This window comes from Spirosoma fluviale (genome assembly GCF_900230225.1).
In the GTDB taxonomy this organism is placed as follows: Bacteria; Bacteroidota; Bacteroidia; order Cytophagales; family Spirosomataceae; genus Spirosoma; species Spirosoma fluviale.
This window is the reverse complement of the sequence record NZ_OCNH01000006.1, coordinates 173015-230511: the sequence shown is the minus strand read 5'-3', so window position 1 is coordinate 230511 and position 57497 is coordinate 173015. Positions and strand designations below refer to the sequence as shown.

General features: G+C 51.3%; 58 protein-coding genes and 1 tRNA gene (2 of these 59 running past the window's edge). 36 read left to right on the top strand and 23 right to left on the bottom strand.

Features of this window, described 5'->3' with window-relative positions; all coding sequences use genetic code 11:
* The 6 genes from CRO74_RS25930 to CRO74_RS25905 all read left to right on the top strand — a co-directional run.
* Positions 1-94 carry the 3' portion of an ROK family protein gene (locus CRO74_RS25930; RefSeq protein WP_097130301.1) on the top strand. 791 nt of this gene lie to the left of the window's left edge, so only the last 94 of its 885 coding nucleotides appear in the window; its start codon lies beyond the left edge, outside the window; it ends in the stop codon at positions 92-94.
* An 11-nt stretch (positions 95-105) separates the two neighbouring features.
* Positions 106-933, top strand: coding sequence for a sugar isomerase domain-containing protein (locus CRO74_RS25925; protein ID WP_097130299.1), 828 nt, complete (start codon positions 106-108; stop codon positions 931-933).
* A 38-nt stretch (positions 934-971) separates the two neighbouring features.
* Positions 972-2375, top strand: coding sequence for an FAD-dependent oxidoreductase (locus tag CRO74_RS25920; protein WP_097130297.1), 1404 nt, complete (start codon positions 972-974; stop codon positions 2373-2375).
* 13 nt (positions 2376-2388) lie between these two features.
* Entirely contained in the window at positions 2389-3354 is a 966-nt protein-coding gene (locus CRO74_RS25915; protein ID WP_097130295.1) for a phosphotriesterase family protein, read from the top strand.
* Positions 3355-3373: 19 nt separating this feature from the next.
* Entirely contained in the window at positions 3374-4792 is a 1419-nt protein-coding gene (locus tag CRO74_RS25910) for a Gfo/Idh/MocA family protein (protein ID WP_097130293.1), read from the top strand.
* A gap of 213 nt (positions 4793-5005) precedes the next feature.
* The gene (locus CRO74_RS25905; protein WP_245877983.1) at positions 5006-5413 is read left to right on the top strand and encodes a TM2 domain-containing protein; all 408 of its coding nucleotides are present in this window, start codon (positions 5006-5008) and stop codon (positions 5411-5413) included.
* A 123-nt stretch (positions 5414-5536) separates the two neighbouring features.
* On the opposite strand, the gene CRO74_RS25900 is transcribed toward CRO74_RS25905, so the two are convergent.
* The 6 genes from CRO74_RS25900 to msrA all read right to left on the bottom strand — a co-directional run bounded on the left by CRO74_RS25900 (position 5537) and on the right by msrA (position 9779).
* Positions 5537-6370, bottom strand: coding sequence for a hypothetical protein (locus tag CRO74_RS25900; protein WP_097130290.1), 834 nt, complete (start codon positions 6368-6370; stop codon positions 5537-5539).
* Positions 6312-7184 (bottom strand): hypothetical protein, encoded by an 873-nt coding sequence (locus tag CRO74_RS25895; protein ID WP_097130288.1) that lies wholly within the window; start codon positions 7182-7184, stop codon positions 6312-6314. Before CRO74_RS25895 ends, CRO74_RS25900 begins: the two co-directional genes overlap by 59 nt.
* Positions 7181-7639, bottom strand: coding sequence for a membrane protein insertion efficiency factor YidD (gene yidD / locus CRO74_RS25890; protein ID WP_097130286.1), 459 nt, complete (start codon positions 7637-7639; stop codon positions 7181-7183). The genes CRO74_RS25895 and yidD overlap by 4 nt, the downstream gene beginning before the upstream one ends.
* Positions 7636-8328, bottom strand: a complete 693-nt coding sequence (locus CRO74_RS25885) for a LolA family protein (RefSeq protein WP_097130284.1) — start codon at positions 8326-8328, stop codon at positions 7636-7638. The genes yidD and CRO74_RS25885 overlap by 4 nt, the downstream gene beginning before the upstream one ends.
* 102 nt (positions 8329-8430) lie before the next feature.
* Entirely contained in the window at positions 8431-8946 is a 516-nt protein-coding gene (locus CRO74_RS25880; protein WP_097130565.1) for a hypothetical protein, read from the bottom strand.
* 269 nt (positions 8947-9215) lie between these two features.
* Positions 9216-9779, bottom strand: coding sequence for a peptide-methionine (S)-S-oxide reductase MsrA (gene msrA / locus CRO74_RS25875; protein WP_097130560.1), 564 nt, complete (start codon positions 9777-9779; stop codon positions 9216-9218).
* A 183-nt stretch (positions 9780-9962) separates the two neighbouring features.
* Between msrA and CRO74_RS25870 the strand changes: the two genes are divergently transcribed.
* The 4 genes from CRO74_RS25870 (at position 9963) to CRO74_RS25855 (ending at position 15525) form a co-directional block, all read left to right on the top strand.
* On the top strand, positions 9963-10844 hold the full coding sequence (locus CRO74_RS25870) for a PPK2 family polyphosphate kinase (RefSeq protein ID WP_097130562.1): 882 nt from the start codon (positions 9963-9965) through the stop codon (positions 10842-10844).
* A gap of 80 nt (positions 10845-10924) precedes the next feature.
* Positions 10925-11806 carry a PPK2 family polyphosphate kinase gene (locus CRO74_RS25865; RefSeq protein WP_097130282.1) on the top strand — a complete coding sequence of 294 codons (882 nt, stop codon included), beginning with the start codon at positions 10925-10927 and terminating at the stop codon, positions 11804-11806.
* A 299-nt stretch (positions 11807-12105) separates the two neighbouring features.
* Positions 12106-14550, top strand: coding sequence for a TonB-dependent receptor (locus tag CRO74_RS25860; protein WP_097130280.1), 2445 nt, complete (start codon positions 12106-12108; stop codon positions 14548-14550).
* A gap of 72 nt (positions 14551-14622) precedes the next feature.
* Complete coding sequence (locus CRO74_RS25855) at positions 14623-15525, top strand: DUF4249 domain-containing protein (protein ID WP_097130279.1); 903 nt, start codon at positions 14623-14625, stop codon at positions 15523-15525.
* A gap of 36 nt (positions 15526-15561) precedes the next feature.
* On the opposite strand, the gene CRO74_RS25850 is transcribed toward CRO74_RS25855, so the two are convergent.
* Positions 15562-16842 (bottom strand): hypothetical protein, encoded by a 1281-nt coding sequence (locus CRO74_RS25850; RefSeq protein ID WP_097130277.1) that lies wholly within the window; start codon positions 16840-16842, stop codon positions 15562-15564.
* Positions 16843-16900: 58 nt separating this feature from the next.
* Positions 16901-17374, bottom strand: a complete 474-nt coding sequence (locus CRO74_RS25845; protein ID WP_097130275.1) for a flavin reductase family protein — start codon at positions 17372-17374, stop codon at positions 16901-16903.
* Positions 17375-17617: 243 nt separating this feature from the next.
* On the opposite strand from CRO74_RS25845, the gene CRO74_RS25840 reads away from it, so the two are divergent.
* On the top strand, positions 17618-18865 hold the full coding sequence (locus tag CRO74_RS25840) for a 4-hydroxy-3-methylbut-2-enyl diphosphate reductase (RefSeq protein ID WP_097130274.1): 1248 nt from the start codon (positions 17618-17620) through the stop codon (positions 18863-18865).
* 2 nt (positions 18866-18867) lie between these two features.
* Here CRO74_RS25840 and CRO74_RS25835 read toward each other — a convergent pair whose 3' ends face one another.
* Positions 18868-20580, bottom strand: a complete 1713-nt coding sequence (locus tag CRO74_RS25835) for a glycoside hydrolase family 10-like protein (protein ID WP_097130272.1) — start codon at positions 20578-20580, stop codon at positions 18868-18870.
* 46 nt (positions 20581-20626) lie between these two features.
* A complete protein-coding gene (locus CRO74_RS25830; RefSeq protein ID WP_449448533.1) occupies positions 20627-20788 on the bottom strand; it encodes a DUF2256 domain-containing protein in 162 nt (53 codons plus the stop codon).
* A 47-nt stretch (positions 20789-20835) separates the two neighbouring features.
* Between CRO74_RS25830 and CRO74_RS25825 the strand changes: the two genes are divergently transcribed.
* Together CRO74_RS25825 and CRO74_RS25820 are read left to right on the top strand one after the other, a co-directional pair.
* Complete coding sequence (locus CRO74_RS25825; protein WP_097130269.1) at positions 20836-21129, top strand: TIGR03643 family protein; 294 nt, start codon at positions 20836-20838, stop codon at positions 21127-21129.
* A gap of 173 nt (positions 21130-21302) precedes the next feature.
* Positions 21303-21773: an Lrp/AsnC family transcriptional regulator gene (locus tag CRO74_RS25820; RefSeq protein ID WP_012929813.1), complete on the top strand. Its 471-nt coding sequence runs from the start codon at positions 21303-21305 to the stop codon at positions 21771-21773.
* Between the two features lie 69 nt (positions 21774-21842).
* On the opposite strand, the gene CRO74_RS25815 is transcribed toward CRO74_RS25820, so the two are convergent.
* Entirely contained in the window at positions 21843-23060 is a 1218-nt protein-coding gene (locus CRO74_RS25815; RefSeq protein WP_097130268.1) for a tetratricopeptide repeat protein, read from the bottom strand.
* A gap of 129 nt (positions 23061-23189) precedes the next feature.
* Between CRO74_RS25815 and hpt the strand changes: the two genes are divergently transcribed.
* The gene (gene hpt / locus CRO74_RS25810; RefSeq protein ID WP_097130558.1) at positions 23190-23723 is read left to right on the top strand and encodes a hypoxanthine phosphoribosyltransferase; all 534 of its coding nucleotides are present in this window, start codon (positions 23190-23192) and stop codon (positions 23721-23723) included.
* A 120-nt stretch (positions 23724-23843) separates the two neighbouring features.
* Here hpt and CRO74_RS25805 read toward each other — a convergent pair whose 3' ends face one another.
* Positions 23844-25064, bottom strand: coding sequence for an NADH-quinone oxidoreductase subunit D (locus CRO74_RS25805; RefSeq protein WP_097130266.1), 1221 nt, complete (start codon positions 25062-25064; stop codon positions 23844-23846).
* Positions 25065-25292: 228 nt separating this feature from the next.
* Between CRO74_RS25805 and rpmG the strand changes: the two genes are divergently transcribed.
* The 14 genes from rpmG to CRO74_RS25735 all read left to right on the top strand — a co-directional run bounded on the left by rpmG (position 25293) and on the right by CRO74_RS25735 (position 36653).
* On the top strand, positions 25293-25478 hold the full coding sequence (gene rpmG, locus CRO74_RS25800) for a 50S ribosomal protein L33 (RefSeq protein WP_012929817.1): 186 nt from the start codon (positions 25293-25295) through the stop codon (positions 25476-25478).
* Positions 25479-25574: 96 nt separating this feature from the next.
* On the top strand, positions 25575-25730 hold the full coding sequence (locus CRO74_RS25795) for a DUF4295 domain-containing protein (RefSeq protein ID WP_012929818.1): 156 nt from the start codon (positions 25575-25577) through the stop codon (positions 25728-25730).
* Positions 25731-25907: 177 nt separating this feature from the next.
* Entirely contained in the window at positions 25908-26864 is a 957-nt protein-coding gene (gene ftsY, locus CRO74_RS25790) for a signal recognition particle-docking protein FtsY (RefSeq protein ID WP_097130264.1), read from the top strand.
* Between the two features lie 6 nt (positions 26865-26870).
* Positions 26871-27134: a type II toxin-antitoxin system RelE family toxin gene (locus CRO74_RS25785; protein WP_097130262.1), complete on the top strand. Its 264-nt coding sequence runs from the start codon at positions 26871-26873 to the stop codon at positions 27132-27134.
* Positions 27131-27337 carry a type II toxin-antitoxin system Phd/YefM family antitoxin gene (locus tag CRO74_RS25780; protein ID WP_097130261.1) on the top strand — a complete coding sequence of 69 codons (207 nt, stop codon included), beginning with the start codon at positions 27131-27133 and terminating at the stop codon, positions 27335-27337. The genes CRO74_RS25785 and CRO74_RS25780 overlap by 4 nt, the downstream gene beginning before the upstream one ends.
* Positions 27334-27849, top strand: coding sequence for a hypothetical protein (locus CRO74_RS25775; RefSeq protein ID WP_097130258.1), 516 nt, complete (start codon positions 27334-27336; stop codon positions 27847-27849). The genes CRO74_RS25780 and CRO74_RS25775 overlap by 4 nt, the downstream gene beginning before the upstream one ends.
* A gap of 57 nt (positions 27850-27906) precedes the next feature.
* A complete protein-coding gene (gene rimO / locus CRO74_RS25770; RefSeq protein WP_097130256.1) occupies positions 27907-29220 on the top strand; it encodes a 30S ribosomal protein S12 methylthiotransferase RimO in 1314 nt (437 codons plus the stop codon).
* Positions 29221-29430: 210 nt separating this feature from the next.
* Positions 29431-30978, top strand: a complete 1548-nt coding sequence (gene bshC, locus CRO74_RS25765) for a bacillithiol biosynthesis cysteine-adding enzyme BshC (RefSeq protein ID WP_097130254.1) — start codon at positions 29431-29433, stop codon at positions 30976-30978.
* 52 nt (positions 30979-31030) lie between these two features.
* Positions 31031-31624: a 5-formyltetrahydrofolate cyclo-ligase gene (locus tag CRO74_RS25760; RefSeq protein WP_097130252.1), complete on the top strand. Its 594-nt coding sequence runs from the start codon at positions 31031-31033 to the stop codon at positions 31622-31624.
* 81 nt (positions 31625-31705) lie between these two features.
* Positions 31706-32389, top strand: coding sequence for a hypothetical protein (locus CRO74_RS25755; RefSeq protein ID WP_179830302.1), 684 nt, complete (start codon positions 31706-31708; stop codon positions 32387-32389).
* A gap of 170 nt (positions 32390-32559) precedes the next feature.
* Positions 32560-33573, top strand: coding sequence for an aspartate-semialdehyde dehydrogenase (locus CRO74_RS25750; RefSeq protein WP_097130247.1), 1014 nt, complete (start codon positions 32560-32562; stop codon positions 33571-33573).
* 146 nt (positions 33574-33719) lie between these two features.
* Entirely contained in the window at positions 33720-34490 is a 771-nt protein-coding gene (locus tag CRO74_RS25745; RefSeq protein WP_097130245.1) for an ABC transporter ATP-binding protein, read from the top strand.
* 25 nt (positions 34491-34515) lie between these two features.
* Positions 34516-36186 carry a hypothetical protein gene (locus CRO74_RS25740; protein WP_097130243.1) on the top strand — a complete coding sequence of 557 codons (1671 nt, stop codon included), beginning with the start codon at positions 34516-34518 and terminating at the stop codon, positions 36184-36186.
* A 227-nt stretch (positions 36187-36413) separates the two neighbouring features.
* Positions 36414-36653 (top strand): hypothetical protein, encoded by a 240-nt coding sequence (locus CRO74_RS25735; protein WP_097130241.1) that lies wholly within the window; start codon positions 36414-36416, stop codon positions 36651-36653.
* A 47-nt stretch (positions 36654-36700) separates the two neighbouring features.
* Here CRO74_RS25735 and CRO74_RS25730 read toward each other — a convergent pair whose 3' ends face one another.
* The 3 genes from CRO74_RS25730 to CRO74_RS25720 all read right to left on the bottom strand — a co-directional run bounded on the left by CRO74_RS25730 (position 36701) and on the right by CRO74_RS25720 (position 40321).
* A complete protein-coding gene (locus CRO74_RS25730) occupies positions 36701-37090 on the bottom strand; it encodes a DoxX family protein (RefSeq protein ID WP_097130239.1) in 390 nt (129 codons plus the stop codon).
* 277 nt (positions 37091-37367) lie between these two features.
* Positions 37368-38786 (bottom strand): enolase C-terminal domain-like protein, encoded by a 1419-nt coding sequence (locus tag CRO74_RS25725; RefSeq protein WP_097130238.1) that lies wholly within the window; start codon positions 38784-38786, stop codon positions 37368-37370.
* Between the two features lie 110 nt (positions 38787-38896).
* Complete coding sequence (locus CRO74_RS25720) at positions 38897-40321, bottom strand: SDR family oxidoreductase (RefSeq protein WP_097130556.1); 1425 nt, start codon at positions 40319-40321, stop codon at positions 38897-38899.
* Between the two features lie 252 nt (positions 40322-40573).
* Here CRO74_RS25720 and CRO74_RS25715 point away from each other — a divergent pair, with 252 nt between their 5' ends.
* Entirely contained in the window at positions 40574-41485 is a 912-nt protein-coding gene (locus CRO74_RS25715) for an NmrA family NAD(P)-binding protein (RefSeq protein WP_097130236.1), read from the top strand.
* Positions 41486-41551: 66 nt separating this feature from the next.
* On the opposite strand, the gene CRO74_RS25710 is transcribed toward CRO74_RS25715, so the two are convergent.
* Entirely contained in the window at positions 41552-42751 is a 1200-nt protein-coding gene (locus tag CRO74_RS25710; protein WP_097130234.1) for a sialidase family protein, read from the bottom strand.
* Between the two features lie 89 nt (positions 42752-42840).
* The gene (locus CRO74_RS25705; protein WP_097130232.1) at positions 42841-44169 is read right to left on the bottom strand and encodes a rhamnogalacturonidase; all 1329 of its coding nucleotides are present in this window, start codon (positions 44167-44169) and stop codon (positions 42841-42843) included.
* A gap of 330 nt (positions 44170-44499) precedes the next feature.
* On the opposite strand from CRO74_RS25705, the gene CRO74_RS25700 reads away from it, so the two are divergent.
* The 3 genes from CRO74_RS25700 to CRO74_RS32120 are packed head-to-tail and all read left to right on the top strand — an operon-like array spanning position 44500 to position 45680.
* Positions 44500-44961, top strand: a complete 462-nt coding sequence (locus tag CRO74_RS25700; RefSeq protein ID WP_097130230.1) for an energy transducer TonB — start codon at positions 44500-44502, stop codon at positions 44959-44961.
* Positions 44951-45403: a sensor histidine kinase gene (locus tag CRO74_RS32125; protein WP_245877982.1), complete on the top strand. Its 453-nt coding sequence runs from the start codon at positions 44951-44953 to the stop codon at positions 45401-45403. The genes CRO74_RS25700 and CRO74_RS32125 overlap by 11 nt, the downstream gene beginning before the upstream one ends.
* A 52-nt stretch (positions 45404-45455) precedes the next feature.
* Positions 45456-45680, top strand: a complete 225-nt coding sequence (locus CRO74_RS32120) for a sensor histidine kinase (RefSeq protein ID WP_317042414.1) — start codon at positions 45456-45458, stop codon at positions 45678-45680.
* Positions 45681-45693: 13 nt separating this feature from the next.
* On the opposite strand, the gene CRO74_RS25690 is transcribed toward CRO74_RS32120, so the two are convergent.
* The 6 genes from CRO74_RS25690 to CRO74_RS25665 all read right to left on the bottom strand — a co-directional run bounded on the left by CRO74_RS25690 (position 45694) and on the right by CRO74_RS25665 (position 52062).
* A complete protein-coding gene (locus tag CRO74_RS25690; RefSeq protein WP_097130228.1) occupies positions 45694-46188 on the bottom strand; it encodes a DUF4126 family protein in 495 nt (164 codons plus the stop codon).
* 226 nt (positions 46189-46414) lie between these two features.
* Positions 46415-46498 (bottom strand) — tRNA-Leu (locus tag CRO74_RS25685).
* An 85-nt stretch (positions 46499-46583) separates the two neighbouring features.
* A complete protein-coding gene (locus CRO74_RS25680; protein ID WP_097130226.1) occupies positions 46584-47921 on the bottom strand; it encodes a dihydroorotase in 1338 nt (445 codons plus the stop codon).
* A 410-nt stretch (positions 47922-48331) separates the two neighbouring features.
* A complete protein-coding gene (hemB, locus tag CRO74_RS25675) occupies positions 48332-49315 on the bottom strand; it encodes a porphobilinogen synthase (RefSeq protein ID WP_097130224.1) in 984 nt (327 codons plus the stop codon).
* Between the two features lies 1 nt (position 49316).
* Entirely contained in the window at positions 49317-50027 is a 711-nt protein-coding gene (locus CRO74_RS25670) for a response regulator transcription factor (RefSeq protein WP_097130222.1), read from the bottom strand.
* A 76-nt stretch (positions 50028-50103) separates the two neighbouring features.
* Complete coding sequence (locus tag CRO74_RS25665) at positions 50104-52062, bottom strand: sensor histidine kinase (protein WP_097130221.1); 1959 nt, start codon at positions 52060-52062, stop codon at positions 50104-50106.
* 178 nt (positions 52063-52240) lie between these two features.
* Here CRO74_RS25665 and CRO74_RS25660 point away from each other — a divergent pair, with 178 nt between their 5' ends.
* From CRO74_RS25660 to CRO74_RS25645, 4 genes are all read left to right on the top strand, one after another.
* The gene (locus CRO74_RS25660; protein ID WP_097130219.1) at positions 52241-53065 is read left to right on the top strand and encodes a T9SS type A sorting domain-containing protein; all 825 of its coding nucleotides are present in this window, start codon (positions 52241-52243) and stop codon (positions 53063-53065) included.
* Between the two features lie 244 nt (positions 53066-53309).
* Entirely contained in the window at positions 53310-53555 is a 246-nt protein-coding gene (locus tag CRO74_RS25655) for a hypothetical protein (RefSeq protein WP_097130217.1), read from the top strand.
* A 541-nt stretch (positions 53556-54096) separates the two neighbouring features.
* A complete protein-coding gene (locus tag CRO74_RS25650) occupies positions 54097-57180 on the top strand; it encodes a serine hydrolase domain-containing protein (protein ID WP_097130215.1) in 3084 nt (1027 codons plus the stop codon).
* A gap of 288 nt (positions 57181-57468) precedes the next feature.
* Positions 57469-57497, top strand: partial view of an Ig-like domain-containing protein gene (locus CRO74_RS25645; protein WP_097130213.1) — the beginning only. It continues 3655 nt past the right edge of the window; only the first 29 of its 3684 coding nucleotides appear in the window; it begins with the start codon at positions 57469-57471; its stop codon lies off the right edge, out of view.

Below are 57497 nucleotides of genomic sequence, written 5' to 3'. Positions count from 1 at the left end.
GTGGCGGCCCGCCGGAAAGAAAACAACTGTACGAAAAGCCTATTTTGAAGACTGGGCGGGAGCCATTGGTGCTGCGGCTTTCCTGAACGATTAACCACCTATAACATGAACATGACAGCCGAGTACATTGAGCGATCCAGGGGCATCCTGGCTACCATCGAGCAACAGACAGAAGCCATTCAACTGGCCGCCAGCTGGTTTAGCCAGACGATTCTGGCCGGGCGGATGGTGCATCTGTTCGGCAGTGGTCACAGCCGGATAATGGTCGAAGAGATGTGGCCCCGCTACGGCTCGTTTGCGGGTTTCAACCCCATTGTTGAGCTATCCCTTTCGTTTCATAACCTCGTTGTGGGGGCCAACGGACAGCGTCAGGCCATGTTTCTGGAAAACGTGCCGGGTCTGGCCGGGAGAATCCTCCGCAACTACGACCTGTCGACGCTCGATTCGGCACTGGTCATTTCATCCAGCGGCTCCAACGTGGTACCCATTGAGATGGCGGAACTGTTCCAGCAAAACGGCATTAAAGTAGTGGCCCTGATTACGAAACAACATGCCGAAAAAAGCACCAGCAAGCGGCAGGACGGCAAAAAACTGAGCGACTTTGCCGATCTGGTGCTGGACACGGGTGCTCCCGTTGGCGATGCCATGCTGACAGTGCCGGGTCTGGATACGCCCGTTGCGCCCGGATCTACCGTCGGGGGCGCGGTGTTGGTGAACTGCATCAAAGCCGAAGTGGCCCAGCTTCTTACCCAGGCCGGTCGTCCGCCCACCGTGCTCTCGGCGGGCAATGTAGTTGGGCCGGAAAAAGCCGTCTCGCTATTCGAAAGCGCGTATGATGAACACGCTCACCGGCTTGCCAAACTCTACCAACGGGTGGGCGTGCCTTCTTACGTGAGCGAACAGCAACCAACGCCCGGCCCGGAACAGCTCTGATGCGTTCCAGTAGGCAAACAACCGTTTAGTGTCTAACTATGGCTACTCTTTTCAATTACCTCAACGTTCCACTGCTGGCCGAAACGGACATTCTCGTCATTGGAGCGGGGTCGGCGGGTTGCGTGGCGGCACTGGCCGCTGCCTCCGGCAAGCCCGCGTACTCGGTGATGCTGGTCGAACGCTACGGATTTCCGGGAGGCAGCTCCACCCAGATGCTCGATACGTTCTACGGCTTTTTCACCCCCGGCGAAACACCCCGCAAAATCGTGGGCGGCTGGCCCGACCGTATCGTCGACGAACTCGACCGGGCCGGGGCCATCTTCCTTCGTCCCAATACCTACGGGGCCGGAACAGGCGTCAACTACAACCCCGAACGCCTGAAACTCGTCTGGGATCAGTTAATTCAGCAGCAGGGTATCCGGTATCTGCTGCACACGACGCTCATCGACGTAGCCGCGGATGGAGAGCGACACGCCTGTATTTTCTGGAATAAAGGCGGCTTTCAGAAAATATTGGCCCGGCGGGTTATCGATGCCTCGGGCGATGCCGATTTCTGCCATCTGGCGGGTTTGGCCTACGAAATAGCGGGGGAACACGAGCCCGCGCAAAGCCTGACCACGACCTTCCGCATGAGCAATGTGGAGCTGGACGAGTACGAACGGGCGGGCGGCAAAAAGATGCTGGCCCGCACCATGCAGGAGGCTGTCAGCAGCGGGCGACACCCACTCCCCCGGAAAGAAGGCTCGGCCCACGAAATGAACGCCCAAAAGTGTATTTCGACCGTTGCTGTCAAAGTGGCCGGTCTGTCGGCACTCAACGCGGATGAACTGACGAAAGCCGAAATCGAAGGTCGGCGGCAGGCGTTCGTCTATGAAGACTTTTTCCGGGACGAGGTGCCGGGTTTTGCACAGGCAAACATCATCGGTCTGTCGCACCAGATTGGCGTTCGGGAAACCCGTCGCGTGTACGGCGAACATCGGCTTACGAAGGCCGAATGCATGGCCGGGCTCCTGCCCGACAACCGGATCTTTCTCTGCGGAGCACCCATTGAAGACCACCGCCACGACCAGCACGGAACCGAAGAAACCTACTGGGAGTACATTCCCGGCGCGGGCGTGTATGGCGTTCCCTACGGTACGATTGTCCCGAAAAACAGCCAGACTGTTTGGGTCGTAGGCCGCTGTTTTTCGGCCACGCACGATGCCCACGCGTCCTGCCGGTCTATGGCGCAAACCATGTCGATGGGGCAGGCCGCCGGGCTGGCTTCGGTGCAGTCACTACAGCACGACCAACCGGCCAGCCAAATTACGATCAGCTCTTTACAGGAAGAACTTCTCCGGCTGGGCGCTATTCTGGACCTGCCGGATAGGGTGGCCGATACCTCCCGGAATGGGTGGAAGAACAACCACCAAAGCCGGTTGGCAAGCCCGTCAATTTCCTAAACGAACCCATATCATGTCGTTTATTCGAACCGTATTGGGGGATATTCCTGCCACACAGGCGGGCATCACCTACGCCCACGAACACCTTATTATCGAGGAAAGCTTTCCGACGCTGGCGAATGCCGATTTTCTGCTGAATGATGTCGATAAGGTAGCTGCCGAGTTGACGCAGGTTTACCGGGCCGGTGGCCGGACAATGGTCGACACCATGCCCGCCAACTGCGGCCGCAATGTGCTGAAACTGGCGGAGGTCTCCCGCCGAACGGGCATTCAGATCGTGGTGCCAACGGGTATTCATCTGGAAATCTATTACCCGACACACCACTGGCGGTATCAGTATTCGGAAGACCAGCTAACGCGGCTGTTCATCGCCGATGTGGAAGAGGGCATCGACGCTTTTGATTACAACGGCCCCGTGGTGGAGCGGACAGCCCACAAAGCCGGTATGATCAAACTGGCCACCGGCGATGACCCCATAACCCCGCATCAGGAACTGATTTTCCGGGCAGTGGTCAACACGCACCGGGCTACGGGCGTACCCATTTTGACCCACACAAACGCCGGGCTTCACGCACTGGCGCAGGCCAGCCTGTTCGACAAACTCGGGGCTGATCTATCGCACGTGGTCATCTCGCACGTGGACCGCTATACCGATCTGAGCTACCACCGCGACCTGCTGCAAACCGGCATTCGGGTTGAATTTGACAGTGCTTTTCGCTGGAAGAAAGAGCAGGAAAACTGGACGTACCGGCTGCTGGAAGCCCTGCTGCCCGATTTCCCCGACCAGATTACCGTCGGGATGGATGCCGCCCGAAACACCTATTGGCAATCGTACGGCGGCTCGCCGGGATTGACGTACCTGCTTACCACCTTCCGCGACGAACTCTATCGGCGCGGCCTGGGCGAGTACTGGAACCGACTCATGATCGACAATCCGGCCGCTCTATACAGCTTCTGCAAACCGAACTTAATCACCTGAACACTTAACTATCTCTACGATGAATTCAAGACGAAAATTCCTTCGCCAACTGGGTGGTTCTACCGCTTTGCTGGCGGGTACCGGAACGCTGGTCAACGCCGAAACGGCGGGTATGTCGGCGGCTCCCGTCCACCTGATCAAACCGCTAAAACCCCGCTCTGCGGCCGATACCATTAACATTGGCCTTATTGGTGCGGGCATTATCGGGCATTATGACCTGAATACAGCCCTGCGTGTGCCGGGCACGAAAGTTGTTGCCGTGGCAGACCTCTACGACCCACGACTCGTTCGGGCCAAAGAAGTTTGGGGGAAAGACCTATTTATCACCCGCGATTATCGGGAAGTGCTGGCCCGGAAAGACGTCGACGCCGTGCTCATCTGCGTTCCCGACCACTGGCATGATCGTATTTCGATTGATGCACTCCGGGCGGGCAAGCATGTCTACTGCGAAAAACCCATGATTCACCACATCGACGAGGGTAAAGCCGTGATCGACGCCCACAAGAAATCGGGCAAAGTCTTTCAGGTAGGTAGCCAGCGGGCGAGCAGCGCGGCCGTGCTGGAAGCGAAAAAACGGTACGAGGCCGGTGATATTGGTGAGCTGACATCGGTCGAAACCTTTCTGGATCGTACCGATGCGCTGGGTGCGTGGCAGTACACCATGCCCCCCAACCTCAACCCCAAAGACGTGGATTGGGATCGTTTTCTGGGCGACGCACCCAAACGACCATTTCAGGCCGAACGGTTTTTCCGCTGGCGCAACTACACCGACTACGGCACGGGCGTTGCCGGAGATTTATTCGTTCACCTCATTACCGGTCTGCACACCATTACGGGCTCGCAGGGCCCAACGCGGATTTTCGCCCTGGGCGATCTGAATTTCTGGAAAGACGGCCGTGATGCCTACGACCTGGTGACGGCCATTATGGATTACCCAAAGACCGATAAAAATCCGTCGTTCCAGTTTACGACGCGCGTCAATCTGGCTACGGGGGCCGGGGGTGACATTCATACGCGGCTAGTGGGTACCGAAGGCGTGATCGACATTGGCTGGAATTCGTTTGTCATGAACCGGCTCAAACGGCCCAACGCGCCCATGTACAGCAAAGGGTACGACGCGTTATTCACCTACCCACAAGCGATGCAGGACGAGTTTATCCGGCAGTATGACCAGAAATACCCGGCCGGCCAGTACACCCGCGAAATCAAGAACGAACCCGCTATTGCCTTCAACACCCCGGCCAACTATGATGACCGGCTGGATCACATGATCGTTTTCTTCAATGCCATTCGGGCCAATAACCCATCGCTGGTTAAAGAAGATGCTGAATTTGGGTTACGGGCGGCTGCTCCTTCGCTGGCGGCAAACATGAGTGCCGCTCAGAAGAAAGTCATCAATTGGGACCCCGTGGGCATGAAACTCGTCAAAACCGTCTGATGTATACTGTACTCTCTGTACAGTGAACGCAACGCGGAAAGGGGGCTTGCAAATTAGATGGAAACTGTGTAGGATACCGTATAATTACTCAGCCAAATTAGCTGTGGCTTTTTAAGTATTGAGTATTTATCTGTTAAGATTATCTGTATTTTTGAACTTAACTACACACTTTATATCGATATGAAACAATTGTTCGTTTTTTGCCTTCTCACCGTGGCAACATTAACAACGCGGGCTGCCGATCTCTCCGCAGACGCTTATGTAATTAATGATCAGCAGGTTGAACAGTTGATCGCTCAGAGCGAAGATGTCAGTCTGGCAGCTGTCAGCACTAACCTGTTGGAGAGCCAGCAAATGGCGGGCAGCTTAACCGGTACCGCCCGCGTAAAAGCAAGCAAAGAGTTTGTTCCAGCCATACTGCTGAACTTTTTCCTTGGCGGGTTAGGTATTCACCGGTTATATCTGGGTACACAAACCCTAACCTGGGTTGGTTATATCCTAACCTGTGGTGGTATTTTTGGTGTTGTTCCCCTGATCGATTTTATCGTTCTGATCATGCACAACGAAGACATTTCGCCCTACGTTGACAACTCGAAGTTTTTCATGTGGGCGAATAACTAGTAAGTAGGTGATTAGTGAAGTGGGTGGAGTCGTGGAGTAAGTAAGTGGTTGACACGTAAGCAAAATTTGCGTTAGCCACTTACTCACTCCACGACTCCACCCACTTCACTAATCACCTCTCCCCTATTTCACCATCTCCAGTACTTGTTGCCGCACGTTTGCGTTAAACGCAGCAGCCCTTCGTTCATTCAACTGCCGTACGAGTACCTCCGCCCTCCGCACGCCCCCCGCGTGAAACGAGCCAAACAGACCCGCCCCTACGCCCCAGGCAGACAGGTAATAGCCTTGCAAAAAGCTCGTAATCCCAAAATACAAACCCGCCGACTGCATCACGATACTCAGAGCCGCTTCGCCGGGTCTGCCCGCGTAGAATTGACCGGCACCCGGAATAAAGGTCGAAAGCCACTGCGCCTTCTTTTCACTTTTGAGATGAGGTAATTGCCTGTAAGGCATTGACAACGTGTCGGCTTGGGCCATCATTGCCAATTTATGGTAGGCTATAGCTGCTTCGGGCCAGCGCCGTAACTCATTCAGGGAGAGTACCCGAATCGCCATCAGCAACGGTGATGGCGGAACTTCGGGATGCAGATAAGGCAAACGGTCCAGCAACGAAAGTGCGTTCTCGAACTGTCCGGCCAGATACGCACACAAAATCTGCTCCCGCCGAAGCGGATACAGCAAACTATCCGGGTAGCCGGGCTGAGTCTGACTGTTAAGGAACGTAACAGCCTGCGCATAGAGCCCCTGTTGTTTCAGGCAGCGGGCTTTTCCCATAACCGCCCCAACCTGTAGAGCAGACGATTCAGCCGTAAACAGCACGCGCTCATACCCCACACGAGCCGCCAGAAACTGCCCCGACGCAAAGAGTGAGTCGACCTGAGCGAGCGGGGTTTGTGCCTTAGCGATTGAGCAGATTCCGCAAAGGAATGTGCATATCAAACAAAATCTTGTTGTCATAACCCCGGTTAAATTCATCGCGCCGGACTTTTACCGCCAGCGTACTTCCCCAGATATTACCTATATAAAACACGGTAAAGAGCGAGCCAAACCCCAAAAAGCGTAAACTCGTGGGGCCGTCTTTCCGGTAACCTTCCCACGTCAATAAACCCAGCGTCAGCAGGGGTAAAAAAGCCGCTATGCCCTGCTTCGGTTTGCCCGCGTATACTTTTCCAGAACCCGGCAAAACGGCACTGAACAGGCCCGCCAGGGCGGGTGAACGTCGTTTCTGGGCCGCCAGCCCTTTCCGGTACGCATCCAGCCGGGTTTCTTCGGCACTTAATGCGTAGGACGAATAACTGAACTGTTGGCGGAGGATGTCATAGCGGCTATACCGACGTTGCAGGAGAGCCAGCCCGGCTTGTTCGAAGGCTCTTAATTCGATGAGTGTAGAGTCTGTAGCCGGTAAACCCTGCATGACTATACGTGCCGAATCGCGTTGGGTTTGAAACGACAGGCAATACGCGCCAAAGTAGCGGGATTTCACATAAAACGGCGATCCCGGCGACACCGCCAATAAGTTGCGACTGGCTTCATCGAGCGATTTTGTACCATAAGCCAGCCAGCCCCTCAGGTAAGCCAGTGAGTCCCGTTGCGCAGCCGAGAGCGCCTGTTTATCAATTGCCTGAAGCACAAAAGCAGCCTCATCGTTTGCTTCCTTCTCGGATAAATACCGGGCAAATTGCCATTCACGACTAAACGTGCCTGTCTGACAAAAGGCTGATTCAGCCAGAAGGCAGACCAGAACCAGCAGCCCATAACGAAGTCTATTCATCGGTAACGGCTCAGCGGGTCAAGAATGGTACCATCGGCCGGGTTTATGTCCATTGGGGGTACGTCCAGCAAACCAATACGATTACAACGCATGATGCGATCGGCGCTTAGGAAAACCCCTTTCAGAATTCCATACTCCTCAATGGCCAGTTTGCTGAAATTGGAGCAGGTAATCTCGTAGGGACAACTTCGGGCCAGTTGCTGCGACATCAGCCGCTGATACCCCAGCATGGCTCCTTTTAAGGTCAGCGAAACGGGGTTGTACTTCGCCAGCCAGCTTTGCTTCCGGTACTGAACCACCCGATTGGAGTTGCCTGCTCCGCGATACTGGGCAAACGCGGCATTATTCTGAAAATCACGGTCGGCGAGCAGTTGCCGATCCGATACGGGCGTCTGTGCCCAAAGGCTGGTTGTTCCTCCCAGAGCAACGACCAGCAAGGTTATAACCAGCTTCATTGATCTGTTTTGGCCGTTGCCGGAATGGTATAATCGAAATACGGGCTATTGGCCGCGTTATTCAGACGAAAATCAGCATAAACCGTTTTCGATACGGTCGAATCCTTATCCTGATAAACGATTTCGGTTGTCGTAGCCGGAAAAGGCCGACCCTCGATGGGCTGATAACCGTAGTAGAATACTTTCCGGATTATTTTCCCAGCTCCATCGGCATAGTGCATATAGATCGGGTTTGCCCGGTCGTACACAATCCGGACCCGCTGAATGGGCAGTTTAGCGTTGGGCGTTTTGAGCCGCCACTCCGTAATCAGCAGTTTGCCGTTGGCCGTTGTTTTATCCTGCACAAATCCCAGTCGGCTCAATCCCATATCGGAGGTGGTGCCATTCAGAAAAAAAGCCAGCTGTGTGGTTTGCGTGCTAAATGATTCGTTCTGGTAGCGAATGACGGCGTTTCGGTTGGGGTCGTAGATCCGGGTTTCGCCGAGTTTATTGGCCAGGATGATAACCTCACGCGGGAAGGTGAAGTGGGTGACCATATTCCCGTTCCGCTGGTAGAACATTTCGCCCCGAACGGTAACGGATTTACCCTGCTGGACCTGCCGGGTGGTCACCGTAGCCGACAGACGATCAATGGTTTGGGGAGACAACAAAACGAGACTACCCGCAAGTAGTAAAAGGACAGGATTCATGGACGGTGGGTATTGACTACGCCCAAAAATAAACAATCCCGGCCATTTAGCGACCGGGATTGTCCCCTTTCATAAACTATACCTGCTTTATCAGGCCACTACTTACAGTTTGAAGGTAACCCCTAACTGAAGCGGAGCAACCCCTACGCCAACTTCGGCAAAGCCACCAACTTTCTCGCTAAAGAAGTAACGACCGCCAATGTGTAGGCCCAGATCAATCCCGCCATAGTTGTAAGCAGAACTTAAAAAGCCATCTTTATAGGAGAAGCCACTATAGATCAATCCTAAACCTCCGTATAGATCTACTTTCTCATCCGACATATTCAACAATTCATTAAAGTGGTAAGAGCCCCTTGCCCCGATGCTGTAATAAGAGCCAACACCCGAGTAAGACCGGAAACTGGCAATGCCACCAACGGTGATATTCTTAGCGACTCCAGCTTCAAAAGAGCCGCCAAAAGCAATACCGCCACCGCCAAAACCGATGCCACCGTAACCACCTACGCCAATACCGAGGTTTAATAACTTCGAGCCCTTATCAGGGACGTATTGTGCAAAAGATTGGGTTCCGACAAACAAGCCGAGAATAAGCAAAATAGAAAAGTTGAAATTTTTCATCTGAAAAAATTGATTTACGTTAGAATCCAGGACAAAGTAAACGGGAATCTGATGGGCTACCAAGCCTAAAAGGTATCCAATTATTTATCGGTCTGATAGTTTACCATTCCCTAAATTTAATGACCATTAACATAAAATTTAGTTACTTATAAATAAATCAATGTGCTCCTACTTTGACCGATAATATCAGGACCCTGTCAGGAAAAGCCATAGCCATAAAAAAAGGCTGCCCGCTTGAGCAACCTTCTTTTGTGATCCATTCGAGGAGATTAAGCCACTTGGGGCTTCAGTTTCTCCTTAAACACCTTCTTAAACTTGTCGACCTTAGGCGCGATGACAAAGGCGCAATAGCCCTGATTGGGGTTGTTGGCGAAGTAACTCTGGTGGTAGGCTTCGGCTTCGTAGAAGGTTTCAGCGGGGCTGATTTCCGTTACGATCGGGCGGTCGTACGCACCGGATTTGTCGAGTTCTGTTTTTGCCATTTCGGCCAGCTCTTTCTGCTCGTCGTTGTGGTAAAAAATCACCGACCGGTACTGCGTGCCCACGTCCTCGCCCTGGCGGTTCAGCGATGTTGGGTCATGGCTTCGGAAAAACGCTTCCAGCAACTCCTGATACGTGATTTTGGCCGGGTCGTAAGTTACCTCAACGCATTCGGCATGGCCGGTGGTGCCAGTACATACTTCCTTATACGTTGGATTCGGTTTTTGCCCCCCTTCGTAGCCGGATACCGCGCCAAAGACGCCGTCGAGTGATTCATACAAGGCTTCTGTACACCAGAAACAGCCCGTTCCAAACGTTGCTTTGGCCAGATTGGCAGATTGATCGGTATTCATACGGTTTTGTTTTGTTTGCCCCGCCGATGCACGGACCGCCCCGCGACCAGAAGCCGCAGTAAGCACCGTTATCAGTAAGGCAGTTAGTTTGCGAAGTGTAATCGCAACCATTCGTTAGGTTTGTGGTTGTAAAGTCTAACGAATAACATAACTGATCCGCGTAAAGTTTGCGCCCCCGTGCCTGTGAAAGATTTCGACACCGACCGTTTCCGTTACGATGGAGATAAGCCCTTCAAGATCAAAAAAGCACCCACCAAAGTAGATGACCTCTACGAAGATGATGACCATTACGAAGCCCTGCTCCGTCAACAGTCGGCCGAGATCGACAAGTGGCAGGAGCGGATGTTCTCGTACAATCGGTATGGGCTGTTAGTTGTATTTCAGGCGCTGGACGCTGCCGGAAAAGATGGTACCATTAAGCACGTGTTTACCGGAACCAATCCGGCTGGGGTGCAGGTGTATTCGTTCAAACGGCCCACCGATCAGGAACTCGACCATGATTTTCTGTGGCGCAGCTGGCGTGAACTGCCCGAACGGGGCCAAATCGGCATTTTCAACCGGTCGTATTATGAAGAAGTACTTGTCACCAAAGTCCACCCAGAAATTTTGACCCAGAGCCAGCGACTGCCCGAAAAAGTAACGGAAGATCTGGACAAACTCTTCAAACACCGGTACGAAGCCATTCAGGATATGGAAACCTTTTTAAGTCGTAATGGCTTTCCAACGGTCAAATTTTACCTGCATGTCTCCAAAGAGGAACAGGCCGACCGGCTCATTGCCCGCATCGAAGACGCAGAGAAGAACTGGAAATTTGAGGAAGGCGACGTAAAAGAGCGAGAATTCTGGGACGCTTATCAGGATGCCTACGAAATGTGCATTACCCAAACTGCCACCGACAAAGCACCCTGGTACGTTATTCCGGCCGACGATAAAAAGAACATGCGTTTACTGGTTGGTCGAATCATCATCGACGAGCTTAAAAAGCTGCCCATCCAGAATCCGGAACCAGACGAAAAGCGGTTCAAAGAATTACAGAAGCTTATCCCCATCATTAAAGCCCAGTAATACGGCTGGAAAGCCGTGCATAGTCCGGTTAAAAGTCGTTATTATCCAAACTCATAGCGGCTTTCCAGCCGCGTTACGTTATGAAAAAAATCGACACAAAGGCATTTCGGTACCACGAAAAGCAACCCTTTTCCATTGCGGAAACGCCGACGAGCATAGATCCGTTTTACACCGACGAAGCCGATCAGAGTCGCCAGTTGGACGAACTGGCCGAGCGAATGGATCAGGCGCAGAACCGGATGCATGCCGATGAGCATTACGGGCTGCTGGTCGTGTTTCAGGCAATGGATGCCGCCGGGAAGGACAGTATTATCCGGCGTGTATTTAAGGGCGTCAATCCGTCGCGTTTTAAGATTTCTCCGTTCAAGAAACCGGACGAGTCCGATTTGAAGCACGATTTTCTGTGGCGTTTCTGGCAAGAGTTGCCGGAGCGGGGCAATATTGGGGTATTTAACCGCTCGTATTACGAGGAAGTGCTGGCGTTGCGTGTTCACCCGGAACGGCTGGAGGAACAATACATTCCCAAAAGTCTGGTGCCCGCCAATAAGAAAACGCTTTGGGAGCAGCGTTTCGGAGATATTGTCCATTTTGAGGATTACCTGTTCCGAAACGGGTTTCCTATCGTGAAGTTTTACCTCCACGTAGCCAAAGAGGAACAGGGAAAGCGGCTCGTTGCCCGACTCGAAGACCCGGAAAAACAGTGGAAACTTAGCCCGAACGACCTGGAAGAGCGGGAGTTCTGGCCGGAATACATGAAAGCCTACGAGGATACCATCCGGGCGACGGCAACGGAGCAAAACCCCTGGTACGTGATCCCGAGCGACGACCGCGTCAATCAACAACTCATCATTGCCCACATCCTGACCGAAATTCTGGAGTCACTGCCCGTCCATTTCCCGGAAACTGACGAGAAAGAAGCGCAGAAGCTGATTAAGCAGATTAAAAAGCAGGACGGGCGTTAAATAAGAAATTTTTGGTGCGCTAACGTAGTATATAGTGGTGTGGTCGGTTTCCTGCCGTGTGGTCAATTTTAAGAATCGCACCGGCGACCCGGCTGACCACACAGCGCATGCCGCCTTTTTGTTATCCTTCATTCCATGACCACATTAGCCTGTATTGGTTTTATCCTATACAGCGCACCGTTCAGCATCGTATTTAGCTGTTTTATCTATTTTTTATCTATCGTTAATATACCCGTACGTACTTTTGCGTCAGCAGCCTGAACCACTATTGTGTGGAAAGGATGCCTTGAAAAAACGCAATGAAACATACATTACCATTTTGGCTTTGTAGCCTGCTTATTTACGTCATGTCGCTACAGTCTGGCAGCGCGCAGGCAACACAAAATACAGCGGGCAACAGTGCGCAGGAGAAAAGCGTGCGGGCAGCCGCCCTGACCGTAAGCGGCTACATAAAAGATGCCGGTAATGGCGAAGGACTAATCGGCGTCTCTGTGTACGTGAAAGAAACCGGAACCGGCGCTGTTACCAATAGCTACGGATTTTATGCTGTTACGCTTCCGGCGGGCAGTTATAACCTTGTGATTAGCTACGTTGGCTATGCACGACAAACCCGAACGGTCGATCTCGTTGACCGGAACGTACGCCTTAACCTCGAGCTGACCCAGGAAGGCAAGCAGCTTCAGGAAGTGGTTGTCTCGACCAAACGGGAAGACGATAACGTGAAGAACATCGAAATGAGCGTCAACCGGATCGATGTCAAAACCCTGCAACGCATTCCGGCCCTGCTGGGCGAGGTCGACGTGATCCGGAGCATTCAACTGCTGCCGGGCGTATCGACGGTGGGCGAAGGCGCTACCGGTTTCAACGTTCGGGGCGGCAGTATCGACCAAAATCTGGTGCTTTTAGACGAAGCCCCGGTTTACAACTCCTCGCACCTGTTTGGTTTCTTCTCGGTCTTTAACCCCGATGCGGTGAAAGACGTAAAGCTTATCAAAGGGGGAATCCCGGCCAATTATGGTGGTCGGATTGCGTCTATTCTGGATGTCCGACTGAAAGAAGGTAACGCCAAGAAACCCGAAGTTAGCGGAGGTATCGGCCTTATTTTCAGTCGCCTGGCCTACGAGCGGCCACTTTTCAAGGGAAAAGGGTCGTTTATTGTAGCTGCCCGACGCTCCTACGCTGACGTGCTGGCCCAGCCGTTCCTGACCGGCGATCTGAAAGGAGCCAAGTTCTATTTCTACGACCTCACGGCGAAAGGCAATTACCGTATCAACGACAAAAACACGGTGTTTCTATCGGGTTATCTGGGTCGCGATGTGTTTGGCTCTGATTTCGGGTTCAACTGGGGCAATACAACACTCTCGGCCCGCTGGAACCACGTTTTCAGCGACCGCCTTTTCCTGAACACGACGGCGTATTATAGCAATTACGATTACTCCCTGAACTCCGATCTGAAAGGAAAACGGCCTAACGACTTCTTCCGAACCGACTCCCGCATTGTCGATTATAGCCTGAAGCCGGACTTTTCGCTGTTTCTGGGCAAAAACACCATCTCGTTTGGCGGTCAGGTTATCGCGCATGATTTTCAGCCAGGCACCGCAACAGCCGCCAGCTCGGGCAGCGTTCGGACGTTTGGCATAGCCAGCAAGCGGGCTATGGAAGCGGCTCTCTATGTAGGCAATGAGCAGCAACTGACCCCAAAAATCCAACTGCAATACGGCCTTCGCTATTCATTATTCAATTATGTTGGCCAGGGCGAAGCGTACACCTTCCGGACCGATGTGCCGCTGGGTAGCCGCCGGGAAGTTATTACTACGGTAGGGTACCGGGGCGGAGAGGTGATCAAGACGTACGGTAACTGGGAACCCCGCTTTTCGACCAAGTTGGATCTGTCTGGCAATAGTTCGCTGAAACTCAGCTACAACCGAATGGCGCAGTACATTCACCTGGTTTCCAACACAACGGCGTCGACGCCCCTGGACATCTGGACACCGTCGACCAACAACATTAAACCGCAGATTGCCGATCAGGTGGCCGGGGGGTATTTCAAGAACTTTGGACGCTCCAGCGGAACGGGCAGCGAGTTCGAAGCCTCGGTAGAAGTTTATTACAAATGGCTGCAGAACCAGATTGACTACATCGACGGAGCCAGCCTGATCCTGAACAAATACCTCGAAGGCGATCTGCTGAGCGGCAAAGGACGCGCATACGGGGCCGAGTTTTATGTAAAACGCAACACGGGCGTCGTGAATGGCTGGGTTAGCTACACGCTAGCGAAAACGGAGCGGCAGGTAGACGGGATCAATAACAATAACTGGTATGCAACGCGCTTCGACAAACGGCACACGCTGACAACGGTACTGCTGGTCGATCCACCCAACGCCAAACGCTGGAACTTCTCGGCTACCTTCACGCTGGCCAGCGGAACCCCCGGCACGTTCCCAACCAACCGCTTTGAGTACCAGGGCTACGTAGTGCCACAGAATACCGACAATGCCCGGAATAACTACCGCATTCCGCCGTACCACCGGCTCGATCTGGCCGCTACCTTACAGGGACGCAAACGGCCGGGTAAGCGAAAAGACGACAACTGGGTATTCTCGGTTTATAACGTCTACGCCCGTAAGAACCCGTTTTCCGTGTATTTCCAACCGAACGCCGATAATCCCCGCGTAACGGAAGCCATTCGCTATTCAGTTTTTGCGACCGCCATTCCGTCTGTAACGTATAATTTCAAATTTTAGTCGTACCGACCGGGGACGGTTGGACGAGATACAGCTACTGCTAAACACCCGACCGGGAGGTCGGCACTACTTATGCAACGATACAGTGTTCTTTTCCTCTTTTTAGCTGTCGTTTTTGCCCTCAACGGGTGTACGACGGTGATTGATGCCAAGCTGGATACCGGTCCGACGCAGCTTTCGGTGGACGGTACCCTTACCGACTTACCCGGCCCGCAAACCATCCGGCTCACCCAAACGGCGGCTTATTTCAACAATAGCCAGCCAACGCCCGCAACCAGTGCCACTGTCACAGTTTCGGATAATACCGGGAAGACGTACCCCTTTACCGACCCCGATAACGACGGGTATTATGTTTGGCAACCTTCGACTAAAGACACGCTCGGGCGCGTTGGCCGGACGTACCAGCTTTCCATCGCCTATCAGGGAGAAACGTACCAGGCCAGTACGAAAATGAACCGCGTACCACCCATCGACTCCATCATTTTCGTCAAGCGGAAGTTAAACCCATTTTCGAGCACGGAGGGGTACCGAGCTGAATTGTACGCAACCGATATAGCGGGAGCAACCGACTACTATCGGATTCGTTTCTCTCGAAATGGCGAGTTGCAGAACAAGCCGGACAACATCATTACTTCGCAGGATGGTGGCTTCCGGGGGGCCGGTAACGTTACGGATGGGCTGGTATTCATTGCACCCATCCGACGATCTATCAATCCAGACAGTTTGTATAACCTGAATGATGTCGTGAAGGTAGAGGTTCAGTCGATCACGCTGGCAGACTTCGATTTCTGGCAGGTACTACGAGCGCAGATTACCAATGGGGGCCTGTTCGCCACGCCTTCGGTCAATCTGCCCACCAACATCATCAATACCAGGGCAAACGGCCGTAAAGCAACCGGCTTCTTTATCACCTCGGCCGTTCGGAGCAAAACCGTCTCCGTCAGCGAAGCCAATATTCGGGTGCGGGAAGACTGATCGGGCTGTAACGAGACTTCCGGCCCATCAGCTGTTTCAGCGGTTGGCTTCGGAGAGCCAGTGAAACTGGCGTTCGGCAAGTTGAAAATGGCGTTTCTGACGAGTTAGGGCAATCATCACCGAATCGTTCCTGATCTTCCCACGTAACACCACATGATTCGTGTCGGGCATAACATAGCCCAGTGTGAACAGTGCCGTTGAATCGGATGGAAACTTTTTGAAGGCGATGGTATGCGCCAGTGAGTCGAACGAATAGCTGAAATAGCCCCGTCGGTAGCGCTGCCGGAAGAGGGTATCGGCCGTCAGGATACTTCCGGAGGTGTTCGGTTCGAAGACCACATCTTTCCAGCGCAGGCTATCCGCCACATTACCCTGAAACTGATCGACCGAGAAAAAGCCCGTCGTCAGCTTCTTCGCTGCTCCCGAATCACCCGGTCCGAACGCCCGCTGGTATGACCCGTACAATGGCATGCCGATAAACAGGATTACAAAGGCAATTTTCAGCACTATCTGGGTCGTTCGCATCCACTTTTCGGGGAGTGCAACTTGCGGAGCAGGCTGGGTGGCTTTGTTGTAAATAAAGAAATTAAGTAGCCGCTTGGCATCGCTCAGCAACAGAACGTTACTAAAAATAAACAGGTGGGCCGAAAACAGCTTCACCGGGATATCGTAGCAAAAATTCAAGACCATTACGTTGAGGAAAACACTGGCGGCCACAAAGGCCCCCAGCGTACTGGTTCGCCGGAAGAGTAACAGGGTGCCTGCCAGCACCTCCACCGCACCCGAAAAAAACTGATAAGGTGTCGAATACCCAATAAAATACCAGGACAGGCGCATGGGCAAAAAATCGCCCAGCGGGGTAGCCAGGGCACTCATCGAGGGAAAGACCATTTGGAGTCCAAACAGTTTGATGATGCCGTAGCTGAAGGCCATGATCGCAACGAAATACCTCACCAGCACCATAAGTCCGTAGTAGGCAACATCATAATTTTTACGTTTGTCGAAAACCGACCAGATCAGCGCACCGACAACAGCTGCCAGAAGAAAAAAACACAACTGAGCATAGCCGTAGGATGTATCGCCACTGCCATTCAACGGAACCAGAACGTCCTTAATATGGAAAATATGGGCATTGGCCTGGTTTACGAGCCACTCTTCGGCCAGGCCGTAATACTTACCAATTAAATTAAGAATGGGGATCTCAGAAAGCCAGGCCCAGGGCGATGTAAACAGTAGAATGTAGATACAGCCGAAGCGAAAGAGCAACTTGTGCCCCAGAGGCCATTTGCGGACAGGGGTAGTGACGTCAATAGTCATAAAAGGAGAAGTTGGTGTGTCGTGCAATAGCCAAATATAGACAAATACACAACCCTATCTACCCACGTATCAGCTTTTTAACTCTCAGAAAAGCATACGTCATTACTTCTTTCTCCGGATTGAGTACCACCTGTTTTATCACTTCGCAAATGAACAGCTCGTGGTCGCCCGCATCGGTGCTGTGCATAACCCGGCATTGGGTGTAGCCGATAGCTTCGGTTAAATACGGGCAGTGGCGGCTATCCAGGGCATAAGGCAGGTTATTAAATTTGTCCTTTCCCCGACCCGATTGCTGGCCGAGTTTACGGATCAGGCGGGTTTGGTCGGTTGCCAGCAAGTTCACATTCAGGATGCCGCTCTGCCGCACCAGTTCAATGGTGTAATCAACTTTATACAAAGCCACGGCCAGCACCTTACCGCCCATATCCGTTTGCATCACCCACGCGGCAATGTTGGCATTCTGCTTCTCACCCGCCACGGTTGTGACGCTGTGAATGTCGTAATTCTTGTATTTCAGTAGTCGTTTGGGCATAGGATTTTATTGCACTACAACTTAGCCTACGGCTGCACGGAGTACCACCGCTCGGGCGGCCCCGTCCATGCTACATACCATATCTATCGTTAACTTTGTATCGAACGAAGCGTTTTGCTCTTCTGTTCTTTTACTAGTGATTCATTCGTGAGTTAGGTCTAAAATGGTGATTTCGCTCCGCATTGGCGGTCCGATTTCACCGCATCGGCGGCCTGTTCTCTCACTCATTCGCTCTTCCAGTCAATGAAATCGTTCGACATACCTGAGTATTACCGCAGTAGCATTATTACCCCGCTGAAAGAGTTTCGGCGGAAGCGCGACAAATTGAAGCGCGATTTTACTCCTACTCTGCTGGATTTCGGTCCGATCCGGCTGTTGATTGCCCGACACTTCGGATTTTGCTACGGGGTCGAAAACGCCGTTGAGATCGCGTACAAAGCTATTGCAGAAAACCCCGGCAAGCGGATTTTCCTGCTTAGCGAGATGATCCATAACCCCGACGTAAACGCCGACCTGCAAAGTCGGGGCGTCCGGTTTATTATGGATACGAAGGGCAATCAGCTGATTCCCTGGTCTGAGCTGGCCCCCGAAGACGTAGTCATCATACCGGCCTTCGGAACAACCCTGGAAACCCAGCATCAACTTTCGACGCTTGGTCTTGACATTGCCAAATACGACACCACCTGCCCTTTTGTTGAAAAAGTGTGGAATAAGGCCAGTCAGATTGGTCAGAAAGATTATACGGTCATTGTCCACGGCAAACCAAGTCACGAAGAAACCCGGGCCACCTTCTCCCACAGCAAAGAAGCGGCACCTACTGTTGTCGTTAAAGACATGGCACAGGCGCAGCGACTGGCTAAATACATTACGGGCGAGTTACCGGTGGCCGAATTCTACACCGAGTTCGCCGGGCAATATTCCCTTGGCTTTGACCCGGAGCGCGACTTACAGCGCATTGGGGTTGTGAACCAAACCACCATGCTGGCATCGGATACGCAAAGCATTGCCGATTTCCTGAAGCAGATTATGGTGCAGAAATATGCCCTGACCCCTGTCACGACCGAAGCCCATTTCGCCAACACCCGCGATACACTCTGCTACGCCACCAATGATAACCAGGACGCCACCTACGCGCTACTGACCTACCCGGCCGATTTCGCCATTGTTGCCGGTGGCTATAATTCGTCGAATACTTCGCACATTGTTGAGCTTTGCGAGGAGAAGTTGCCAACGTACTTCATCGAATCGGAACAGAAAATACTATCCAACAAGCTGATCCGGCATTTCAACGGCCATACCAAAGAGGAAATCGTTACCGAAAATTTCATTCCGAAACGAGCAGGGTCGGAGCTGGAGACGCCGGTTACGGTACTCTTAACCTGCGGAGCCTCCTGCCCGGATGCCGTTGTGGAAGGTATACTGTTGAAGCTGATCAGCTTTTTCCCGAATGCCCGACCCGTGTCTGAGGTTATCGAAGAATTTGCCCAATAAGCCTAAGGAACCCGGACAATTACCTCCCGGCTCTCGTTCTGTAGCCGGTCGAGGGCGGTTACGGCGTATACGTATTTCTTTTTCGGGTCAGCCGTCTTGTCGATGTAGCGCGTACTGGATTCGCCGAGGCACTGCGCTACTATGTAACGTGGGTCATCCAGCCGTAAGTGGGGCTTACGCCCTTCGAACCGGTACACCACATACGAAGTGGCAATGTCGCCATCCTGCGCTTCGGGCGACTCATGCCAGTACAATTCGATGCCTTCGCTGGTCGTCGCAGCTTTTAAATCGCGGGGCGGCAGGGGCGGAATACTGTCCAGCCATTTCATGGTAGGAATAAGGGCCGGATGCCGGTAAAAATTCGTTTGGAGTGAATCCCGAATTGAAAGGGGATTTATTTGCAGGTTTTTGGCACTAAAGAAAACGCTACCCTTCACGACCTGCTGCTGCCGATTGTACCGCATCTGGTCCGGAAATTCCGTTGGCCGCCACCAGCCGGGGTCCCGTTCCGAACCGCGCCCCACGCGGTAAGCACCGTGCCCGATGTATAAATGACAATTTTCTGTACAATTGCGAGTCCACCAATCGACCAGCGTTTTGTAGGGCACCCTCCCAAACTCCGAGCTGAAATACACCTGCGGAACAACATAGTCGATCAGGCCGTCGCGCACCCATTTACGGGTATCGGCATAGAGTTCGTAGTAGGCCTGACCGCCGTTGGTGGCCGACCCCTCGGGGTCACTGCTTTTGTTTTTCCAGATGCCAAACGGACTGATCCCGAACTTCACCCAGGGTTTGTTGGCCCGGATCGAGTCCCGCAGTTCGGTAACTAGCTTTGTTACATTATCCCGTCGCCAGTCGGCTTTATTCATGCCGTTGTAATTAGTCTTGTAGGTGCTATCGTCCCGCAAAACCTGACCCGGTTCGGCGTAGGGATAGAAATAATCGTCGAAGTGAATCCCGTCCACATCGTATTCGCGCACCACATTGGCAACAATCCCGGCGATGTACGAACGAACGGCCGGAATCCCCAGATTGAACAGTTTCCGCCCACCGTAGGTCAGCATCCATTCGGGTTTCCGGTTAACGATGTTTGAGGGGGCCACACTGGCGGTTTTACTGAAGGTGGCCCGGTCGAGGTTAAACCAGGCATGAAACTCCAGCCCACGTTCGTGCGCTTGGTCAATCATGAACTCCAGCGGGTCATAGAATGGCTGCGGAGCTAACCCCTGCTGACCCGTAAGCCATTCCGACCACGGCTCCGATCCTCGGGCGTAAAAAGCATCGGCAGCCGACCGGACCTGCACCACCACGGCATTGAGCCCCATCTGCTGGTGCTGATCGAACATAGCTACGATTTCGCGCTGCTGGTCGGCCACGGGTAATCCTTTCTTGCTGGGCCAGTCGATATTATTGACCGTAGCGACCCACACTGCCCGAAACTCCCGCTTGGGGGGTATAGGCCCACGGGCGGCCAGTATCTGCTCGGGAGTATCGTCGAAGGGAAGGGTATCTACGTCGGGAACCAGTACCCTGGGTGGAATGGGTTTGGGCGTGGCGGGTTTAACCGCTACTTGTTTGGGAGGTGCCGGAGCAGCCGTAACCGGCCTGGTTGGTCTGGAAGCGGGTTTTTGAGTAACAACGGGCTTGGCCTGCCGACAATCAGTTGTCATTAAGAGAACCAGCAACAGACCAAAATAAGCAATCAGACGCATCAGGTAGAATGGGTTAATTCCCAAAAATAACGATAGTCGGGCACACCTACGTGGATTTCGACGTCGTTTTTTGTCCTTTACCCGCTGTCCGACAGGCATCGCTGCAATAGATGACAGAATCCCAATCCCGTTCCCATTTCTTACGCCATGAGAAAGGACGGTTGCAGACGGGGCAAATCTTCGTTGGCAAATCTGCCTTTTTACGCATTTTCATATAACTGAAACTCTTCTGTATAACACTAAGTTTACCTACCCATGGAATCAGCCAATACAATAAAGAACCTGACAGAACGCGATATTGACCGAATCATTGAGATGGCCTGGGAAGACCGAACCCCGTTCGACGCCATTGGCACGCAATTTGGTCTATCGGAAAAAGATGTTATTGAGTTAATGCGCCGGGAGCTGAAACCGGCCTCCTGGCGTCGATGGCGGGCACGTGTGCAGGGGCGTTCCACGAAGCACGCTGCGCTGTCGGCGGTAGACGATGCCCGGTTTAAGTCAACTCAACAGCGAGTAATATCGCTCAACAGGATTACCAAACAATAAATTTGCAATTTGGCAAGCGATAGAATAAACTTAATTTTGTGCCGTTTTAAAAGGGTATTAGTACTATTTGTTCTGTGATTTGGAAGAATCCGATAACTTTTAAGAATTTTCTATTTTAAAAGGTGGTAATTTTGAGCCATCTTATCATTAAGTATTAACAGACTCCATCATTTATGTCGAGCCAGAAATTAGATCAGATAGATCGCAATGTATTAGAAATTCTGCAAGCCAACGCTAAAATAACCAACGCTCAGCTTTCCAAAGAAATTGGTCTTTCACCGGCCCCAACGCTGGAACGCGTCAAGAAACTCGAAACATCGGGAATTATTCAGAGCTACCACGCGCAACTGAACCGTGAGAAGATTGGCCTTGGGGTTACTACCTTCGTGATGGTAACGCTTGTAGGACACAAGAAAGAAACAACCATGTCCTTTGTGGATAAAGTACACGAGATTCCGGAAATCATCGAGTGCCACCACATCACCGGCTCGGGCGACTTCCTGCTTAAAGTAATTGCCAAAGACATTGCATCGTATCAGGGCCTGATGCTGGACGTTATCAACGAAATCGACGAAGTTGCCAGCACGCAAACGATGGTAATCATGTCGACCTTCAAAGAAAGCAAAGTACTTCCTATTCCATGATGAGTAACTATGTTTGATGTATGATGTATCTAGCGCGAAAGCAATACATCATACATCATACATCATAAGTCATCCTTTCCGTCGGCGTCTCTCTTCCCGGCGTAATTTCTTCGCATCGTCCAGCGCCTTTTTGGCTTCTTTGTACTGGCTGGATTTCCGCTCAGCTTTGTCAATCACTTCCTGAAAATACGTTTGGGCGAGGTCATAATCTCGCGCTTCGGTCGCAATTTTCGCCAGCCCTAATACCGACGATAAATAGTAGCCCGAATTAGTGGAGTTAGTCTGTTTGGCATAGTCGATTGACTTTTGGTAATTCAATTTAGCCTCCGGCAGATTCTTATAGAACAAGTGGTTAATGTACGCCAGAATGTAGGCGGCCGTCCGGCCACTCACGCCTTCGTAACCCGCCTGCGTACGATCGACCTTCGCCAGAATATCCCGGGAAGCCCGCTCAGCCTCCGCCAAACGTCCCGTCACGAACGCCGACCGGGCAAAATACCGCTCAAAGAATGGATTGTCGGGATACTGCTCGTACATATACTTCGACATATCGTACGCCTTATCGTACTGATTCTCCATGCTGTAGATCTGCACCAGAAAGTACCGGGCCTCCACGCGGGTATAAAACGCTGAATTAGCGGTTTTCTCCAGTTCTTTTATACCATTTGCCTTGTTCCCTTTTGGAAAGAACATCAGAATTGGCTTCAGGATTGGGTAATTTTCCGGAATCCACTGGGCGTAGTAATTATACATACCATCGCCAAAGAGAAGTTCAGGACTGAAGTCGGCATTGCCTTTACACTTTTCGAAATACTTAAGTGCGTTTTTACCGGCAATGGTCGCTTTCGTCCACTTTTTCCGTTCAGAATACAACCGGCCTTTGAAGGCATAGGCAGCGGCCAGAAAAAACGAAGGCTCCAGCTTGTTATCACTGCTCTCATACAGCCTTTCGGCCATCGTAATGGTCGAATCCATGTAGGCCAGACAGGGTCCGTCATAATCCGTAACGTCGGTATTGGGCACAATTTTCCACCACTCGGCAAGGCCCATCAGGAAGTACGGCATCGGGTGCTTCGGGTAGCGCAGCCGCAACCACCGAAACTCCTTGTCGGCGTCGTAGAACTTGTAGTTATACATCAGGTTGATGGCCTCCGCCGATTCAATCTGAACGCCGGGGTGCTTCAGCAAACCGTCATATTTTTTATCAAAAGCCGACGGGTCGTAGAGTTGAGCCTGAGTTAGAACGGCCAGCCCCATAAAGCACACCGTCAACAATAGCTTCTTCATTCCTTAAGTTTTGCGTTAGTAGTATATGAACGTAAACTGGTAGCTGTCCGTTTGCTCAGGCTTATTTTTCGGCTTTTTTTTGTCCGCAACCTCAGCACGGGCGTATCTTTGAGACCCCAAGACGCCGATATGATAACGATCAAAGACAAAACATTTGTCCCGTTCATTCCCGCCGATGCCATTCAGGCGCGTATTCAGGAACTAGCCGAACAAATCAATCAGGAGTACGCCGACAAGCTGCCGCTCATTGTAGTCGTTCTGAACGGCGCTTTTTTGTTTGCCGCCGATCTGGCCAAACACATCACCATTCCCTGCGAGATCACCTTCATCCGGGTAGCGTCCTACAGCGCCACGGAGTCCAGCGGTCAGTTAAAACAAATACTGGGATTAAATGAGTCAATCGCGGGTCGGGATTTAATCGTAGTCGAAGACATTGTCGACACGGGCCTCACCATTCATGAGGTGTGCCAACAGCTTCAGGCCATGCATCCTACATCCATTGCCATAGCGACCTTATTATTCAAACCCAGCGCCCTGAAAGAAAAGCTCGATCTGCATTACGTCGGCTTTGAAATTGAAAACCGCTTTGTGCTCGGCTACGGCCTGGATTACGACGGTCTGGGCCGGAATACGAAGGAGATATTTGTGTTACATGAGGAGTGAGGTTGTAGTATTAGGAGCGAGGAGCGAGAAGTGAGGAGGGCTGGCGCGAGAGCTGGCGACAGCACCCATGCTCACGCCAGCCCTCCTAACTCCTCGCTCCTCACTCCTAATACTACAAAACTACCGATCCACCTCCCCCATCACCACGTCAATCGACCCGATAATGGCGACCAGGTCGGCGAGCATGGCTCCTTTGCTGATTTCGCTGATGACCGACAGGTTGTGGAAGCAGCACGAACGGGCTTTGCAGCGAACCGGAATATCGGACTTACCATCCGTTCGGAAGAAGAAACCCAACTCACCTTTGGCACTTTCGGCGCGGGCGTAAAAATCCATGGCTTTCGGGCGGATTTTCTTAGGCACAACGGCCTGCGGGTCGTAATCGCGGGTACGTTTGTGATCACCCAGGAGTTGGTCGAGGCATTGCTCAATAATACGGATCGACTCGTGGCATTCCAGCACCCGGACGTTGTTCCGATCCCAGCAATCGCCTACGGTACCCACTTTGCCTTCGCCAATCGGAATATCGAAATCCAGTTCGGGATACACCGAGTAGCCATCCACCCGACGCAGGTCGTACCGTAAGCCCGAGCCCCGCAACATGGGGCCGGTACAACCATAGTCAATGGCCACCGGTAAGGGTAGGACACCCACGTTGGCCGTTCGTTTTACGAAAATTTCGTTTTCGATAACCAGTTGTTGCAGCTCAACCAGCTTTGGTTTGAGGTAGTTGACAAACTCCCGGCAACGTTCTTCGAAGCCAACGGGAAGATCGTAAAACAACCCGCCTACCCAGATGTAGTTGTACAGCATCCGGGCGCCACTCACCCATTCGAGCATGCGCTGGATGTGCTCCCGGTCGCGCATGAGCCAGAGAAACGGCGTGTACGCGCCAATATCAAGCGCATAGGTACCCACGCCCACAAAGTGCGCGGCAATCCGGTTCAGTTCGGCCACCAGCACCCGTATGTATTCGGTACGTTTGGGAATATCGTTCTGAATACCCAGCATACGCTCCACGCCCATGACAAACGCGTGTTCGGAGTTCATGGCGGCCAGGTAATCGAGCCGGTCGACAAAGGGAATCGTCTGGTTGAACGGGAGGTGCTGGGCATGTTTTTCGAAACAGCGGTGCAAATAGCCCAGGTGGGGTACAACATCGACCACAATTTCGCCATCCGTCACCACTTCAAACCGCAAAACACCGTGCGTAGACGGGTGTTGCGGTCCCATGTTCAGAATCATCTCACCTTCGCTGAGCATATCGGGCCGATAGACCGTCGGTTCCGATGCCTTAAAATGACCCGGCGCGTATTCGTATTGAATGGTTTGTGTGTTCATTCCTTGTACCAAACAGCATCTTGCTGTTTGTGTAAATTATTAAACAGCAAGATGCTGTTTGGTACGATATTACCTCAAAGGTCGAAAGCAGGTGCCCGAAAGCCAAACGTTGGCGGGCTTTTCTGAGGTCGCTGACGGAAAATCCTACATTTTTTTCTAACAAGCTCTTTGTCAAGTGAAACGCATTTCGTACCTTTGCGCTCCTTATCGAGAAAACGAACTTTAGCAATGGCAAAGAAAGGCGCCAATAGAATCCAGGTTATTCTGGAATGCACCGAGCAGAAAGACAGCGGTGTTCCCGGCATGTCCCGGTACATTACTACGAAAAACCGGAAAAACACGCCGGCTCGTATCGAGCGGAAGAAGTACAATCCGTTCCTTAAGAAAGTAACGCTGCACAAAGAAATTAAATAGGTTTTAGGTTTATCGTTTTCTGTTTACGGTGGGTAGAGTCAATCTGCTGCCGCATCCGAAAACGGAGAGCCGTAAACCGTAAACTACAAAAAGACAATGGCAAAAAAGGTAGTTGCAACCCTGAAAACGAAGGACAACGGCAAGGCGTTCGCCAAAATTATCAAAGCCGTTAAATCGCCCAAAACTGGCGCCTATACCTTCAAAGAAGAAATGGTCCCGGTTGACGAAGTACAGGCTGCGCTGAAAAGCTAGGCATTGAATAAGTCAGCTTCCTGCACGAAGACATTTGTCCCACAGCCTTATAGGGTTCTGTGGGACTTTTTTTTATTAAAAAACGGTTAGGGCAGATAGCGAGACAGCCAGCCACGACTTAACCGGAAAACGCTACCCGATCTGACCACTAACTGACCAATTCACTGACTTTGCCTTATGGCCCTATTTGGTTTATTCTCGAAAGAAAAGAAAGAAACGCTCGACAAAGGTCTGGAGAAAACAAAAGATAGTTTTTTTTCTAAACTGGGCCGGGCGGTTGTTGGTAAATCGACCGTCGACGAAGACGTACTGGATGAAGTCGAAAACGTGCTCATCTCCTCCGACGTAGGCGTTGAAACAACGGTAAAAATCATTCGGCGGATCGAAGAACGGGTGGCTCGTGATAAATACGTAGGTACCGACGAACTGGACCGAATCCTGCGCGAAGAAATTGCCGCTTTACTTTCCGATAATAATACGGTTGACGTTGCTGATGACTTTTCGCTACCCGCTGGCGTAAAGCCGTACGTAATTATGGTGGTGGGGGTGAACGGCGTTGGCAAAACGACCACCATTGGCAAACTGGCCGCCCAATTTCATAAACGGGGCAAAGTGGTGGTACTCGGCGCGGGCGATACGTTCCGGGCAGCCGCCGTCGACCAGCTCAAGCTTTGGGGCGACCGGGTGGGCGTTCCGGTGATCTCGCACGGCATGAACACCGATCCCTCGGCCGTAGCCTTTGATGCCGTAAAAAAGGCCACTGAAATCGGTGCCGACGTGGTTATCATCGATACCGCCGGCCGACTGCACACGAAGGTCAACCTCATGAATGAGCTGACGAAGATTAAGCGGGTCATGCAAAAATTCACGTCCGAAGCCCCTCACGAGGTTCTGCTGGTGCTCGACGGTTCGACGGGGCAAAACGCCTTTATTCAGGCCACGGAATTTACGAAAGCCACCGAAGTAACGGCCCTCGCCATTACTAAACTGGATGGCACCGCCAAAGGGGGCGTGGTGATTGGCATTTCGGATCAGTTCAAGATTCCGGTCAAGTACATCGGCGTGGGCGAGAAGATTGACGATTTGCAAACGTTTAACAAGATGGAGTTCGTGGATTCGTTTTTCAAGAAATGATACCCGGTGGCTTATCAACTATCATTCTCCGATAAGGCGCTAAAGAGTCTTAAGAAAATTCCGAACGCTACTACGGAAAAAATTATCTCCGCACTCGAACAATTAGCTCAGGACCCGGATAACAAAACAAATGTTAAACGGCTAACAAATCATCCAGATGCTATTTTCCGGTTGCGCGTAGGAAATTATCGTGTGCTATACGACAAGTACGATCAGATTCGCATTATCGCCGTTATTGATGTTGGACACAGAAAAGATATCTACGAATGACACTGAACGCTCAAATTATTCAATCTGAAGGAAAGCCAAAATTCGCGGTGATTGCCTACGAAGAATACGAAGCTTTGCAGAAAAGTCTGGCATCATTTGATAGCCTCGAAGATTTTCTTGATTACGTACATGCCCTAAAAGTGAAGAGTGAAACAACGACCTGGCATTCGCTAGACGATGTAAAACGAGAACTTGGGCTATGAAAAACCAACCTTCATGGTTTGCTGACCTACCATTCATATGGGTTGTTTTTAGTCTGTTGACGTTGTGTTACGCACTTACCGTCTCAGCCCAAAAAGCCCCCCGCCAGAAAGCCGTTAAAGCCGTAACAAAGCAGGGAATTTGCGGTGTCGTTCGCGAAAAGCGTGGTAATTACATGCCCAGCCCCGACTCCCCCCGGCAAAACCCGGATGGGTCGCCGGTTGTGCGCGACGTGCTGGTTTTTCCGCTATTGAATATGAGCCAAGTGGAAGCCGGGGAAAATGGATTCATCAATTCGGTGGGGAATGCTAAACCGGTCAAAACCGTTACCTCGGGAAAAGATGGCAAATTTTGCGTGAGCCTGCCGGTGGGTCAGTACACCGTTATGGTTCGGGAGCCGAAGGGGCTTTATGCCAATCTGTCCGACAGTCAGAATAATATCTTCCCGGTCAGGGTACAAAAGAATAAATCGGTTTCGGTAACGGTGGATATCACCCATCAGGCCGTATTTTGAGTAACGCGGGCGGGAGCCCGTGCTGAATAAAAAGCGGGTTTCTACCTGCGCTACTAAATGAAAACCAAAGGAATACGTACCAATAAAATTAATATTGTCACGCTCGGTTGCTCGAAGAACCTGGTGGACTCTGAGGTGCTGTTTACGCAACTCAAGGGCAATGGCATGAACGTGACGCACGAATCGAAGAAAGACGATGCCAACATCGTTGTGATCAATACGTGCGGCTTCATCGATAACGCCAAAGAAGAATCCATCAATACCATTCTGCGCTATGTCGACGCCAAAGAAGCCGGTATTGTGGATAAGGTCTACGTAACGGGCTGCCTTTCGCACCGCTACAAAGACGAACTTGAAATAGAAATGCCGACCGTCGATGCCTGGTTTGGCACCAATGAACTGCCCCGGATGCTGAAAACGCTTCGTGCCGACTACAAGCACGAACTCGTTGGCGAGCGTCTGCTCACAACCCCGGCTCACTACGCTTACCTTAAAATCGCCGAAGGCTGCGACCGTCCCTGCTCGTTCTGCGCAATTCCGCTGATGCGGGGTGGTCACGTATCGCGCCCCATCGACGAGTTACTGACCGAAGCCCGATCGCTGGCCCGGCGCGGCACCAAAGAGCTGATTCTGATTGCGCAGGACCTGACCTATTACGGACTCGACCTGTACAAAAAGCGCAACCTCGCCGACCTCATCGACCAACTGGCCGACGTAGAAGGCATCGACTGGATTCGGTTGCAGTACGCTTACCCGTCGGGTTTCCCAATGGATATACTGGACGTGATGCGCAACCGCCCCAACGTTTGCAATTACCTCGACATGCCCCTGCAAACCGGCTCCACCGAGTTGCTGAAACTCATGCGCCGGGGTATTACGCGGGAAAAAACTGAAAGTCTGATCGAAACCATCCGGGAGAAAGTGCCGGACATCACCCTCCGCACCACCCTGATCGTCGGCCACCCCGGCGAAACGGAAGCTATGTTCCAGGAAACTTACGACTTCGTGGAGCGCATGCGCTTCGATCGGTTGGGGGTCTTTACCTATTCGCACGAGGACGATACGCACTCCTTTAGCATGCCCGACGATATTCCGGCCGACATCAAGCAGGAACGCGCCGATGAACTGATGGATGTACAACAGGGCATTTCGCAGGAGTTGAACCAGCAGAAAGTTGGTAAAACCTACAAAGTGCTGTTCGACCGGAAAGAAGGCGGTTATTTCATCGGCCGCACCGAAGCCGACTCACCCGAAGTGGATAATGAAGTGCTTGTTTCGGCAGCTCAATACGTTCGGCTGGGCGACTTCGCCAATGTGCGCATCGACCGGGCCGAAGAGTTTGATTTGTATGGCGAAGTTGTTGGTGCTTAGTACTTTTCCAAATAAATTTTAACCGCAAAGGCGCAAAGGGTAGGCGCAAAGATCGCAATACACGTATTATATACTTAGCGATCTTTGCGCCTACCCTTTGCGCCTTTGCGGTTAAAATCCTTATAGCTTAAAAACATCCGGCGAACCTCCATCGAACCTTGCCGGATTTTTCGTTGTTAAAACCCGGTAACCGCAACCCCCGCCCTCCGCATGGACTGTCAGTACCTGCCACTGGCCTCAACCGGCCAGTTTTCCTCCTTATTCCTTGATTACATTACCAATAAAGACAGTTTAAAACCCTTTTACGGTCGTTTCCCCGATGTGGCCGCCTTTGAGGGTCAGATTAACGACAAGACGTTTGATGAGGCCAACCGGCGGGTTTTGGTCGATGCGCTGGAACGGCAGTACCAGCATATAGCCGTAAAACCTGATTTTTCGACACTCCTTCAGGCCAATACGTTTACGGTAACTACGGGGCACCAGCTCAATATATTTACCGGGCCGCTTTACATCATCTATAAGCTGATCACTACGATCAAGCTGGCGCGTAAGCTCAAAGAAACGTACCCCGCTTACAACTTCGTGCCAGTCTACTGGATGGCTACCGAAGACCATGACTTCGCCGAAATCAACCATTTTTCGTTGATGGGCAAGCCGTACGTCTGGGAAACGGAGCAACGGGGTGCGGTGGGCCGGATGAGTCCAAAGGAGTTAAAAACCCTCTTTACGCAGATTCCGGAGAAACTCGCTTTGTTTGAAGACGCCTACCTGAAACACGACACCCTGGCCGATGCCACCCGCTATTACATCAACGAACTGTTCGGTGCCGAAGGATTAGTTTGTCTGGATGCCGATGATGCGGCTTTGAAACGCGTTTTCGCCCCCGTCATGCGCGACGAACTGATCAACCAGCAGTCGGGTGAACTGGTGAGCAAGCGCACGGCGGAACTGGAAGCACTGGGTTACAAGACCGTGATCGCCCCCCGCGACATCAATCTGTTCTACCTCGATGATCAGCTTCGCGAACGCATTGAACGCAAAGAGGATGGAACGTATCAGGTGTTGCACACGAAGCAGACCTTTTTGGAAAGCGAAATTTTAACCCTCCTGGACGAACACCCGGAAAAGTTCAGCCCGAATGTCGTGCTGCGACCCTTGTACCAGGAGACTATTTTACCGAATCTGGCGTATATCGGCGGACCTTCGGAAGTACCGTACTGGCTACAGTTGAAAAGCGTCTTTGAGCACTATCAAACACCCTTTCCGATACTGATGCCCCGTAACTTCGCGATGTACATACCTTCCGTAAGTGCCAAACGCGTTGCCAAACTGGGTCTTACACCTGAGCAGCTTTTCCAGGACACACTTACGCTCAAACGGGAGTTTGTCGACAACCATACCCGCCACACGCTTAAGTTCGATAACGAAAACAAGACCGTCAATAAAGCGCTGGACGCCATTTTGCACAAGGCGCAGATGGTCGACCCAACGCTGGAACGGGCCGTTCTGGCCGAAACGAAGCGCTTTGCCGATGCCGTTGCCCGATTGGAAAAGAAAATGCGACGTGCCGAAGAACGGAATCAGGAAGTAGGTATCCGGCATCTGCTGACCGTCAAAAACGAACTTTTCCCGAACGGGAGCTTACAGGAGCGCAACGAAAACTTTCTGACCTTCCACCTCAACGACCGCCAGTTTCTATCAAAAATGCTGGACGCCTTCGACCCGTTCGACTACCGTATGCAACTTTGTCTTCAGTAATACGACTGGCTGTCATTACTCATCGAACGTATCCATCAGGTCGAATAGCCACATGACAAAAGCGGAGTTGCGCAGGGAGTTCCTTGCCAAACGGAAAGCCTTGACGGCCGATGAGGTAGCCTACCGCAGTGAACTCATTGCCGCTCGTTTTTTCACCTATCTGGAAGAGAATGACCTTGCCGATGTGCCTACAATAATCCACACATTTTTGCCAATTAAACGGCATAATGAAGTAAACACCTGGGCCATCATTGAGCCCATTTGGCAATCGTTTGGCCATATACACATCAGCGTTCCCGTTACGGATGAATATACTCACCAGTTGCTGAATTACACCATTTTCCCCGGCACACCGCTGGTTACTAACCGCTTGGGTATCCCCGAACCCGCCATCGGAAGCCGATACGAAACAGAACTGAATCAGATTAGCATCGTACTTGTGCCTTTATTGGCCTTCGATAAACAAGGGAATCGCGTTGGGTACGGCGGTGGCTATTACGACCGGTTTCTGGCAGGTTGCCGTCCAGATTGCCTTAAAGTAGGATTGTCGTTATTCGAGGCAGTTCATGAAATCACTGATATTGAACCAACAGATATTAAGTTGGACGTTTGCATTACGCCCGATTATCTTCACAGCTTTGATTAAGACTATTTAATAAAGGTTTATTTATTTCCTAACATGATGAACCGTTGTTTCTTTTTATCTTTCTTAAAAGAAATAACGGCTATGAAAACGCTACTCCTTTTACTCCTATTCTGCCCTCTTTCTACATGGGCTCAACAAGACAGGCTCCCTCCGCCAGTTTCATCTCAGAACCTGAAACCCATTGAAAGTGACTTAGTCCCCTCCTACAATGGACGTTATGGACAGCAGGTAAAAACCCAGTATATGTACGATGGTCTCGACGTTCGTCATGCCAAAGACCTGGGGCAATACATACTGGCGTCTGGCGACCGCGATGCCATTTACGAATTCAACCGCTATATCAGAAGCCGACATACAGGTGGCTGGTTAATTGCGGGTGGTGTCACCTGGGCAATTATTGGCGCGGTCATCATGGGGTCGAACGGGCCGGGAAGTGATGGCAAGTTTACTATGCAGCAACCTTACTACTGCCCAACCGGCTATGTTTGTGGTGGGTCGGGCGGTACTGTATATGGTGGACAGGCAGTTACCTACCAAACCGTAACCGATACGCATCGACAAAATATGTATGCCAAGGGTAGTGTCTTTATGCTAGGTGGTGCTATTCTGGCTGGTATTGGCTGGGGGTTAAACATGCCGGGGCCGCATCTTCGCCGGTCGGTTCAGTATTACAACCGGGCTCTCAAACAGCAGGGCATCTCCTGGCGGGTAACACCTTACTCGTCGCTGTCTAATTCGGGCGTTGGTCTGGTGGGGCGGTTCTGATTTTTTTTAGAATATAATTCCTGACCGTCAAAGTTTTACCCTATTTTTGCAGTCCAATTAACCTATAGGGGTTGGTTATTGCCAACATACCCCATTTTATTAACCAATTAACAGCGGATTCTACCGGCACAGGCCCACACGGGCAACCCCGGACCTCCGCATCACACAAAATGAAAATCGCAGTCGTTGGGGCTACTGGCTTGGTCGGTAGCGAAATCCTGAAGGTGCTCGCAGAACGCAACTTCCCCGTGTCAGAACTCATACCTGTCGCTTCCGAGCGGTCGGTTGGTAAACAGGTCGAGTTTAAGGGTAAACAGTACACGGTTGTAAGCTTTGAAGATGCGATTGCGGCCAAACCAGCCATTGCAATTTTCTCGGCCGGTGGCGGTACATCGCTTGCGCTGGCACCAAAATTTGCCGAAGCGGGCATTACCGTTGTCGACAACTCGTCGGCCTGGCGCATGGACCCGACCAAAAAACTGGTCGTTCCGGAAATAAACGCCGTTACGCTGACACCCGAAGACAAGATCATCGCGAATCCAAACTGCTCGACCATTCAGATGGTGGTGGCGTTGAAGCCCCTGCACGACCGGTACAAGATCAAACGCGTCGTCGTATCGACCTACCAGTCGGTAACAGGAACGGGTAAAGCCGCCGTCGATCAGCTTTTTGCCGAACGAACCGGACAGGAAGGCGTTGCGAAAGTATACCCGCACCCCATCGACCTGAACGTACTGCCCCACATCGACGTCTTCCTCGATAATGGCTACACCAAAGAAGAGATGAAGATGGTGAACGAGACGAAGAAAATCATGGGCGACGATTCGATTCAGGTGACCGCTACTACCGTTCGGATTCCAACCATCGGCGGTCACTCGGAAGCAGTGAACGTTGAGTTTGAAAATGAATTTGAACTGAGCGAAGTCGTCGAGTTACTGACCAATGCCGAAGGCGTTATCGTACAGGATGATCCAGCCAATAAAATTTACCCAATGCCGCTGACGGCTCACGGAAAAGACGAAGTTTTTGTTGGCCGTATCCGTCGCGACGAGAGCCAGCCTAAAACGCTGAACATGTGGATTGTGGCCGATAACCTCCGCAAGGGAGCCGCTACCAACGCCGTTCAGATCGCCGAATATTTAATGAAGCATAATCTGGTTGAAAGCGACGAAGTTGCTGCGTAACCATTCTTCCTGACTATTTACCTAAAGTCCCGTTCGGCTTGCTGCTGATCGGGACTTTTTGCGTAGATTGACGTTGGTAAAGTCCTAAACAGGCAGCCGGACGGCCGGTCCCAGACTGTTTGAGCTTTCATTAACGCACGTTTCTAATGACACCCGTTATTCAACTTCAGAATATCCATAAATCATACGGGGCGACCCTCGTTCTGAAAGGTATCGACCTGAGCGTTTCGCCCGGTCAGATTGTGGGCTACATTGGCCCCAACGGCGCGGGCAAATCGACAACCATCAAAATCCTGATCGGCATGCTGCCCGATTTTGACGGTGAGGCAAGGGTTCTGGGCATGGATGTAAAAACGCAATCCCTGGATATTAAACGCCGGATTGGCTACGTTCCCGAAAACGCAGCCCTCTACGATACCCTCACGCCCATGGAATACTTGCAGTTCATTGGGCAGTTGTATGAATTAGATCCGACGCACATCGACCGCAAAGCACTTGACTTACTGCGGCTGTTTCAGCTCAACGACTACGCCAATGCCCGGATGACAACCTTCTCCAAAGGGATGCGGCAGAAAGTGCTGCTCATTTCGGGGCTGCTGCATAACCCCGACGTTATTTTTCTGGACGAACCCCTATCGGGTCTGGATGCCAACGCTGTCGTACTGGTTAAGGAAATTATCCGGCAACTGGCGGGCAGCGGCAAAACCATCTTCTACAGCTCGCACATCATGGAGGTAGTGGAAAAGATTTCTGACCGAATTATTATCATCAACCAGGGGCAAATCGTTGCCGACGGCACCTTTGCCGAGTTACAGCACCAGCGCCCGGAATCCCTCGAACAACTGTTTGCCCAACTCACCGGCAGCGATGGACAAACGGGTGTAGCCGAAGAGTTTATTCACACGCTCAACAACTAGTCAGCCCCGTCGGCGAGACAACTTTATGACGACACTTATTCTTTGGCTTCTCGACCGAATCCAACCGTTGTTTCGGGCGCTGGGTGCCGATTATGGCCAACTGCGGGCTATCGTCCAGGTGAAACTGATGATGGACAACCGCCGGAACATTGTGAGCCTGGGTCGCTACGGTAAACCGTCGGCGGAGAACAATAATAGTTTTATGCGCATCCTGCTTATTTATACCATTGTTGGTGGCGTAATCAGTCTGGGGATGCTGGCTATTCCTCCGCAGAAGAGTCTATTCCTGCCGCTTACTCTTCAGTTTTCGTATATCATGGCCCTGTGCGCCATGACACTCATCTCCGATTTCTCATCGGTCATCCTGGACTCATCCGATAACCAGATCATTCTCCCCCGCCCCGTGGGTAACCGCACACTCTGGCTGGCCCGCGTGGTACACATTACCAGTTATTTGTTTGGGATTGCCCTATCGCTGTCGGTTGGTGGTATCCTGATTGTCGGGTATCGATTTGGGCCGCTGGCGGGGCTGATGTTTTTGGCGCTTAGCTTACTATCGGCGGTGCTGATGGTCTTTTTGACCAATCTCTTTTATCTGGTATTGATGCGCTTTATCAATGAAGAGAAGCTGCGCGAAGTCATCAACTATTTTCAGATTTTAATGGCTGTGCTTTTTTACGGCGGCTACCAGCTCCTCCCCCGCCTGATCAGCTCGCAGGGCTCCATTTCGCGAATCATCGACCACCAGTGGTGGCATTACCTGATTCCGCCGATGTGGATGGCGGCTACCGTCGATCTGTTCATTAAGCCCGTTCTGGATGTACACCACCTTGTTTTTGCCATCCTGGCCTTGCTGATGCCAGTTGCAGGCCTGTGGTTCATGAACCGGTTCCTGACCACCGATTTCACCCAAAAGCTAAGCGGTATCGACTCCGAAAGCCGACCCGAAGCGACCACCTCTTCCGCTCAACAGCCACAGTCGGGCCAGGCAAGCTGGCTGGAGCAACTGTCGACTTGGGTAACTACGGAACCACTGGAGCGGGCAGCCTTTGCGTTCACGTGGCGCGTGACCGGACGCGATCGCAAGTTTAAACTCAAAACGTATCCACAGCTGGGGTTCGGGCTGGCTTATGTGGTGGCTATGTCTTTTCAGGGGGGAAGTCTGGGCTCTAGCGGTTTCTTTTATTTATTCGCGCTGTATTTTGCCGGGCTGTACGTTATGGTGGCGCAATATCAGCTGGGCATTTCCGATAATTACAAAGCGTCCTGGATATACGGCAGCGCCCCTATTCAGGCACCAGGCGATGTACTCGTCGGGGCATTAAAAGCCCTTATCCTTAAATTGCTGCTGCCCTTTTACGTCATTCTGGCGAGTTATATTCTGTACCGCTACGGTCTCGACAAAATCAGCGACGTGCTGCTGGCCTTTAGTAATTCGCTGGTCATGCTCATTAGCTCAGCCCTTCTTTCGACCCGGTACATGCCATTTTCAGTAGCTCCCGATGCCCTCAAGCAGAACAACACCGCTCGTGGCTTGTTGACCAGCCTTATTCTGGCAGTTATCGGCTTTTCGCATTACGGTCTGACGTTTATACCCTACGGCGTCTGGGTAGCCACCCCGCTCTCGATGGGTATTTTCTTTCTCTTGCTTCAGCATTACAAAAAGACCGCCTGGAGTGCCATTGAAATGGGCTAGCCGAAACATCAATACCAGCGGAATCAGTAGTAATCAGTTTTTATTTATCCAAAAGACCTTCTTCGCCATAGTGCAAGATGGTTTTGCTACGCTTAATCAATTGATAAATCCTGATTTGACAGATTTTCGTAGATTGCTAAGGGTGAACAAGTTAATTACGATCCTGACGTAAAGGCTTGTAATTATGGTTCAGCCAAACAAGGCTCCACATCTCTCCACGATAATTGATGGCACTCATGGTATTCCTATTGATTGCAGGCGGTATAATCTATCTGGTTGTCGACACAACGAACAAAAGGGAGTTCAAAAGAAAACAGTTGCAGGAAGCGTATCAGCGGGCACTGGCCAGCGGCAACAAAGGCCATGCCTCGCTGGCCGGCCGAGCTTACTACAGCTACCTCCGCAACGGCATACCCACCCTTGCCGACGAAGCGACGATTCTTAACGATATCGTGGCGATGCCGTGAGCAGACGACTGGGGTCAACCCCCGTTACGGCAACTGATCGCTCATGATTACGTATTGTCGGTACTCGATAGGGCCCAGTAGATCAGGGCTGGCTGAAAAAACAGGCGACCGAACCGTTTGCGATCTGTATCTAGCCCAAAGGCGCTACGCTTATTGACGTATTGAGAAATATTGCCGGGAAAAACAGCTGTAAAAAAGGCAGCTGCTGCCTGTCCTACTACCCGCTGGTGTTTTTCATCTGTCAGCACCAAGCTACTCCCCAGCGCGATTTCGGCGATACCAGAATAGACTACCGTGTCATCTATGGGCAGAGGCACCCAATCCGGAACCTGCGCTTTAAACGCTTTTCGGGCAAAGGTTAAATGGCTGATACCCGCAAAGATCAAAGTACCCCCTAAAACAATCCTCGCTACTTTTTTGGCGGTTTTCTCGTTCATCGTTTCCGTACGTTCAGTAAAAGTTATCTATGAACCTGTTTAAACTTTTATTTTACGAAAAATGATGACTTCGGAGCTGTAGTACCGACCGTCCCGGTCGGGCGTATAGCTAATCGCTTCTCAGCCGACCGGGACGGTCGGTACTACAGCGACGAGGTCACCCTTCAACATATTTTAACAGGCTCTGCTTTATCAACCAGCTTACCCTCTGAAGGTTTGACGGAGTCATCGACAGTTACTCGTTTGAAATGTAGGCAGAACCACCATACAAGGTTACTTACGCCTGCTCGAACAGCTGTTCATAATGCGCCGATGGCAGGAGAATACCGCCACTTTCGGCATAGAACGATTGATCGGTGAGGTACACGCCCTGTTGAGTTTTGGTCCAGCTAGACCCCGCTTTGGGATGATAACTCATAAGCTTATCCCAGTTCTTAAAGTACTGGTGCCCATTCGTTTCCTGTAAGCCAATCGTTACGCCCGGAAAGGGTGGCAGTCGGGCGGCCACGTTCTTATTCCAGTCGACCAGAATCGGATTGACGGTCAGGTCGGCGCAGAAGCAGGGGACGCCTTTTTCGTAAGCCAGCTGCGTAATTTTCATGGTCATACTCAGCGTCTTTGCAATGGCTTTGACCGCAATGGCCGAATATCCCTGCTGAATCCGCACAGCCGCATCCTCCACGGTATGCGCGCTTTCGTCGGCGGCAATCCGGACGCCCAACTGCCCAACAAATTCCTCATTCCGTTCTTCGAAAGGCTCTTCAATCACCGCGATTTGGTCGAAGGCCCCAATCTTTTTAGCATGGTCCAGAAAACGAAGCAGTGTATCCTTCTTCTCATAGCGTCCATTGGCGTCGAAGTAATACGGGATTTTACCGCTTTTGGTGTAGGGCGTTTCGTAATGCCCGATGGCTTTATGCACCGCCGTCAGAAAAGCGATGTCTTTCTCCAGCATTTCGGCCTGCGTTCCTGCCGAGCCGGTCTTCAGTTTCAGGATAAAATACCCTTCGTCGGCAGCCGCTTTAATTTTATCGGCCGTTGTTCCCACGCTGAACGATGGAATACTGGCTACTTTGGTATGCTTGTACGACAGGCCCGGCCGGTATTTTTCCGGAATCATATCGTCGAAATGTGTTAGTTTATTTTCCTGAGCATATAACAGCCAGGCCGCATTGTCTACACTCACGAGCGCGTTGAGGGCAAACGTTTTCCGCAAGTCCGGATTACCCGTAATTTTTTTGGCGTAGGCGTAGACGTCGGGCAGCAGTTCATCCACCAGATCAACCGGGTTGGTGAACGAGTTGCCTTTCATGAGTTGCAGCGCCCGATCCGTTATCGCATACATAAGCGCATTGCCAACCCGCTCCGAGTGAGCCGCAAACACCTTTGCATCCGACCATAACACGCCCTGCGTACACAAGCCAACTTTACGAATGCCCGATTCACTTTCGAGCATGGCCGCCGTTTGCCAGCTTTCTGTGATGGCACTGCCTTTAAAGCGATACGGATTGAGGGGTTCGCGTTCGAAATTGGAATCGACCCGCTTAATTCGGATAGAAACCGGTGCTTGCCTGACTGGTGGCTCACTACTCAAATCGGCAGTGAAGCCAGTCATACCAGCCGCCACCAATGCGCTTGCAGACTGGATAAATTCCCGGCGATTAAGGGAGTCGTTGTCACGTGGTTGCGAAGTCATGAGAAACGTAGCGGTCGTCAAATTACCCGCTCCATCAACAAACCTATCATCCCGCCGAAACTACCCAATCTCAAACCAACACCCTCAGGTTGGCTCGTGACTTATTCGCTTCAGGGCCGGGCCAGCTGCCGAATCATTCCCTCAAAAATATATCCGTGAAAAGGCAGTACCGCATACCAGTACAGCCGTCCCCAGATTCCCAAAGGCCGAAACGTGGCCGTTTGCTCCAGAGTATTGTCGGGAAGGAGCCGAAACTCCAGCCAGGCCTCTCCCGGCAGTTTCATTTCGGCGTATAATAATAATCGTTTCTGAGACCGGCTGGCTAATAGCACCCGCCAGAAATCCAGGGCATCGCCCGCCTTGATGCGGCTTGGACTCCGGCGACCCCGGCGCAGACCTACCCCGCCCACCATCTGATCCATCAGTCCCCGCAACGCCCAAAGCCAGTTACCGTAATACCAGCCCGTTTGCCCGCCAATAGACCATATCTTATCCAGGGTCCGCTCACCATCGGCCACCTTAATTCGACGATGATCTTTGAAGCATCCCTTCACCGGCACCTCGATATACTGGGCCAGGCCTTTGTGGAGGACCGGCGTAGCCAGCGCATCTTTCCAGCTGGAGATCACTTCATTTTGCTCAATTTTATCGAAAGCCATGGATATGGCTTCTTTATACGGAATCAGGTCGATTCCCAACAGAGAATCCAGCTTATTTGGCGAGCCCACCACTTCTACTTTCATGCTGTCTACCAAATGGCAGGCCAGCGGATAAGACGTAGCCGTCACAAAGTACAGCCAGTACGACGACAGTTTGGGCGTCATGACCGGTACCACCACAATAGTGCGCTTGAGTCCTCTTACCTGCGCAAACTGAAGGAGCATCTCCTTATAGGAAAGCACATCGGGGCCCCCAATGTCGTAACTGGCCTGATACGTTTCGGGGCGAAGGAGTACCCCGGCCAGAAAAGCGACCACATTGCGGATGGCAATGGGCTGGCAGCGGGTATGCAGCCAGCGGGGGGCAACCATGATGGGTAGTTTCTCGACCAGATCGCGAATAATCTCGAAGGAGGCACTGCCAGAGCCCACGATGATACCCGCCCGCAGAGTCGTTAGGGGTATGTCTGCCGTAGTCAGAATGTGTTCCACCTGCTGGCGGGAGCGTAAGTGTTTCGACAGCTGGGGTTGATTGACAATGCCGCTTAGGTAGATGATCTGGCGAGCGCCGGTGGGCCGGAGTGCTTCCACAAAATTCTGAGCAGCAGTGGCTTCCAGCTGGGTGAAATCGCCGGTTGGAGAGGCCATCGAGTGAATCAGGTAGTAAGCCGCGTCAATGTCCGGGGGAATATTCCGGAGCGTTTCCGGCTTGAGGAAGTCTACTTCAACGAGTTGCACCTTGGGCGAAGCGAGTTCCGAAGCCTGAAAGCGAAGCCTGTCCCGAACACAACAGACTACATCGTGGCCATCCTGCAACAAAATAGGCAGTAATCGCTGGGCAATATAACCGGTGGCCCCCGTCAGCAGAATCTTCATTTTTTCCAAGTTGGCGGCACGATTGTTCGGACCCTGTGTACGGCTGACGAACGGCTTGTGAAGCGGGAAAGTTTGCCCTACGGCAGATTGTTTACACAGGCTGCTGAGCAAACCCGCACTTTTCTCGTTCAACGATAACGCACGCAACGCTTATGGCACAGGAATTAGATAGATTTGTTGCGCATCAGATTTAACTAAACGACGATAGTTCTGTTTAAGAGCGCATACCCCACTACGTCAACAAGACTAAATATGAAAAACAGTATAGCAGTAGCTGGCGCAACGGGCGACATGGGCGAACGAATTGTTAAGGCTTTACTAAACCGGGGTGCCAACGTTCGCGCGCTGGTTCGCGCCAGTAGCAACAGCGCAAAAATAACCGAGCTTGAAAAAATGGGGGTTCAGGTCGTTAAGCTTAATGCCTGGACCGTCAACGAACTAACGGAAGCCTGCCGGGGCGTTTCCTGCGTCGTATCGGCTCTGTCGGGCCTGCGGGAAACGGTCATTGATGCCCAGAAAGCACTGCTCGATGCGGCTGTGGCGGCTGGTGTTCCTCGCTTTATCCCATCCGACTATTCGATTGATTTCACTAAGCTTCCGGCCGGCCGAAACCGCAATCTGGATTTAAGGCGGGAATTCCATGCCTATCTCGACAAGGCACCCATTGCCTCCACCACTATTTTCAACGGCCCCTTTGCCGATATGATTACGGGACAGATGCCCATCATTCTCTTCAAGCTACACCGGGTAATGGTTTGGGGCAATCCGGATCAGCGCATTGACTTCACGACCAAGGATGATACAGCCGCCTTCACGGCGAGTGCGGCACTGGACAACTCGACGCCCCGCTTTCTGCGCATCGCCGGTGATCAACTGAGCCTTCGGGAGTTGACCGGAGTGGTGAGTGAGGTAACCGGAGAGAACTACAGCGTGTTACGGCTGGGTGGACTGGGGGCGCTCAGCACCCTTATTGCCATTGCCCGTTTTGTGGCCCCCGGTGGAGATGATCTTTACCCCGCCTGGCAGGGGATGCAGTACATGCGTGATATGCTGGACGGACGGGGTAAGGTCACAACCATCGATAATGATCGGTATCCAAACATGCGCTGGCATACCATCAAAGACGTACTAACCGATTTTTTGGCGAGCGGCAAGCCAGCGTAACCCCTGTGTATACCAAACCTTTCCAGCGCGTTCTGGTACTGATGCACATGAGGATCATACCTGAGTTTACCGAACCAGCCAATCGTAGCGGAAACGGGCGTACGTGATCCGGGTATAGTTGTCTTTTTCATAAAGTACCCCAATGCGGCCATCCGACTGGATCACGAGATCGGAATATGCCGATGAACCGGCGTAAATGGATTTTCCCACCGACCAGCTTTTGCCGTTATCCCGACTGACACGAATGGTTAAGTTGGCTCGGTTGGTCTGGCTGTTGAGATTCGAGAAGAGTAGCACAGCAGCACCCCGGCGAGGATGATAGTCAATCATACTACCCTGACACACCGGATCGGGCAAATCGGTGGCAACCTTAACTGGAGCCCAGCTTTCACCCGCATTGGTCGAAGCAGCCAGCAGCCGGTTCTTAACGTCTCCGGATTGATTGCGGGCATTTAGCAGCAAACCTCCGTCGGCCGTTTCGGCGGCTGTACTTTCGTTGCCGCCAGGATACGGGATAGTAGGTGATAGCTTCCAGGTTTTGCCGTGATCATCTGAATAGAAGCCATGCGCCCGGTAGTCGCGAAACTGCGGATTAGGCTCCCCTTCGGAGTGGTTAGCCGCCACAAAGATGCGGCCTTTGTAGCGGCCACTCTGGAGTTGCAGGGCATGGCCCGGTGTGTTGGCGTACGACCGCCAGTCTTCCGTGAAGGCGTAACGCGGGTTCATATCCAGCTTGTTGGGACGGGAAACCTGAGCGGTAATGTTCACCGGCTCCGACCAGGTCTGACCGCCATTGGCACTGGTTTTATACCAGACCTCCCGCACAGCCAGTCCCTTTCGCACATTGGCTTCCGAGGTAGTCCCGGTATTGTACATCAGAAACAGCTTACCATTTGGAAACGCAGCATCGGTCAGGTCAAAGACCGGGGCCGGATTACCAGCCTGCGCCGGTCCAAAATCAACTACGGTCTGAATGGGACCCCACGACTGTCCGTTGTCTTTGCTGATGCGCAGTACAATATCGACGTCCCCAAAGTCGCTACAATCGGTTCGGCGTCCTTCGGCAAAAGCCAGCAAGTTACCCCCCGGCGATCTTACGATGGCCGGAATACGGTAGCAGAGGTAGCCCCCTTCGCCGTTTTGAAAAACTGTGGTTTCCTCAATACGCTGTCTGACCGTATCGGCTGGCAGACCGACAGCCATTATCGTTGATACATTGGGCTGGCCCGTGGCAAGCGAAGCGACCACTAGAACGAAATACAGCATATCGCGCGTCAGGATAAAAAGTTGTTTGAGGTTTTCATTCCAATTGAACTTACTTCGGCTATGCAGGTACCCTTTGCATTACCCGGTAGCTACTCTATGAGTTTATGGTTGATGTTCACGTTTTTGAGCGTAAACCCATTGACCACCGTTTTATCAATAGCCGCATTTTTACTGTCGACTACCAGGTTCTCGAATGTAAAATTGGATAGCTTGTTGTGCTCTGAAGGGGCAACGTCGAAGAACGTATTGCAGGTGAGCTCGATATTTTTGAGGCTTATATGATCAGAGTAAGAAAGTGGCACGTCCGGACGCCCCTGTAAATCGAAAAACTGTGTCCAGGGCTTCACATACAGCAGGCTGTGCGCCTGACCTTTTATGTTTTCGACCCGGATGTATTCATACAGTTGGGGGGTGTCGGGGCGCATTTTCAGCCATAGAACCCGGTCGGCCTTACTTACGTGACAGTTTCGCATAATAATGTTCCGGTTATGAATCGCTTCACTGCCGCAGGTAAGCGCCGAATGGCAAAATCCAAATTCACAATCCTCAATGATAATGTTGGTATTAGCTCCGTTGCCGGGCATCCGGTCGGCCCAGGGGCCTTTTCCTCCTTTGAGGGCAATGGCGTCATCATTGACCGACATGTAGCACCCTTTGATGAGTACGTTTGTACAGGCATCAATGTCAATGGCATCTGTACTTGGTGCTTTCACCGGCTCATAGGGCGAATAGATGTGGGCATCAATCACTTTCACGTTCTGGCACTGATAATAATGGCTTGTCCAAAACCCCGAATTATGCAGATTTACGTCCTGAACCTGTACGTTGCTGCATTTCCAGATAAATACCAGCCGGGGGCGGGAAACTTCCAGATTCGTACAGTTTGGATTTTCTTTCCGTCTGGCCCAAAATGCCTCCCAGAAGCGCAGTCCATTGCCGTCAATCGTACCTTTTCCCGAAATAGTAAAGCCATCCACCTGATAGGCGTTGACCAGTGCAGCAAAGTAATCCAGATTCTGGCCCTCCATCCGGGACGGCAATTTGGGGTAGTCGGCGATGTTGTTCGAACCTTTGAGAACGGCCCCTTCTACTACGTGCAAATGGGTTTTGGGTTTAAAAAATAATGCCCCGCTCATAAACGTACCTCTTGGGATTATAACTACACCCCCACCCTTACGGACTGCCAGGTCGATCACCTTCTGAATACCCTCGGTCTGCACGAGGCTACTGTCTGATTTTACCCCATAGTCCGTAATAACGTACCGCTTTCCGAGTTGATCAGGGCTTACTTTCCGGATCGTTGTAAACCAGCTACTGATCGGACTGCCATCCGGGAAAAAAGCTTTCTCCACGTTTTGCGCTATGAGTTGTGCGCTTACCAACACCGCCCACACCAGTGCAACTACTCTTGTTTTCATATTGATTGGAGCCTACGCACCGGATTTGCCGTTACGCGGACAATATACCCACTTCCATTTATTCGTCTTTCCTGCCCTTTCCTGTATATATGGTTAACCGGCAGGCCCGCACGTTAGTCCGATCAAGAAGAATCATTCCATTTTTGAGCTAGCCACCTCTGTTTCAGGTTGTAAATAAGTTACAGTATCCGCTATCAAATAGGATTAGCTGGATTAACTTACCAATAAATGATTACCTGATCAATACTAATTACGACTAAAGCCACAGGGTATTAAGCCCTTTCTTTTCAATTAACTAGTTTTTCTTTTTCAACTTAACGAACAAAGAATATGGTACCGCAACGAAGAAACGGGGCGTTCCCTAACGCCAGACTGGCCCTATCGATCAGCACGCTCCTGATTGGCTTACTAATGGCCTGTAGCCAGCGTAGTTTGCCCACTCAATCAAGTCAAACAGACTATCAAGCTGCCATTGACGAGGAAGTTTTTACAGTCGTGGAGGTGCCCCCTGGTTTTCCGGGTGGAAACGCCGGCCTTAGCAGCTACCTGCGGGAGAACTTACGCTATCCTGAAGCCGCCATTAAAGCGAAAGTTCAGGGTAAAGTATTCGTCTCGTTTCTGGTAACTAAAGAAGGCACTATACGGAATGTGGCTATTTTGAAAGGCTTTGGCTATGGCATTAATGAAGAAGCGATACGCTTAATACAGGCTATGCCTAACTGGATACCCGGCAGGCAATCCGGTCACCCCGTCAATGTAAAATACAATCTGGTTGTTCCTTTTGACTACTAACTTACACTTTGTCAATAACTTCTCCGAAGTCAGTATCGATCTCATTGGCGAACTCAAAGAAGGCCCCTTCCAACAACTCCCCCCAGCCGAGAAAGCATATGCTGACGATATTTTAGCGACTCTAATACAAAGCCTCCAGAAAATCAGTCACCATGGCGGGCGGGCTTCGGCTATTGTCAATGGCATGGTAGAACACTCGCGCAGTGGCACTGGGGAGAAACGACCCACCGATCTCAATGCGTTAGCCAACGAATACCTCAAGATTGCTTACCAGGGCATGCGTGCCAAAGACATCAATTTTACCGCTGAGCTGAAAACGGATTTCTGGCCCCAGTTAGGTAAGGTCGACATGATCCCCCAGGAGATTGGACGGGTTTTACTGAACCTGTACAACAACGCCTTTTACGCGGTCAAGGAAAAAAAAGAAAACACTCCCCACTGACTATCAGCCAACCGTAACCGTTACGACCACCTTTGTCGATGGATATGTTCAGATTCAGGTAAGCGACAACGGAACGGGCATTCCTGCCCACGTACAGGAAAAGATTTTTCAGCCATTTTTTACCACTAAACCTACCGGAGAAGGAACCGGCTTAGGCCTGTCGCTCTCTTATGATATAGTTACCAAAACTCACATGGGAAGTTTATCGGTAACGAGTGAGGAAGGAGAAGGAACAACTTTTATGCTTCAATTTCCCCTGGAAAGTTTATCTGCCTAGGCTAACAGTCCAGCTAAACCGGTTGCGCAACTGGCTCTACACGATTCACAATAGCCCAGCCACCGCCAATACATAAAGCATCTTCCACCAATGCCACCACGGGGTCGGCAACTCCCTGGCTATGCGTCAGCCATTGCCGAAGCCGAAAGAACGCGAGTGTACCCGCTATGGCTCCCACTGCTCCGGCCGCTGCTCCGAGCGGGATCTCGCCCTCTTCAACCTGACTTAAAAAAGCCCCGCAAACAGCCGCCGAAACCATACGTCCACCAAATTGAAATGGAATAGTGCGGTTCGGTACGCCGGGAAACTTGTCGGTGACTACCTCAGCCGCAGCCACCCCCTCCAGCGCTGTAACCACAGCCGGTTGAGTCAGGGAATGAAGTAGTGTTTTGGGTTGTTTTGTCGGTGCAGTACCGGCCAGTCGGCGGCTCAAAAGAGCAGGACCAACCATAGCCCGCATGCCAATTACTACGCCAAGGCCGAAGGCTTTAAAGTATGTTTGCGTCATAATGCGATTACTCAGTTGCGGAGGTATAACCTTAAATGATGCCTGTCGGCATGGCAGATTTTAGTTAGTTAGCGAACGGCCTTGGGTTGTTGACCTTCTACGCACGTCGATTAATTGCAGAAGCTACTGTAATAGGTGGCTTTTGCTGTTTCTATAGATAGCTATTTCCGGATCACTTGCCGCTAGAAACAAAAAAACCGCAATCTGTTGATTGCGGTTTTTTATGTGCCGAAGGCGAGACTCGAACTCGCATGTCCGTAAAGACACACGCCCCTGAAACGTGCGTGTCTACCAATTTCACCACTTCGGCAGGTACGCTTTCCCCGTGTTGGGAGTGCAAAGATAAGGCGTATAAACCCGATTGCACAAGGGTTTTGTATAAAATTTTTTCTTCCCTATCGTATAAACGTCATTCGCTCACCCGGCTGGTCAGTCACGAAACGGCCGTTTTCATACACGAGCCTGCCCGAAACAATCGTATGGGTTACGCTTGCTCCGAAGGTATGACCCTCCAACGGCGACCATCCGCACTGATACAGAATGTTTTCCTTCGAAACCGTCATTGGCCGGGCTGGATCAACCAGAACCAGATCGGCCCAGTAGCCTTCGCGAACATAGCCGCGCCGGTCGATCTCAAAACAATCGGCGGGGGCGTGACACATTTTGCGGACTAGGGTTTCGATAGAGAGTTTGCCCTGCTTCACAAAATCGAGCATGAGCAGTAGTGGGTGCTGTACCAGCGGCAAACCCGCCGGGGCCTGCCAGTAATGCTGTTGCTTTTCGGCCCAGGTGTGGGGCGCATGATCGGTTGCGATGATATCGAGCCGATCGTCGAGAAGCCCGGCCAATAATGCCTCTTTGTGGTACGGAGCTTTTATGGCGGGATTGCACTTGATCTGGTTACCCAGCGTAGCATAGTCCTCACTGTCGAACCAGAGGTGATGCACACACACTTCGGACGTTATCCGTTTTTCGGTGAGGGGTATGTCGTTTCTAAACAGCGCCAGTTCGTCGGCGGTTGAGATATGCAGAATGTGCAGGCGGGTGTTGTGTCGCTTTGCCAGTTCAACGGCCATAGAAGACGACCGCAGGCAGGCCTCTTCGTTGCGAATCAGCGGATGAAGGCCAGCCGTTGCGTGCTCTCCGTATTCGGCTTTATAATGCTCCGTGTTTGCCCGAACCGTGGCTTCGTCCTCACAGTGAGTGGCAATGAGCATGGGACTTTCTTTAAACAGGCGATCCAGCACCTGTTCATTATCAACGAGCATATTCCCCGTCGATGAACCCATAAACACCTTGATACCACACACATCGGCGGTGTTGGTTCGCAGCACTTCGTCGAGGTTGTCGTTCGAAGCGCCCATGAAAAACGAGTAGTTGGCCAGTGAAGTATTGGCCGCAATGGCGTATTTCTGAGCGAGAAGTTCCTGCGTCAGGGCGTTGGGAACGGTATTGGGCATTTCCATAAAACTGGTAACGCCCCCCGCCACAGCCGCCCGCGCTTCTGAGCCAATCGTGGCTTTATGCGTCAGACCGGGTTCCCGGAAATGCACCTGATCGTCGATGACACCGGGCAATAGGTAGTTGCCGTTAGCATCAATGACTTTATCGGCATGGGCGTTTGAGAGGCCTGAACCCAGTTTAGCGATGAACCCATCTTCAATTAAAACATCTGTTTCAGTAATACTGCCTTCATTCACCAGTCTGGCATTTCGTATCAATAATTGACTCATATCAGAAAATTCCGTTCAATAGTGAAGTCTAATTTGCCTGCTATACCCACAGTACAACTCAGCACCTTCTTCGCGTTTACCTCGCCCAGTTGGTGTATTCCTCTGCAAACTTAGCGACAAAGTAAATTTATTCGTAGAGTTAGTATGCTAAACGTCGGGAACGTTTATCGTCAAACGCCCTCTGTTGAATCGGCCTGGTGGTCGATCTGACAGAGGGCGTTTGACAATTAGATGCCAGATGTGCTACCTTCTTTGGCACTTACGAACCTAGTTCAGCCGTTCGAGAGAGAAAGCTGGCGATGATTAATTTTACAATGACAGCTTTTGGTAGTTAGCGAGCTAATACCTTATTTACAACCTTAGCTAATGATACACTCCCTTATGGCAGTTACTTACTTGTCTTTTTAGGCTTAATTATTTTTTGACAAATACCGGGCTGCCTCTTTGGCAAAGTACGTCAAAATAACGTTAGCCCCTGCCCGTTTGATGGACATTAGCGACTCCATCATAGCACGTTCGCCGTCGAGCCAGCCATTTTGCGCGGCTGCCTTGATCATGGCATACTCACCGCTCACATTGTAAGCCGCAATGGGCAGATGGAAATTATCATTCAACAATTTAATAATGTCCAAATACGCCAAAGCCGGTTTTACCATCAGGAAATCGGCTCCTTCTTCAAAGTCGAGCTGGGCTTCAATGAGGGCTTCCCGGCTGTTGGCCGGGTTCATCTGGTAGGTCTTCTTATCGCCAAACTTGGGAGCGGAGTCCAGCGCGTCGCGAAATGGCCCGTAAAAGGCGCTGGCGTACTTAGCCGCATACGACATGATGGCAACGTCGTGGAAGCTACCTTCGTCCAGCACCTGACGCAGATAACCAACCCGGCCATCCATCATATCCGACGGACCGATAATGTTGGCACCCGCCTGCGCCTGCGCCAGAGCCATTTTACCCAATACCTCAAGCGTTGGATCGTTCAGGATTTTGCCGTTTTCCACAATACCATCGTGCCCGTCTGAGCTGTAAGGGTCCATGGCTACGTCGGTCATAATGACCACTTCCGGAAAGCGCTCTTTAATAGCCCGGATGGCGGTCGGATACAGGCCGTCGGGGTTGTAGCTTTCCGTGGCGTATTTGTCCTTTCTGGATTCGGGAAGGTTGGGAAACAGGTCGAACGTTTTAACCCCAAGATCTACACACTCCTGGATTTCGTTGAGCAGTAAATCCAGCGAGTACCGATAAATGCCCGGCATGGACGATACCTCCGAACGCAGATTCTGACCTTCCATAATGAAGACCGGCAAGATAAAATCAGTGACCGATAGGCGCGTCTCCTGCACCATGTCGCGAATAACGGCCGATTGGCGGTTCCGACGCGGACGACGTATTAAATTCATTTTACACGATTAATTTAAATCCTTCGCCGTGCACATTCACAAGCTGAACTGCGGGATCTTCCCGAAGGTACTTGCGCAGTTTTGTCACGTACACATCCATGCTTCGGGCGTTGAAATACGAATCGTCCCCCCAAACCATTTTCAAGGCAAAACTACGACTGACCGGTTGATTCAGGTTTTGTGCCAGCAGTTTTAATAACTCCGATTCCTTACTGGTTAGTTTCTGCGGAACCAATTCCTGATCATTAAGTGAGGCTTCGTCTATAGTGCGGGAAAGCAGCTGATGGGGATAATCGAACGAAAACGAGCCGATCCGGTAAGTAGTGGGTTCGGCCGATTCGGTGGTGCGCTGGTACCGGCGCAGAATGGCCTGAATCCGGAGCAGCAGTTCCTCCATGCTGAACGGTTTGGTCATGTAATCATCGGCCCCGGCCTTAAATCCCTGAATGGTGTCCTCCTGCATGGATTTTGCCGTCAGAAAAATGATGGGCACGTCGCGGTGATCCATACGTACCTCCTTCGCCAGCGTAAATCCGTCCTTCTTGGGCATCATCACGTCGAAAATACAGAGGTCGTACTTACCCGCCATGAATAACTGCAGACCCTGATTCCCGTCGGTAGCCCGGTCGGTTGGGTAGCCTTTCATGGTCAGGTATTCCTGCACTAACTGACCCAGGTTGGGGTCGTCTTCAACAAGCAAAATTGTTGGCATAGTTTCAGTATTTGGTGTAGTAGGTGAAATGAGTGAAGTATACCCGCGAGTTTGTTTCACTACTCCACTTAGTTTCTTACTTGACTACAAACTCTTGTTTGTACGGTATAATGACTTCGAATGAACTGCCTTTGCCGGGTTGGCTGTCAACCATGATTTGGCCGTGGTGTTCATCGACCATCTTTTTTACATAGCTGAGCCCCAGACCAAATCCCTTTACATCGTGTCGGTTGCCGGTGGGTACCCGGTAAAATTTTTCAAAAATCCGGCTGGTCTGCTCTTTGGTCATACCCATGCCCTGATCTGAGACTGTAATGCTTACCCCCGGAAGTGTGGTGGCTGCGCCGGGCACCGCCGATGCATCGGGCAGACTCCGTGTGCTGATGGTAATGTGCGGACTTTCGGGCGAGTATTTCAGGGCATTATCGAGAAGATTATAGATGATGTTGGTCAGGTGCAGTTCATCCGCTTCCACCACTTCGCGGTCGGCTTCGAAATGAAGGTCGACTTCGCCCCCCCGCTGCTCGATTTGCAGTCCCAGATTGTTCAGGACTTTTTCGATGACGTCATGCACGTTTACGGGTGATAGGTTGAGTTTAATCTCGCCCCGATCCAGCAATGCCATTTGCAGCACTTTCTCAACGTGCGAGCCCAACCGCCGGGTCTCGTCCCGGATAATGCCCATATACCGCGATAGACGCCCCGCCAGTTCATCACTCAACGGGCCGGGCGTTGGCTCTTTGGGCCAGGTGGCCTTTCCCGCGTTCATCTGCTCCTGCGCCATCTCAACGGCCAGTGAGATCGTTGAAATGGGCGTTTTGAACTCGTGGGTCATATTATTGATGAAGTCATTCTTGATATCGGCCAGCTTCTTTTGCTGAACAATTGTACTGATCGCAATGTAAAAACAGGCCAGAATGACCAGAATCAGCACGACCGATGCCCCAAACGTAAATCCCAGCCGACTCAGGATGAACTGTTGCTGGGTAGGGAAATAGACATACACGTAATTTCCTCTTTCCATTAGGTTAATTGGAAAAAGAGCCGCTTTGTAGCCATTTTTATCAAACTGCTGTGCATCAATACCCAGAGACGTAAACAGGAATTGAGGGTGCTGGCGAGTTCGCACTGCGTAAGCAAACGGAATATCGATGCCCCGTTCGGACAGAGACTGCCGTAGTAGCGTATCGAGTGCCAGCCGATTGATGCGTTCTTCAATTGGGCGGTCAGACATCAGAAGACCTTTCAGAACGTCTTTGATCCTGTGCGATTGCTCCTCAGCCCGGTTCTGACTTACACTGGCCGGTCGGGTTGGCAAACCAGGTTTTAACGTGGCAACGCCATCTGGCGACTGTTTTTTTCGCTCTTGTGCGGCCCGGCGAAGCCGATTTTTAGCCACCCGCCCAGACGAATCCTGCCCGGTCTGGTGGCCCATCTGATTATTAATGCGGGTCAATTCACTATTCAGTACGTTTTCGACCCAGTGGTCAAATTGTTGTTGCTGGGCCAGCTGCGCCTGCCAGTCGCCAACGGCCATTAATTCATCCTGCTGACGAAAAAACTCTTCAACGACCGCCATCTGTTCGGCCGAGAGCGGCCGAACGATTGGATGCAGCACATCCGATTGAACCACCATAGTACCGGCGGCCGTCATACCCGGTGGCAAACCGTACCGGGCCGCCAACTGGTCTGTTGATGCTTGCCGGGTACGTTTGGGTTTGGTGAGCGGTGTGGCTTCCGAATGTACGGCTACGTGTTCGCCTGATGACTTTGGTGCCGCCCGGCCTTCTTTTTTGGCGATAGCCATCAGGCGGTCCTGCTGTTCGCGGGCCCGAACGCGCTGATTGGTCTGGTAATAAACCTCCTGCCGCTCCAATGCCCGAACAACTTCCTGCAGGGCATCCGTCACTTTATAGGCAAATTGTTCTTTCTGCAACTGTAAGGCGCTGCTAATCCAGTACAATTGCAGCCCTACCAGCCCCAAAAGGCCGATAGCCATCAGTGCCACAATCCAGCGTATGCGTTGTTTCGACATTTTTTTACTCGCTCATGCAACCTTTAACCAACTTTATCATCTATAGGAAAGCGGGCTTAGGGGTTAGTAAAAGTACGAACCAGCCCCGCTACACATTGGCTCGTTAACAAACTTTAACAAGCCCAGTATCAATCCGTTTAATACCCTATGGTTCTTTCGTTTGCAACTCGTATATACCATGAAAAAAACAGTTTTTGCCGGATACCAGTTCGCGTCGGCCCTGTTGCTGGCCGTTGTGTTCAATGGAGCTGCTCTTGCTCAGAAGCCGACCAGCCCCTCAAAAAAACCAGATAAAGGGGAAGTAAACGTGCGCATTATTGAGCGCAATGGCGGTGAGGTGCGAGAAATTGAACGTACTTACCGGACGGATGGAATGACTGACCCGGATCGGGATAAGCTGGTGATGAAACTGGTCGATTCCCTGAAAGCTACCCGCAAAGACGGCAGTAAACGCCAGATGACCATTATTATCGAAGATGGTGCTGGAGATCGGGTGGTGACGCGGGAGCGGGTTACGCCTAACAAACGACGAGAACCAGCCGATGCATACGCCCAGCGGAACAGACTGCCCCGGAACGATCAGGATTTCTGGAACAACCAGACCTGGCGGTACGAATTCCGGCGCGGAACGGATTCACTGGCCGATCAACTTAACCGACTAAAACTAACGATCCCCCGCGATTTCGATCGACAACTGGTTCGCCCGTTTGAAGACTGGGCCCGGAATGTTGGTGGTAAGCCGTCCACCATTCGTGGGCTGGATGTATTCCCGAACAATCCGGATCGTGATCAACTGAATGTCCGATTTACAGCACCTGCCAAGGGCGATGTAAGTATTGTTGTGACTAACCCGAAAGGCAAAGAAGTAGCGCGTCGGGATATAAAAGACTTCTCCGGAGAATTTGTCGGGCAGATCGATCTGGGCAAAAAGGCACAGGGTGCTTATTTCATTACCGTTACTCAGAATGAAGACGGCGCGGTAAAGCGGGTTATTGTGGAGTAGGTGGAGTAGTAGAGTGGGTGGAGTTAGTGAAGTGAGTGGAGTAGGTGCAGTAAGTACTGATACCTGTATTGGTTAGCCTCCACTTACTCAACCTACTTACTTCACTCACTTAACCCACTTCGCCTATTACACTAACTTAACCAACTCCACCAAACCCAAAAATATTTTTAAAATTTTAGTACTATGTATTGCAAGATACCAAACTAAACCTATATCTTTGTATTGTTCTTAGAAACCAAAGGTCATGAAAACTCTTCTCGTCATCGGCATTTTACTCGTGGGCATCAGCGGACAGTCGTTTGGCATGGGGCATCCACACAATATGTTTGCCGCCCGGAAACAGATGCGGGCGAAATCATCCGCTTCGGTAGGCAGGCATAAAGAAACCGCTTCGGCCTGCTGGCAACAGACCGTTCAAACAACGAAATTAATCATCAGCGAACGCCTGATAGCTGCGCTCACGCATGTGCGGCCAGCACGTCCTTATTGATTTTCATTTAGTCCTGTGGGTGTGCAACTTCAGGTGGTAAAATCTGCCATGCATGTTTCCCATTTTCAGGTAGTTGCTTAGTCGATTTCATGTAGGCTATCTGCTTTTTTCTTATTTCGATCAGTTGTCAGCCAGGCATCAACTGTCCTTTGCCCATTACTGGGCTTTTTTTATTTCTTCTCTTATCAACTCATTGTTGTCCTTCCTGTAAGCCAGCCGGTAAGCTAGTTACAGTTTCTCGTTCAGCCAATTTTTACAGGCTTCTCTCCAGACAAATTTATCCAGTAAGCTAACGCCACTTTTGTACTTATTTTTTTTGAACACGTACCCTTAACCAACTGATTTACTGGACTAAATATAATCCTGCTTATACATTTAATATTGTATTAATCTAGTACAATAAACTATTGTCCTATAATATTTCGTTAAAAAATTAGACAATTCAACGATTATCTATGGTTTACGGTAGTCATTGGCTATTTTTATGGTTTGGCCTGTAACTGCCGCCAGCTGACCGTCATTATTTACTTACTGAGTGCCCATGCGGAACATTGTTTTAAGACCAATTTTACTCGTCGGCCTCCTGCTCGTCAGTTTGCTTACTGCTCTCGGTTTCACAAAGCCAGGGCGTAACATATGGGCGAGAATTGCCTCAAAGAAAACGCACCGATTGGTGGCCAAACGGCCTGTAGCCGTTGTGCCAAAAGCTGTTATTGCCTCATATAAATTCGGGCCGGATGCCCGTCCGGTTGAGGTATTCACCATGTCTGATAGCGGCCAGCATTGGGTGGATAGTGTCTTCAATACGCTTACTGCCGAACAGAAAATTGGTCAGTTCTTCATGGTGGCAACCTTCTCAAATCGTCACGAAAATCATTACCAATACATTGAACACCTTATTCAAACAAACCACATTGGTGGCTTGATCTTCTTCCAGGGTGGACCTTACCGGCAGGCTATTCTAACAAACCGATACCAGGCAGCATCTAAGGTACCGTTACTCGTTGGCATTGATGGCGAATGGGGACTGGGTATGCGGCTGGATAGCACCATGAATTTCCCCAAACAAATGTCGCTGGGGGCTATTCGGAATAATGAACTGATTTACCGGATGGGTGCCGAAATTGGTCGGCAGTGTCAGCGGCTGGGTATTCATATCAACTTCGCCCCGGTATCCGACATCAACAGCAACCCGGCCAATCCGGTTATCGGTGTTCGCTCCTTTGGGGAGTCCAAGGAAAATGTGGCTCTGAAAGCCTCAGCTTATATGCGGGGATTGCAGCAGACGCACGTCATCGCCACCGCTAAGCACTTTCCGGGCCACGGCGATACCAACGCCGATTCGCACCACACGCTACCAACCGTTAGCCGGTCGTCGGAGCAGATGCGGGACATTGATCTGTATCCATTTCGCAAGCTTATTGCCGACAGTTTGATGGGCGTTGTAACGGGCCACCTGCACGTGCCGGTGATGGACAATACCCCCGCACTGGCGGCAACACTATCCGAAAAAATCGTTACCGAACTGCTCAAGAAAGAACTGGGCTTTCGGGGACTGGTGTTTACCGATGCACTGAACATGGGCGGCATTAGCCGGTCGCCGAAGGCGATTGATGTCAATCTGCGTGCTCTGATGGCAGGAAACGACATTTTACTTTATCCCGAAAACGTCCGGGAGGCAACGCTAAACATCCTCAACGCTGTTCAGCAGGGAATCATCAGCCAGGAGTTCATCAACGAAAAGGTCAAGAAGATTCTTCGCGCCAAGTATTGGGTCGGTCTTCATCATTACAAACCTATTAATCTGGCGGGTCTGTCAGGAGAACTTAACTCGCCCGAAGCGCAACTGTTAAAGCAGGAACTCTGCGAGCAGTCGGTAACGGTTATCGACAACAAGAAAGACTTACTGCCATTAAAGCAGTTGGATACACTGAAACTGGCGTCCGTAGCGATTGGGGCCGAGCCGGGAAATGTGTTTCAGAAAACGCTGAATCAATATGCGCCTTTCCAGACGCTGGCTTATCCCGAAAAACCCGTTTCGGAAGCAGATCTCTCCCATATTGTTGCTCAACTGAGCGAAGCCAACACGGTTGTGGTTAGTTTTCATCGGATGAGTGAATCCGGGCTTCGGAAATACGGAATCACGAAACCGTCTCTCGACTTAATTACCCGGCTGAAGCAGCAAGGGAAGAACGTCATCGTAACAGCCTTTGGGTCGCCCTACAGCTTACCTCAGTTTTCTGCAGCAGACGCCCTGGTTTGTGCTTATCAGGAACTGGAAGACATGGAGCGGGTGGTTCCGCAGGTTTTGTTTGGGGGACTGGGCGCGAAGGGAATGCTGCCCGTTTCGATTGGTGATCTGAAAGTGGGTCTTGGCCATACACTCAACCCGGAAGGACGACTATCGACGGGTTCGCCGGAGAGCGTTGGCATGAAAACAACGGTTCTGAACCAGATTGACGCCATTGCGCAGGGGGCAGTTAAAAACCACGTTGTGCCCGGCTGTGAGATTCTGGTGGCCCGGAAGGGAAAAGTTGTATACAGCAAAAACTTCGGTGCCTTGACCTACGCGGCCGGTGCCGAGAAAGTGACCGACGAAACCCTGTATGACCTGGCCTCGCTGACGAAAGTGCTGGCTACGTTACAATCGGTCATGGTGTTGTATGACCGCAAACAAATTGACCTGACACAGAAAGCATCCCTTTATCTGCCGGAGTTGCGCAATACAAACAAGCAGAATATTACACTTCAGGATCTTCTCTGGCACCAGTCTGGCATGGTTTCTTTCTACCCAACTACCTGGGACCGCACCCGTTTACCCGGCGGGGGCCTGAAAGCGGAATATTACGGAGCCGTTCGCGATAGTTTGCACACGCTTCAAATTGCGCCAACCCTTTGGGGTGTACCCGCATTGAAAGATTCTGTCTGGAAATGGGTGGTTCAATCGCCCATGTCGCGCAAGACGGACGAATCGGGAAAACCGGCGTTTGTGTACAGCGATCTGAATTTCCTGACGCTACAGAAAATCGTTGAACGGGTTAGCAAGCAGCCACTGGATAAGTTCGTTACCGAGAATGTGTATAAACCCCTGGGGCTCCACCAACTCGGTTTTACGCCTTTGCAGCGGCTACCCAACCCGCAGTGTGCGCCCACCGAACAGGACACCTATTACCGAAACCAGCTTCTGGTAGGTACCGTACACGACCAGATGGCGGCTGTACAAGGCGGGGTTTCCGGTCATGCCGGGCTGTTTGGCAATGCCCGTGACATTGCCACGCTGCTACAAATGAACTTACAAAAAGGCGTATATGGCAACGAGCGTATTTTCCAGCCAATGACGGTACCTTACTTTACCCAGACCCTGAGCAATCGTAGTCACCGCTCCCTCGGCTGGGACAAACCAAATCCTGAAAGTGCCAGCAGTGTGTATATGGCGCAACAGGTTTCAGCCCGATCGTTCGGCCATACGGGTTTCACAGGCAACGTTGTTTGGGTTGACCCCGATCAGGAGTTGATATTCATTTTTCTCTCGAACCGTATTTACCCAACTGCGGGCAACAATTCCATTAACACGACAAAGCTTCGTCGACGCATCCACGAAGTTATCTATAGTGCCATTCAATAATAGATTTTAGCATTCATTTCAAAATTACTTCGTACAACAAATGCCTAATCCAGGCTGATAAACCACTCTTATTTGGGAGTGGTTTTTTATTTGTATACGTCCTGAATATGCTTATTTACTGATTATAGATCATTTTGCCTTTACCAAAATGCCTAATTTGTATACGGCAACTTTCTGTATTTATACGAATAGTAGGAGCAACCGCCATAGGCTCGCGATTTACCAGAATCGTTAAGTAGTCCATAAATGCATTAACTTTAGGGGTCTAAATGATTCACTTTTCTGTTTATGAAGGGACGTATATTCTACTCCTGTTT

Coding starts and splice junctions, on each gene's coding strand:
- CRO74_RS25925 (WP_097130299.1), top strand. CDS start 106: ATGAACATGACAGCCGAGTACATTGAGCGATCCAGGGGCATCCTGGCT.
- CRO74_RS25920 (WP_097130297.1), top strand. CDS start 972: ATGGCTACTCTTTTCAATTACCTCAACGTTCCACTGCTGGCCGAAACG.
- CRO74_RS25915 (WP_097130295.1), top strand. CDS start 2,389: ATGTCGTTTATTCGAACCGTATTGGGGGATATTCCTGCCACACAGGCG.
- CRO74_RS25910 (WP_097130293.1), top strand. CDS start 3,374: ATGAATTCAAGACGAAAATTCCTTCGCCAACTGGGTGGTTCTACCGCT.
- CRO74_RS25900 (WP_097130290.1), bottom strand. CDS start 6,370: ATGACAACAAGATTTTGTTTGATATGCACATTCCTTTGCGGAATCTGC.
- CRO74_RS25895 (WP_097130288.1), bottom strand. CDS start 7,184: ATGAATAGACTTCGTTATGGGCTGCTGGTTCTGGTCTGCCTTCTGGCT.
- yidD (WP_097130286.1), bottom strand. CDS start 7,639: ATGAAGCTGGTTATAACCTTGCTGGTCGTTGCTCTGGGAGGAACAACC.
- CRO74_RS25885 (WP_097130284.1), bottom strand. CDS start 8,328: ATGAATCCTGTCCTTTTACTACTTGCGGGTAGTCTCGTTTTGTTGTCT.
- CRO74_RS25880 (WP_097130565.1), bottom strand. CDS start 8,946: ATGAAAAATTTCAACTTTTCTATTTTGCTTATTCTCGGCTTGTTTGTC.
- msrA (WP_097130560.1), bottom strand. CDS start 9,779: ATGAATACCGATCAATCTGCCAATCTGGCCAAAGCAACGTTTGGAACG.
- CRO74_RS25865 (WP_097130282.1), top strand. CDS start 10,925: ATGAAAAAAATCGACACAAAGGCATTTCGGTACCACGAAAAGCAACCC.
- CRO74_RS25860 (WP_097130280.1), top strand. CDS start 12,106: ATGAAACATACATTACCATTTTGGCTTTGTAGCCTGCTTATTTACGTC.
- CRO74_RS25855 (WP_097130279.1), top strand. CDS start 14,623: ATGCAACGATACAGTGTTCTTTTCCTCTTTTTAGCTGTCGTTTTTGCC.
- CRO74_RS25850 (WP_097130277.1), bottom strand. CDS start 16,842: ATGACTATTGACGTCACTACCCCTGTCCGCAAATGGCCTCTGGGGCAC.
- CRO74_RS25845 (WP_097130275.1), bottom strand. CDS start 17,374: ATGCCCAAACGACTACTGAAATACAAGAATTACGACATTCACAGCGTC.
- CRO74_RS25840 (WP_097130274.1), top strand. CDS start 17,618: ATGAAATCGTTCGACATACCTGAGTATTACCGCAGTAGCATTATTACC.
- CRO74_RS25835 (WP_097130272.1), bottom strand. CDS start 20,580: ATGCGTCTGATTGCTTATTTTGGTCTGTTGCTGGTTCTCTTAATGACA.
- CRO74_RS25830 (WP_449448533.1), bottom strand. CDS start 20,788: ATGCGTAAAAAGGCAGATTTGCCAACGAAGATTTGCCCCGTCTGCAAC.
- CRO74_RS25825 (WP_097130269.1), top strand. CDS start 20,836: ATGGAATCAGCCAATACAATAAAGAACCTGACAGAACGCGATATTGAC.
- CRO74_RS25820 (WP_012929813.1), top strand. CDS start 21,303: ATGTCGAGCCAGAAATTAGATCAGATAGATCGCAATGTATTAGAAATT.
- CRO74_RS25815 (WP_097130268.1), bottom strand. CDS start 23,060: ATGAAGAAGCTATTGTTGACGGTGTGCTTTATGGGGCTGGCCGTTCTA.
- hpt (WP_097130558.1), top strand. CDS start 23,190: ATGATAACGATCAAAGACAAAACATTTGTCCCGTTCATTCCCGCCGAT.
- CRO74_RS25805 (WP_097130266.1), bottom strand. CDS start 25,064: ATGAACACACAAACCATTCAATACGAATACGCGCCGGGTCATTTTAAG.
- rpmG (WP_012929817.1), top strand. CDS start 25,293: ATGGCAAAGAAAGGCGCCAATAGAATCCAGGTTATTCTGGAATGCACC.
- CRO74_RS25795 (WP_012929818.1), top strand. CDS start 25,575: ATGGCAAAAAAGGTAGTTGCAACCCTGAAAACGAAGGACAACGGCAAG.
- ftsY (WP_097130264.1), top strand. CDS start 25,908: ATGGCCCTATTTGGTTTATTCTCGAAAGAAAAGAAAGAAACGCTCGAC.
- CRO74_RS25780 (WP_097130261.1), top strand. CDS start 27,131: ATGACACTGAACGCTCAAATTATTCAATCTGAAGGAAAGCCAAAATTC.
- CRO74_RS25775 (WP_097130258.1), top strand. CDS start 27,334: ATGAAAAACCAACCTTCATGGTTTGCTGACCTACCATTCATATGGGTT.
- rimO (WP_097130256.1), top strand. CDS start 27,907: ATGAAAACCAAAGGAATACGTACCAATAAAATTAATATTGTCACGCTC.
- bshC (WP_097130254.1), top strand. CDS start 29,431: ATGGACTGTCAGTACCTGCCACTGGCCTCAACCGGCCAGTTTTCCTCC.
- CRO74_RS25760 (WP_097130252.1), top strand. CDS start 31,031: ATGACAAAAGCGGAGTTGCGCAGGGAGTTCCTTGCCAAACGGAAAGCC.
- CRO74_RS25755 (WP_179830302.1), top strand. CDS start 31,706: ATGAAAACGCTACTCCTTTTACTCCTATTCTGCCCTCTTTCTACATGG.
- CRO74_RS25750 (WP_097130247.1), top strand. CDS start 32,560: ATGAAAATCGCAGTCGTTGGGGCTACTGGCTTGGTCGGTAGCGAAATC.
- CRO74_RS25745 (WP_097130245.1), top strand. CDS start 33,720: ATGACACCCGTTATTCAACTTCAGAATATCCATAAATCATACGGGGCG.
- CRO74_RS25740 (WP_097130243.1), top strand. CDS start 34,516: ATGACGACACTTATTCTTTGGCTTCTCGACCGAATCCAACCGTTGTTT.
- CRO74_RS25735 (WP_097130241.1), top strand. CDS start 36,414: ATGGCACTCATGGTATTCCTATTGATTGCAGGCGGTATAATCTATCTG.
- CRO74_RS25730 (WP_097130239.1), bottom strand. CDS start 37,090: ATGAACGAGAAAACCGCCAAAAAAGTAGCGAGGATTGTTTTAGGGGGT.
- CRO74_RS25725 (WP_097130238.1), bottom strand. CDS start 38,786: ATGACTTCGCAACCACGTGACAACGACTCCCTTAATCGCCGGGAATTT.
- CRO74_RS25720 (WP_097130556.1), bottom strand. CDS start 40,321: ATGAAGATTCTGCTGACGGGGGCCACCGGTTATATTGCCCAGCGATTA.
- CRO74_RS25715 (WP_097130236.1), top strand. CDS start 40,574: ATGAAAAACAGTATAGCAGTAGCTGGCGCAACGGGCGACATGGGCGAA.
- CRO74_RS25710 (WP_097130234.1), bottom strand. CDS start 42,751: ATGCTGTATTTCGTTCTAGTGGTCGCTTCGCTTGCCACGGGCCAGCCC.
- CRO74_RS25705 (WP_097130232.1), bottom strand. CDS start 44,169: ATGAAAACAAGAGTAGTTGCACTGGTGTGGGCGGTGTTGGTAAGCGCA.
- CRO74_RS25700 (WP_097130230.1), top strand. CDS start 44,500: ATGGTACCGCAACGAAGAAACGGGGCGTTCCCTAACGCCAGACTGGCC.
- CRO74_RS25690 (WP_097130228.1), bottom strand. CDS start 46,188: ATGACGCAAACATACTTTAAAGCCTTCGGCCTTGGCGTAGTAATTGGC.
- CRO74_RS25680 (WP_097130226.1), bottom strand. CDS start 47,921: ATGAGTCAATTATTGATACGAAATGCCAGACTGGTGAATGAAGGCAGT.
- hemB (WP_097130224.1), bottom strand. CDS start 49,315: ATGAATTTAATACGTCGTCCGCGTCGGAACCGCCAATCGGCCGTTATT.
- CRO74_RS25670 (WP_097130222.1), bottom strand. CDS start 50,027: ATGCCAACAATTTTGCTTGTTGAAGACGACCCCAACCTGGGTCAGTTA.
- CRO74_RS25665 (WP_097130221.1), bottom strand. CDS start 52,062: ATGTCGAAACAACGCATACGCTGGATTGTGGCACTGATGGCTATCGGC.
- CRO74_RS25660 (WP_097130219.1), top strand. CDS start 52,241: ATGAAAAAAACAGTTTTTGCCGGATACCAGTTCGCGTCGGCCCTGTTG.
- CRO74_RS25655 (WP_097130217.1), top strand. CDS start 53,310: ATGAAAACTCTTCTCGTCATCGGCATTTTACTCGTGGGCATCAGCGGA.
- CRO74_RS25650 (WP_097130215.1), top strand. CDS start 54,097: ATGCGGAACATTGTTTTAAGACCAATTTTACTCGTCGGCCTCCTGCTC.